49 protein-coding genes, 1 other RNA gene and 1 pseudogene (2 of these 51 only partly in view) are annotated in these 57,671 nt (G+C 25.0%); 41 read left to right on the top strand and 10 right to left on the bottom strand.

The window, feature by feature from the left end; genetic code table 11:
* Positions 1–10, top strand: partial view of an ArnT family glycosyltransferase gene (locus T364_RS10280; protein ID WP_035945197.1) — the 3' portion only. It extends 1,607 nt beyond the left edge of the window; 10 of the gene's 1,617 nt are visible here — the last part of the coding sequence; the start codon falls outside the window, past its left edge; it ends in the stop codon at positions 8–10.
* Positions 1–1,464, top strand: partial view of an ArnT family glycosyltransferase gene (locus T364_RS0101610; RefSeq protein ID WP_027128013.1) — the 3' portion only. The gene continues 6 nt to the left of window position 1, outside the view; 1,464 of the gene's 1,470 nt are visible here — the last part of the coding sequence; the start codon falls outside the window, past its left edge; it ends in the stop codon at positions 1,462–1,464. Before T364_RS10280 ends, T364_RS0101610 begins: the two co-directional genes overlap by 16 nt.
* Positions 1,465–1,486: 22 nt before the next feature.
* A complete protein-coding gene (locus T364_RS0101605; protein ID WP_081775648.1) occupies positions 1,487–2,710 on the top strand; it encodes a nucleotide sugar dehydrogenase in 1,224 nt (407 codons plus the stop codon).
* Positions 2,711–2,719: 9 nt separating this feature from the next.
* Positions 2,720–3,769, top strand: coding sequence for a GDP-mannose 4,6-dehydratase (locus T364_RS0101600; RefSeq protein WP_027128011.1), 1,050 nt, complete (start codon positions 2,720–2,722; stop codon positions 3,767–3,769).
* Positions 3,770–3,819: 50 nt separating this feature from the next.
* Here the strand turns inward: T364_RS0101600 and T364_RS0101595 are convergent, their stop codons facing one another.
* A complete protein-coding gene (locus T364_RS0101595; RefSeq protein ID WP_027128010.1) occupies positions 3,820–4,203 on the bottom strand; it encodes a thioesterase family protein in 384 nt (127 codons plus the stop codon).
* Between the two features lie 162 nt (positions 4,204–4,365).
* Here T364_RS0101595 and bioB point away from each other — a divergent pair, with 162 nt between their 5' ends.
* From bioB to T364_RS0101570, 5 genes are all read left to right on the top strand, one after another.
* Entirely contained in the window at positions 4,366–5,334 is a 969-nt protein-coding gene (bioB, locus tag T364_RS0101590) for a biotin synthase BioB (protein WP_027128009.1), read from the top strand.
* A gap of 44 nt (positions 5,335–5,378) precedes the next feature.
* Positions 5,379–6,473, top strand: a complete 1,095-nt coding sequence (locus T364_RS0101585; protein WP_027128008.1) for a pyridoxal-phosphate-dependent aminotransferase family protein — start codon at positions 5,379–5,381, stop codon at positions 6,471–6,473.
* Between the two features lie 564 nt (positions 6,474–7,037).
* Positions 7,038–8,864 carry a glutamine--fructose-6-phosphate transaminase (isomerizing) gene (gene glmS, locus T364_RS0101580; RefSeq protein WP_027128007.1) on the top strand — a complete coding sequence of 609 codons (1,827 nt, stop codon included), beginning with the start codon at positions 7,038–7,040 and terminating at the stop codon, positions 8,862–8,864.
* A gap of 122 nt (positions 8,865–8,986) precedes the next feature.
* Positions 8,987–9,793 carry a selenium-dependent molybdenum cofactor biosynthesis protein YqeB gene (yqeB, locus tag T364_RS0101575; RefSeq protein ID WP_027128006.1) on the top strand — a complete coding sequence of 269 codons (807 nt, stop codon included), beginning with the start codon at positions 8,987–8,989 and terminating at the stop codon, positions 9,791–9,793.
* Positions 9,794–9,808: 15 nt separating this feature from the next.
* Positions 9,809–10,591 (top strand): XdhC family protein, encoded by a 783-nt coding sequence (locus T364_RS0101570; protein ID WP_051532601.1) that lies wholly within the window; start codon positions 9,809–9,811, stop codon positions 10,589–10,591.
* Positions 10,592–10,830: 239 nt separating this feature from the next.
* Here T364_RS0101570 and T364_RS0101565 read toward each other — a convergent pair whose 3' ends face one another.
* Positions 10,831–12,543 (bottom strand): ABC transporter ATP-binding protein, encoded by a 1,713-nt coding sequence (locus tag T364_RS0101565; protein WP_027128004.1) that lies wholly within the window; start codon positions 12,541–12,543, stop codon positions 10,831–10,833.
* Between the two features lie 120 nt (positions 12,544–12,663).
* Between T364_RS0101565 and T364_RS10275 the strand changes: the two genes are divergently transcribed.
* The gene (locus T364_RS10275; RefSeq protein WP_051532600.1) at positions 12,664–14,109 is read left to right on the top strand and encodes a putative glycoside hydrolase; all 1,446 of its coding nucleotides are present in this window, start codon (positions 12,664–12,666) and stop codon (positions 14,107–14,109) included.
* Between the two features lie 16 nt (positions 14,110–14,125).
* On the opposite strand, the gene T364_RS10270 is transcribed toward T364_RS10275, so the two are convergent.
* Positions 14,126–14,494 carry an ankyrin repeat domain-containing protein gene (locus tag T364_RS10270; RefSeq protein WP_081775646.1) on the bottom strand — a complete coding sequence of 123 codons (369 nt, stop codon included), beginning with the start codon at positions 14,492–14,494 and terminating at the stop codon, positions 14,126–14,128.
* Between the two features lie 105 nt (positions 14,495–14,599).
* A complete protein-coding gene (locus tag T364_RS0101550) occupies positions 14,600–16,378 on the bottom strand; it encodes an aminopeptidase P family N-terminal domain-containing protein (RefSeq protein ID WP_027128003.1) in 1,779 nt (592 codons plus the stop codon).
* Positions 16,379–16,523: 145 nt separating this feature from the next.
* On the opposite strand from T364_RS0101550, the gene T364_RS10265 reads away from it, so the two are divergent.
* From T364_RS10265 to rplS, 11 genes are all read left to right on the top strand, one after another.
* Positions 16,524–16,967 carry a YkvA family protein gene (locus T364_RS10265; protein ID WP_081775644.1) on the top strand — a complete coding sequence of 148 codons (444 nt, stop codon included), beginning with the start codon at positions 16,524–16,526 and terminating at the stop codon, positions 16,965–16,967.
* A gap of 17 nt (positions 16,968–16,984) precedes the next feature.
* Entirely contained in the window at positions 16,985–18,148 is a 1,164-nt protein-coding gene (locus tag T364_RS0101540; protein ID WP_027128002.1) for an ABC transporter permease, read from the top strand.
* Positions 18,141–18,824, top strand: a complete 684-nt coding sequence (locus T364_RS0101535; protein WP_027128001.1) for an ABC transporter ATP-binding protein — start codon at positions 18,141–18,143, stop codon at positions 18,822–18,824. The genes T364_RS0101540 and T364_RS0101535 overlap by 8 nt, the downstream gene beginning before the upstream one ends.
* A 115-nt stretch (positions 18,825–18,939) precedes the next feature.
* Positions 18,940–19,485, top strand: a complete 546-nt coding sequence (gene hpf, locus T364_RS0101530) for a ribosome hibernation-promoting factor, HPF/YfiA family (RefSeq protein ID WP_027128000.1) — start codon at positions 18,940–18,942, stop codon at positions 19,483–19,485.
* A 57-nt stretch (positions 19,486–19,542) separates the two neighbouring features.
* Positions 19,543–20,496, top strand: coding sequence for a 2-hydroxyacid dehydrogenase (locus tag T364_RS0101525; protein ID WP_027127999.1), 954 nt, complete (start codon positions 19,543–19,545; stop codon positions 20,494–20,496).
* A 173-nt stretch (positions 20,497–20,669) separates the two neighbouring features.
* Positions 20,670–22,163, top strand: coding sequence for an alanine/glycine:cation symporter family protein (locus T364_RS0101520; protein WP_027127998.1), 1,494 nt, complete (start codon positions 20,670–20,672; stop codon positions 22,161–22,163).
* 197 nt (positions 22,164–22,360) lie between these two features.
* Entirely contained in the window at positions 22,361–22,762 is a 402-nt protein-coding gene (locus tag T364_RS0101515) for a C-GCAxxG-C-C family (seleno)protein (RefSeq protein ID WP_027127997.1), read from the top strand.
* Positions 22,763–22,864: 102 nt separating this feature from the next.
* Complete coding sequence (locus T364_RS0101510) at positions 22,865–24,865, top strand: ATP-binding protein (RefSeq protein ID WP_027127996.1); 2,001 nt, start codon at positions 22,865–22,867, stop codon at positions 24,863–24,865.
* Positions 24,862–26,214, top strand: coding sequence for a sigma-54-dependent transcriptional regulator (locus tag T364_RS0101505; RefSeq protein WP_027127995.1), 1,353 nt, complete (start codon positions 24,862–24,864; stop codon positions 26,212–26,214). The genes T364_RS0101510 and T364_RS0101505 overlap by 4 nt, the downstream gene beginning before the upstream one ends.
* Positions 26,198–27,157 (top strand): TAXI family TRAP transporter solute-binding subunit, encoded by a 960-nt coding sequence (locus T364_RS10260; protein ID WP_051532597.1) that lies wholly within the window; start codon positions 26,198–26,200, stop codon positions 27,155–27,157. Before T364_RS0101505 ends, T364_RS10260 begins: the two co-directional genes overlap by 17 nt.
* A 139-nt stretch (positions 27,158–27,296) precedes the next feature.
* Positions 27,297–27,647 (top strand): 50S ribosomal protein L19, encoded by a 351-nt coding sequence (rplS, locus tag T364_RS0101495; protein WP_027127994.1) that lies wholly within the window; start codon positions 27,297–27,299, stop codon positions 27,645–27,647.
* Positions 27,648–27,920: 273 nt separating this feature from the next.
* Here rplS and treC read toward each other — a convergent pair whose 3' ends face one another.
* Together treC and T364_RS11020 are read right to left on the bottom strand one after the other, a co-directional pair.
* Positions 27,921–29,564: an alpha,alpha-phosphotrehalase gene (gene treC, locus T364_RS0101490; protein WP_027127993.1), complete on the bottom strand. Its 1,644-nt coding sequence runs from the start codon at positions 29,562–29,564 to the stop codon at positions 27,921–27,923.
* Position 29,565: 1 nt separating this feature from the next.
* Positions 29,566–31,485, bottom strand: coding sequence for a fructose-specific PTS transporter subunit EIIC (locus tag T364_RS11020; RefSeq protein ID WP_027127992.1), 1,920 nt, complete (start codon positions 31,483–31,485; stop codon positions 29,566–29,568).
* Between the two features lie 224 nt (positions 31,486–31,709).
* On the opposite strand from T364_RS11020, the gene T364_RS0101480 reads away from it, so the two are divergent.
* From T364_RS0101480 to T364_RS0101445, 8 genes are all read left to right on the top strand, one after another.
* A complete protein-coding gene (locus T364_RS0101480) occupies positions 31,710–33,809 on the top strand; it encodes a BglG family transcription antiterminator (RefSeq protein WP_027127991.1) in 2,100 nt (699 codons plus the stop codon).
* Between the two features lie 29 nt (positions 33,810–33,838).
* Positions 33,839–34,288 (top strand): GNAT family N-acetyltransferase, encoded by a 450-nt coding sequence (locus tag T364_RS0101475; RefSeq protein ID WP_027127990.1) that lies wholly within the window; start codon positions 33,839–33,841, stop codon positions 34,286–34,288.
* Between the two features lie 181 nt (positions 34,289–34,469).
* On the top strand, positions 34,470–35,144 hold the full coding sequence (gene bioD, locus T364_RS0101470) for a dethiobiotin synthase (RefSeq protein WP_027127989.1): 675 nt from the start codon (positions 34,470–34,472) through the stop codon (positions 35,142–35,144).
* The gene (gene bioA, locus T364_RS0101465; RefSeq protein ID WP_027127988.1) at positions 35,138–36,514 is read left to right on the top strand and encodes an adenosylmethionine--8-amino-7-oxononanoate transaminase; all 1,377 of its coding nucleotides are present in this window, start codon (positions 35,138–35,140) and stop codon (positions 36,512–36,514) included. The genes bioD and bioA overlap by 7 nt, the downstream gene beginning before the upstream one ends.
* Positions 36,501–37,625, top strand: coding sequence for an aminotransferase class I/II-fold pyridoxal phosphate-dependent enzyme (locus T364_RS0101460; protein WP_027127987.1), 1,125 nt, complete (start codon positions 36,501–36,503; stop codon positions 37,623–37,625). Before bioA ends, T364_RS0101460 begins: the two co-directional genes overlap by 14 nt.
* Entirely contained in the window at positions 37,603–38,214 is a 612-nt protein-coding gene (locus T364_RS0101455; RefSeq protein ID WP_027127986.1) for a pimeloyl-ACP methyl esterase BioG family protein, read from the top strand. Before T364_RS0101460 ends, T364_RS0101455 begins: the two co-directional genes overlap by 23 nt.
* The gene (locus T364_RS0101450; RefSeq protein ID WP_027127985.1) at positions 38,204–38,872 is read left to right on the top strand and encodes a methyltransferase domain-containing protein; all 669 of its coding nucleotides are present in this window, start codon (positions 38,204–38,206) and stop codon (positions 38,870–38,872) included. The genes T364_RS0101455 and T364_RS0101450 overlap by 11 nt, the downstream gene beginning before the upstream one ends.
* 92 nt (positions 38,873–38,964) lie before the next feature.
* On the top strand, positions 38,965–39,363 hold the full coding sequence (locus tag T364_RS0101445) for a universal stress protein (protein WP_035945194.1): 399 nt from the start codon (positions 38,965–38,967) through the stop codon (positions 39,361–39,363).
* A 48-nt stretch (positions 39,364–39,411) separates the two neighbouring features.
* Here T364_RS0101445 and T364_RS0101440 read toward each other — a convergent pair whose 3' ends face one another.
* Positions 39,412–40,227 (bottom strand): hypothetical protein, encoded by an 816-nt coding sequence (locus tag T364_RS0101440; protein ID WP_027127983.1) that lies wholly within the window; start codon positions 40,225–40,227, stop codon positions 39,412–39,414.
* A gap of 223 nt (positions 40,228–40,450) precedes the next feature.
* Between T364_RS0101440 and rfaE2 the strand changes: the two genes are divergently transcribed.
* The 7 genes from rfaE2 to ssrA all read left to right on the top strand — a co-directional run bounded on the left by rfaE2 (position 40,451) and on the right by ssrA (position 48,356).
* A complete protein-coding gene (gene rfaE2 / locus T364_RS0101435) occupies positions 40,451–40,912 on the top strand; it encodes a D-glycero-beta-D-manno-heptose 1-phosphate adenylyltransferase (RefSeq protein WP_051532596.1) in 462 nt (153 codons plus the stop codon).
* Positions 40,913–40,920: 8 nt separating this feature from the next.
* Positions 40,921–41,373: a tRNA (adenosine(37)-N6)-threonylcarbamoyltransferase complex ATPase subunit type 1 TsaE gene (gene tsaE / locus T364_RS0101430; RefSeq protein WP_027127981.1), complete on the top strand. Its 453-nt coding sequence runs from the start codon at positions 40,921–40,923 to the stop codon at positions 41,371–41,373.
* On the top strand, positions 41,367–42,044 hold the full coding sequence (tsaB, locus tag T364_RS0101425) for a tRNA (adenosine(37)-N6)-threonylcarbamoyltransferase complex dimerization subunit type 1 TsaB (protein ID WP_027127980.1): 678 nt from the start codon (positions 41,367–41,369) through the stop codon (positions 42,042–42,044). The genes tsaE and tsaB overlap by 7 nt, the downstream gene beginning before the upstream one ends.
* A gap of 88 nt (positions 42,045–42,132) precedes the next feature.
* The gene (locus tag T364_RS0101420) at positions 42,133–45,702 is read left to right on the top strand and encodes an LPS-assembly protein LptD (protein WP_027127979.1); all 3,570 of its coding nucleotides are present in this window, start codon (positions 42,133–42,135) and stop codon (positions 45,700–45,702) included.
* A gap of 40 nt (positions 45,703–45,742) precedes the next feature.
* On the top strand, positions 45,743–47,662 hold the full coding sequence (thrS, locus tag T364_RS0101415) for a threonine--tRNA ligase (RefSeq protein ID WP_027127978.1): 1,920 nt from the start codon (positions 45,743–45,745) through the stop codon (positions 47,660–47,662).
* 62 nt (positions 47,663–47,724) lie between these two features.
* Complete coding sequence (locus T364_RS0101410) at positions 47,725–47,910, top strand: DUF4250 domain-containing protein (RefSeq protein ID WP_027127977.1); 186 nt, start codon at positions 47,725–47,727, stop codon at positions 47,908–47,910.
* A 97-nt stretch (positions 47,911–48,007) separates the two neighbouring features.
* Positions 48,008–48,356: a transfer-messenger RNA gene (gene ssrA / locus T364_RS11015) on the top strand.
* On the opposite strand, the gene T364_RS11335 is transcribed toward ssrA, so the two are convergent.
* From T364_RS11335 to T364_RS0101400, 3 genes and pseudogenes are all read right to left on the bottom strand, one after another.
* Positions 48,335–48,469, bottom strand: coding sequence for a hypothetical protein (locus T364_RS11335; RefSeq protein WP_281172925.1), 135 nt, complete (start codon positions 48,467–48,469; stop codon positions 48,335–48,337). The genes ssrA and T364_RS11335 overlap by 22 nt on opposite strands.
* An 11-nt stretch (positions 48,470–48,480) precedes the next feature.
* Positions 48,481–48,915, bottom strand: a pseudogene (locus T364_RS0101405) (recombinase zinc ribbon domain-containing protein); the annotation flags it as partial.
* Between the two features lie 382 nt (positions 48,916–49,297).
* Complete coding sequence (locus tag T364_RS0101400; RefSeq protein WP_027127975.1) at positions 49,298–50,428, bottom strand: ROK family protein; 1,131 nt, start codon at positions 50,426–50,428, stop codon at positions 49,298–49,300.
* 364 nt (positions 50,429–50,792) lie between these two features.
* On the opposite strand from T364_RS0101400, the gene T364_RS0101395 reads away from it, so the two are divergent.
* From T364_RS0101395 to T364_RS0101375, 5 genes are all read left to right on the top strand, one after another.
* Positions 50,793–52,100 (top strand): Na+/H+ antiporter family protein, encoded by a 1,308-nt coding sequence (locus T364_RS0101395; RefSeq protein WP_027127974.1) that lies wholly within the window; start codon positions 50,793–50,795, stop codon positions 52,098–52,100.
* A 47-nt stretch (positions 52,101–52,147) separates the two neighbouring features.
* The gene (gene hutH / locus T364_RS0101390) at positions 52,148–53,686 is read left to right on the top strand and encodes a histidine ammonia-lyase (protein ID WP_027127973.1); all 1,539 of its coding nucleotides are present in this window, start codon (positions 52,148–52,150) and stop codon (positions 53,684–53,686) included.
* A gap of 25 nt (positions 53,687–53,711) precedes the next feature.
* Positions 53,712–55,739, top strand: coding sequence for a urocanate hydratase (locus T364_RS0101385; RefSeq protein WP_027127972.1), 2,028 nt, complete (start codon positions 53,712–53,714; stop codon positions 55,737–55,739).
* Positions 55,740–55,815: 76 nt separating this feature from the next.
* Positions 55,816–57,075, top strand: a complete 1,260-nt coding sequence (gene hutI, locus T364_RS0101380; RefSeq protein ID WP_027127971.1) for an imidazolonepropionase — start codon at positions 55,816–55,818, stop codon at positions 57,073–57,075.
* Positions 57,076–57,150: 75 nt separating this feature from the next.
* Positions 57,151–57,671 (top strand): HutD family protein (locus T364_RS0101375; protein ID WP_027127970.1); only part of this gene is annotated, 521 nt, incomplete at its 3' end.

Raw genomic sequence — 57,671 nt, 5'->3', positions numbered from 1 at the left:
AGAAAGTTAAAAATAGATAAAAATTATCTAATTTTTTTAGGAATATATATTTTTGTATTTCTCCCTTTAGCTATATTTCGTTTTCCAGATATAAAAAATGAAATTAAATATTTTGTTATAGTTGATAATATGATTCAAAGTAAAAATTTATTTATTTTAAAATATTTAGGAGAGCTATATCCAGATAAACCACCTTTATATTTTTTCATATTATTTTTAGCTAGAAAATATATGAAAGATTTTTTTATACAGGGAACAATAATATTAGGAAGTCTTATTCCATCATTTTTTATAACAACTTATTTTTATAAATTTATAAAAAGATTTAAAAGTGAAAGGGAAGCTTTTATATTTACTATATTTTTAATTTCTATCCCATTTTTTATAGGGACATCAGCTTTTATAAGAATGGATATGCTTATGAGTTGTTTCATATTTTTATCTCTTTATTTTTTCTTTAATTTATATTATGGAAAAATTAAATTTAATAATATAAATATTTTTGCAATATATATATTTATATTTTTGGCTATCTTTACAAAAGGACCAGCAGGATTTGGAATTCCTGTAGGAATTATATTGGTTTTTCTTATTTTTGAAAAAAATATAGAATTTTTAAAAAAGATAAAATTTTTTAGAGGAATTCTTTTAATATTGTTTCTTTTAGGAATATGGATAGGAAAACTTTTTACTTATCCAGAAGGAAAAGAGTATGTAAATCTTTTATTTGGACAGGAAACAGTAGGAAGAATTGTAAAATCAAAAGCTCATGTAAGACCTTTTTATTATTATATAAAAAAATTACCAGCTATATTATATCCCTATGGAATTACAATATTATTCTCAATAGTTTATTATTTAAAAAATATAAAATCTTATAACAAATGGGATATTTTAGAAAAAATAGGTTTTGTTTGGACAATAGTGGTTATAGTTTTACTTTCTATTGCAAGTGGAAAATTAGAAATATATCTTTTACCAATATCTCCAGGAGCAATTTTATTATTATTAAGCTTTATTATGAAAATGAGAGATAAAAAAATTGGAAAGATTTTATTAATAGTAATGGAAGTTTTATCAATTTTCTCTATTCCTTTTAATTTGATTTTTAATAAGGAGAAAAATTTTTATAAAAGATTATTAATAACTCCAATTTCTCTGTTTATAATTTTTGTATTTATCAACTTTAATATAGAGTTTTACAATAAAAATTATACATTGAAATATCCTATAAAAATAATAAATAAAGATGCAAGAAATCAAATTATATCTTATAGATTTGAAGATATTGTAAATTTAAAAGATGTAATAAATAAAGAGATTATAATAACAGATAATTTTGGCGAAAATATTTCAATAGATAAAAAAATATTTATATCTAAAACAAAATATATAGATGATTTAAAAGATAAAAATCTAAATATTATTTATAAAAATAAAAAATATTTTATCTTTGAATTTTAGGATTAGAAAGGAAGTTTAGGGTATGGAAAATAAAAATTCTTTGAATATAACAGTGGTTGGAACAGGATATGTTGGATTATCAATAGCGATATTGCTAGCTCAACATAATAAAGTTACAGCTTTAGATGTAGATGAAGAAAAAATTAAAATGATAAATAACAAAATATCTCCTATTCAAGATGATTATATAGAAGAATATTTAAAAAATCATAAATTAAATTTACAAGGAGTTTTAGATAGTGAAAATTCTTATAAAAATGCTGATTTTATAATTGTGGCTGTTCCAACAAATTATGATGTAAAAACAAATTATTTTGATACTTCTACAGTAGAAAAAGTTATAGAGGAAATATTAAAAGTTAATAACAAAGCAATTATAGTTATAAAATCTACAATTCCTGTTGGATACACAGAATCAATCAGAAAAAAATATAATAGTAAAAATATAATTTTTAGTCCAGAATTTTTAAGAGAATCAAAAGCTTTGTATGATAATTTATATCCATCAAGAATAATAGTTTCAACTGATAAAGATGATGAATTTTTAACTGAAAAAGCTCATCTTTTTGCAAAATTATTACAAGAGGGAGCTATAAAAAAAGATATAGAAACTTTGTTTATGGGATTTACAGAAGCTGAAGCTGTAAAACTTTTTTCAAATACATATTTAGCTTTAAGAATTGGATATTTTAATGAACTTGATACATATGCAGAAATGAAAAATTTGAATACAAAAGATATTATAGATGGAGTTTGTTTAGACCCAAGAATAGGGACATATTATAATAATCCATCTTTTGGTTATGGTGGCTATTGTTTACCAAAAGATACAAAACAACTTTTAGCTAACTATGATGAAATTCCTCAAGATATTATAGGAGCTATTGTAAAATCTAATCATACTCGTAAAGATTTTATAGCAAGTCGTGTGTTAGAAAATTTAGATTTTGAAAATATAAAAAATTCAACTGTTGGAATTTATCGTTTAACAATGAAAAGTAATAGTGATAATTTTAGGCAGAGTAGTATTCAGGGAATAATAAAAAGAATTAAAGATAAAGGAGTTTCTGTTATTATTTATGAGCCGACTTTAAAAGATGAAGATACATTTTTTGGTAATAAAATTGTAAATGACTTAGAAGAATTTAAAAAATTAAGTGGAAGTATTTTAGCAAACAGATATGATTCAGTACTTGATGATGTAAGAGATAAAGTATATACAAGAGATATTTTTAAAAGAGATTAAGGAGAAAAAATGAAAAAAACTATATTAATAACAGGGGGAGCTGGATTTATTGGTTCTCATCTTTGTGAAGAGTTGTTAAAAGAAAATTATAAAATAATAAGTCTTGATAATTTTCATGAATTTTATTCTTATAAAATTAAAATAAGAAATATTTTTGAAAGTTTAAACAGATTAGAAGATTTAAAAAAAATTGATATAGAAAATTCCAATTTATCAAAAGATGAGATTATTAAAAAAGTTTCTCAAGAGATAAATAGTGAAGATTATAAATTATATTATGGAGATATTAGAGATGAAAAAATAGTAGAGAATATTTTTTCTGTTGAAAAGCCAGAAATTATTATAAACTTAGCTGGACTTGCTGGTGTAAGACCGTCACTATTACAACCAATGGAATATGAAGATGTAAACATAAAAGGTTTTTTAAATCTTTTAGAAAATTGTAAAAAATTTCAAATAAAAAAATTTATTCAAGCTTCTTCCTCTTCTGTTTATGGAAATAATAAAAAAGTACCTTTTTCTGAAAAGGATATAGTGGACTTTCCAATTTCACCTTATGCAGCTACTAAAAAATCTGGAGAAATTTTAGGTCATGTTTATTCCCATCTTTATGGAGTTAATATGATTCAATTAAGATTTTTTACTGTTTATGGAGAAAGACAAAGACCAGATTTAGCAATTCATAAATTTACAAAGAAAATAATAAATGATGAAGAAATTGAAATGTATGGTGATGGAAGTAGCTCAAGGGATTATACTTATGTAAAAGATATAGTACAAGGAATAAAAAAATCCATTGATTACCTTGATAAAAATAAAGGAGTTTATGAAATATTAAATCTTGGAAATTCAAATACTGTTTCATTAAAAGAGATGATTTCTACAATAGAGGAAACATTAAATAAAAAAGCAAAAATAAAGGAAATGCCAAAACAAAGTGGGGATGTAGATAGAACTTTTGCTGATATTTCAAAAGCTAAAGAGATGATAAAATATAATCCTCAAACAATTTTTAAAGATGGAATTAAAAATTTTATAAATTGGTATAAAAAAATATAAAAAATATAGCTGTTACAATTTTATAAAATGTAACAGCTTATTTATTTTTATTAATTTAATTTAGAAAGAAACTTATTTACATCAATAACAAATCTTTCGTGTATACCTTCACCGATAACAATATCTTTATACATTGCTTTAACTTCAAAAGTTAACTTTCTTCCCTCTATTTTTACAAGAGTAGATTCACAAGAGATTTCATCCCCAACTTTGTTAGCTCTTAAATGTTTCATATTCATTGCAATCCCAACAGTTGATTCATTTTCATCTAAGAAAGGAGCAACAATATCAAGAGAAGTTTTTTCCATAAAAGCTACTAAATATGGAGTACCATAAACTTCTAAAGTACCAGAAGCTATTTTTGCTGCTGTTTCCTCAGAACCAACTATTTTAGTATGAGTAAGTTTCATTCCTTCTTTTAAACCGTCTTTCATAAAAAACCTCCAAAATAAAATCAATATAAAATATTATACATATATTTTCTAAAAAAATAAATAAAAAAATTTATTTTTCTAAATGTTAACTTTTAAAATAAAATTGGTTTACTATTTTTTTCAAATAATATATCATATAAAAAAATAATTAAGGAGTGTCATATGGAATTAAATATTAGAAAATATATAGATGAAGAGATTACAAAAGAAGAAGCTTTGGAGTTATGCCAATTAAAAGGAAGTAAACTTTTAGAATTATTTAATGTAGCCAATGAAGTAAGAGAAAAATATTGTGGAAATAAAATAGAAACTTGTACAATAACAAATGCAAAATCTGGAAAATGCTCAGAAGATTGTAAATTCTGTGCTCAGTCAGAAAAATATAATACTTGTATAGAGACTTATCCATTAAAAGATTTAGAAGTTTTAGAAAATGAGTGTAAGGAGGCTATTGCCCATAATAGTGATAGATTTGCTATTGTAACAAGTGGTAAAGGGATACAAAAGGGAACAAAAGATTATGAAACAATAAAAAAATTTGCTGAAGATATGTCAAAGGAAAATATAGAAATTTGTTGTTCAATAGGACTTTTAAATGAAGATGAATTAAAAACTTTAAAAGAAGCTGGAGTTGTAAGATTTCATTCAAATTTACAAACTTCTATAAAAGCATATAAAGATATAGTTGCCACAACTCATAATGTTTTAGATAGAGTAGAAACAATTAAAGCAGCTCAAAAAGTTGGAATGAAAGTTTGTTGTGGTGGAATAATTGGAATGGGAGAAACTTGGGAAGATAGAATTGATATGGCATTTACTTGTAAAGAATTAGGTGTTGATGCTATTCCTCTTAATATTTTAAATCCAATTAAAGGAACTCCACATGGAGATAGAGAAGTTTTAAGTGTTGATGAAATTTTAAAAACTATTGCTATATACAGACTTATTCTTAAAGATAAAAATATAAAAGTTGTAGCTGGAAGAGAGAGTATCTTAAAAGATTTTATGGGAAGTGCCTTTTTAGCTGGAGCCAATGGACTTATGATTGGTGGGTATTTAACAATAAAAGGAAGAAGTGTAGAAGATGATTTTAAATTTATAGAAAATTTAAAAAAGATTTGGAAATCATAAAAAATATGCTATAATAAGAAAAATTTTGAACTTTAGGAGGAAAGATGTATAGACCAAATTATTTAATGATGACACCAGGACCAACTATTGTTAGAGAAAATGTCTTAGAAGCTAGAAGTAAATTTTTCGGAAATCCAGATATTGATGAAGATTTTTTTATTTTTTATGATGAATTGAGAGAAAAATTTTCAAAAGTATTTGGAAGTGAAAAGAAAAATATAGTTATAATGAGTGGAGAAGGAATGGTAGGATTAGATGCTGCTTGTGCTTCACTTACAGAAAAAGGAGATAGAGTTCTTGTTATAGCCAATGGACTTTTTGGAGAGGGATTTGAAGGACTTATTACACCATATGGTGGAGAGGTTGTAAAATTTCTTGGAGATACAAAATGTGGGATTGATATTGAAAAATTAAAAGAGTTTTTAGAAAAAGATAGTAACTTTAAATTTGCTACTGTTGTACATTGTGATACTCCTACAGGAGTTTTAAATGATGTTGAAAATATTTGTAAATTATTAAAATCTAAAGGAATATTAACAGTAGTAGATACAGTAGCTGCTATTGGTGGAGAATTTTTTAATGTTAAAGATTGGGGAGTAGATATTGCTTTAGGTGGTTCTCAAAAAGTTTTTTCAGCACCACCAGGATTAACAATTTTATCAGTAAGTGATGAAGCTTGGAAAATTATAAAAAATAGAAGAACTCCAATAAACTCTTTCTATTGTAATTTATCTTATTGGGAAAATTGTGTTGAAGAAAAACTTTTTCCATATACAATGCCTGCTAGTGATATAATGGGATTAGATAAAGCTATAGATAATCTTTTAGATGAGGGAATAGAAAAAGTTGTAAAAAGACATAAAGAAGTTTCTAAATATTGTAGAGAAAATATAGAAAAATTAGGTTTAAAACTTTATTTAGAAAATGATTATGCTTCAACAGTGACAGCTTTTTATGTGCCAGAAGGGTATACTACAAAAGAATTTATAAAAAAATTAAAAGATGAATATAAAATAATGATAGCTAGCTCATATGGAGAATATGAAAAATATATTTTAAGAATAGGGCATATGGGAGAGGGAGCTAAGTTAGAATATATTGATAGAGTAGTTGAGGCTATCAAAGAAATTCTAAAATAAAAAAATAAAATAGGTTGTTGTATTTATAAAATTGTTAATAATAAATAAAATTTTCGTAATTGAAAAATATTTTCGTAATTTATGAAATGAGCTGAACGCTAAAAAATGACACTGTTTGAACGAAGTGAGTTTGTCATTTTTAGTGAAGCGAATAAAATAAATAGAAAATATTTTTATGGAGATAAATTTTATTTTTATAACCAAAAATTTTACAACAACTTTTTTATAGAAATAATTTTTTATTAAATTTTTATAAAAATTATTTGTTAATTTTATTTGATTTTCAACTATCTATTTGTTTTTTAGTTGAAATGCCAATAAAAAATTGATATAATAAAAAAAACATTGTTAAAAATCTTGAGGAGAAAATGTAAATAGAAGCGCCAGAACTATTTTTATAGTTGACGAGGACTGAGATTATCGAAAATTCGGCGGGTGTCTCAGAGGTAGTTGTAACCGTTATCTACAAAACTACAGAGTGATTTGTAGGACAAAAGGATAACCACAATATTCTCCTAAAGTATTTTTTTGTGTACAAAAATTTATATTGAGGAGGATTTTTTTATGTGTGGAATTGTAGGATATGTAGGAAATGATGAGAAGGCTGTTGAAATAATCTTAGACGGACTTAGTAAGTTAGAGTATAGAGGTTATGATTCAGCTGGAATTGCTGTTGTAGAAAATGGAGAGATATTTTTAGAAAAGAAAAGTGGAAAATTAGAAAATCTTGTAAACTCATTAAAAGAAAAAGATGTTTTTTCTAATGTAGGAATTGGACATACAAGATGGGCTACTCACGGGAATCCAACAGACAGAAATGCTCATCCACATTGTAGTAATGATGGGAAAGTTGCTGTTGTTCACAATGGAATTATAGAAAATTATTCTGTATTAAAAGATGAACTTATAAAAAAAGGATATATTTTTAATTCTGATACAGATACTGAAGTTGTATCACAACTTTTTTCTGAACTTTATACAGGTGATTTAATTGAAACTATGTTTAAAGTAAAAGAAAGAATTAGAGGAAGTTATGCTCTAGGAATTATTCATAAAGACTATCCAAATAAAATAATTTGTGCTAGAAAAGAAAGTCCTTTAATTATTGGAATTGGAGAAAATAAAAAGTTTATAGCTTCTGATGTACCAGCAATTTTAAAATATACTAGAGATGTAATTTTCTTAGATAATGGAGAAGTAGCTCTTATAGAAGAAGATAAGGTTACAGTTTTAGATAAAAATAAAAATATTGTAAATAAAGAGATTACAAAAATAGAGTGGGATATGGACCAAGCTACAAAAAATGGTTATCCACATTTTATGTTAAAAGAAATAGAAGAACAACCTCAAATGATAGAAAAAACTTTATCAGCTTATATAGATGTAGAGGGGCATATTAATTTTGGAAAAGCTTTTGATAATATAGATTTTAATAAATTTAATGAAATTCATATTATTGCTTGTGGTACAGCTTATCATGCTGGACTTCAAGGGGAGTTTTTCTTTAAAAAAATAAATGGATTGAGAACAAATGTTGATATAGCTTCTGAATTTAGATACAATGACCCATTCCTTGATGAAAAAAGTTTAGTCATATTTTTAAGTCAATCTGGAGAAACTTTAGATACTTTAATGGCTTTAAAACTTGCAAAAAGTAAAGGGGCAACAACAATAGCTATAACAAATGTACTTGGTTCTACTATTTCAAGAGAAGCTGATGTTGTAATCTATACATTAGCTGGAGTTGAAATTTCAGTAGCTTCTACAAAAGCTTATACAACACAAGTTGTTACAATGTATTTAATTTCTCTATATCTTGCTTATAGAAATAAAAAAATAACAGAAGAAGAATTACAAAAATATTTAGATGATGTTTATAAATTACCTGAAAATGTTGGAAATATTCTTCTTCAAAAAGAAAAAATTTCTAATATAGCTAAAAATATTTATAAAAAAGATAGAGGATTTTATTTAGGAAGAGGAATTGATGATAAAACAGCAAAAGAAGGTTCTCTAAAAATGAAAGAGATAAGTTACATTCATACAGAGGCTTTCCCTGCTGGAGAATTAAAACATGGACCAATAGCTCTCATAGAAGAAGGAACTATGGTTGTTGTGGTTTCTACACAAGATTCTATGGTAGAGAAAGTTGCTTCTAATATTAAAGAAGTTAGAGCAAGAGGGGCCTATGTAATTTCTGTTACAAAAGAAACTCATAAAGAAGTTATAGATGTTTCTGATGAAGTTATAATAGTAAATAATAATGGAATGTTATTAACTCCTGTATTATCAGTAGTTCCATTACAATTATTAGCTTATTATACAGCAGTTCATAAGGGATTAGATGTTGACAAACCAAGAAATTTAGCAAAATCTGTTACTGTTGAATAAAAATAAATTTAATAATTAAAGGGTATTACTAAAATAGTAATGCCCTTTTTAAATTTTTTGTAAAATACAAAAAAATTTTTTTATGGTATAATAAAAAATAAAATAAAAAGGTGAGGTATAAAATGAAAGTTATAGTTAGAGGTGGAGGAGATTTAGCTACAGGAGTTGTAGAAGTTCTTCATACTTCAGGATTTAAAGTTTTAATTTTAGAAATAGAAAAACCAAGTGCTATAAGAAGAACAGTTGCTTTTTCAGAAGCAATTTATGATGGGGAAACAGAGGTTGAAAATATAATTTGTAGAAAAGTTGAAAATGAAAATGAAATATACAAAGCTTGGGAAGAAAATATTGTTCCTATAATGATTGATGAAGATTGTAAAATTATTGAAAAAATAAAACCAAATATATTAGTAGATTGTATAATTGCAAAAAAAAATCTTGGAACTAAAAAAGAGATGGCTCCAATAACAATAGGATTAGGCCCAGGATTTATAGCTGGAAAAGATGTAGATATTGTTGTTGAAACAATGAGAGGACATAAATTAGGAAGAATTATAAGAGAGGGAGAAGCTTTGAAAAATACAGGAATTCCTGGAGAAATAAAGGGAGTTTCTAAAGAAAGAGTTATTTATTCTCCAAAAGAGGGAATATTTAGAGGAGTAAAAAAAATAGGTGATAGGGTAGAAGCTAGAGAAATATTAGGATATGTTGATAGAGAACCTGTTTATGGAACTATTTCAGGAGTTTTAAGAGGTTTAATAAGAGATGGTTATTATGTAAAAGATAAAATGAAAATAGGAGATATTGATCCTAGAGAAGAGGAAAAAGAAAATTGTTTCACTATTTCTGATAAGGCAAGAACTTTAGGTGGAGCTGTATTACATGGAATAATGATAAGATTGAAAGAAAAAAATGAAAAGATATTTTAGATAGGAGATATAAAAATGACTGAAATTGATATATTAAAAAATCTTTATGATAATGTAAAAAAGGGAGAAAAATGTGCTCTTGTAACTTTGGTAGAATCTTTTGGGGCTACTCCAAGAAAATCTGGAGCTATAATGGGAGTTACAAAAGATAAAACAATAGGAACTATTGGTGGAGGAATGGCAGAGTATAAAGCTATAGAGTTATCAAGAGAGTGTATAGAAAAAGGTGAAAATAAAATTTTTGATTTTGATTTAACTCAAGATGGAAAAAATACAATTGGTATGACTTGTGGTGGAAGAATAAAAGGGTTTATAAAATTTTTAAAACCAAGTGAAAGAATAATAATAGTTGGAGCAGGTCATGTTGGTAAAAAATTATATGGACTTTTAAAAGAATCTAGTTTTGAAACTGTTATTTTAGATGATAGAGAAGATTCTGAAAATATAGAAAATATTATTGTTGGAGATTTTGAAAATTTATTAGAGAATCTTCCAGAAAATAGTGAAAGTTATTATGTAGTTGTGACAAAAGGACATAAATCTGATTTAATAGCAGTAAAGAAAATATTAAAAAAACAATTTAGATATTTAGGAGTAATTGGAAGTAGAAAAAAAGTTCAAGAGATGAGAGATAATCTTATAAAAGATGGCTATGAAATACCAGAAGATAGATTTTTTTCTCCAATAGGTTTAAACTTATCAGATGGAACTCCTTATGAAATTGCTGTGGATATTTTATCAGAAATATTATCAGTAAAAAATGAAAAAGAAAAAATAATTCATATGAAAGATAGATAAAAAATAAGGGACTATAAATTATGTTATAAAAATAAAATTTATCTCCATAAAAATATTTTCTATTTATTTTATTCGCTTCACTAAAAATGACAAACTCACTTCGTTCAAACAGTGTCATTTTTTAGCGTTCAGCTCATTTCATAAATTACGAAAATATTTTTCAATTACGAAAATTTTATTTTTTATTAACAATTTTATATGTAGTCCCTTTATTTTATAAAAAAATAAATTTATATGAATTATTTATTAAACATAGAAGAATATAAATCAAAATAAATTCCTTTTTTATCTAATAATTCCTGATGATTTCCTCTTTCTTGAATATCGCCATTTAAAATAACAAAGATTTCATCAGCATTTTTTATAGTGGATAATCTATGAGCAACTACTAAAGTAGTTCTACCTTTAGAAAGTTCTTCTAATTCTTTTTGAATAAATATTTCTGTAGTATTATCTAAAGCACTTGTAGCTTCATCTAATATCAATATAGCTGGATTTTTTAAGAAAACTCTAGCAATAGATAATCTTTGTTTTTGTCCACCAGAAAGTTTTACCCCTCTTTCTCCAATTTCAGTATCATATCCTTTTTCTAGGGACATAATATAATCATGAATATTAGACTTTTTAGCAGCTTCATAAATTTCTTCATCAGTAGCTTTAGGATTTCCATAAAGAATATTTTCTTTTATAGTTCCACCAAAAAGATACACATCTTGTTGAACAATTCCTATATGACTTCTTAAGGATTCTAAACTGATTTTATTAATATCAATTCCATCTATAGTGATTTCTCCAGAATTTATTTTATAAAATTTAGGTATTAAATGGCAGATGGTAGTTTTACCCTCTCCACTAGGTCCAACTAAGGCAATTTTTTTACCAGCAGGAATAGAGAAAGAAAGATTTTTTAATATTTGTTTAGAGTCGTTATAAGAAAAAGAAACATTTTTAAACTCTATATTTCCAACTACATTTTTTAATTCAATAGGATTTTCAGGATTTTTTTCAGGAGTTTCATCCATAATTTCTAAAAATCTTTTAAATCCTGTAATACCATTTTGGTATTGTTCTGTAAAATCAATAAGTTTTGTAAGAGGAGTTATAAAAAGATTTACAGATATAATAAAAGTTGCATAATCTCCAGAGCTTATTTTATTTTGAAAAAGAAAAATCCCACCAGCTATAAGTACAATAACATTGAAAAAATCTGTTATAAAAGTAGTAGATGAAAAAAATTGTCCCATAGCTTTGTAAGCTTTTCTTCTAGCTTCTACAAATTCACTATTTCCAATTTCAAATTTTTCTTGTTCAATCTCTGAGTTGTTAAAAGCCTTTGTAACTCTTATTCCAGAAATACTACTTTCTAGGGAAGCATTAATAACAGCAATACTTTTTCTACTTTCCATAAAAGCATCTCTCATTCTATTTTTAAAAGTGGCAGAAACTATTATCATTACAGGAACACAAGTAAAAATAATAAGAGTAAGAGTTTTTTCAATAGTTAGTAAATAGATAAAAGAACCCACAATCATAATTCCAAAAATAAAAAAGTTTTCAGGAGCATGATGAGCTAATTCGCTAATATCCATTAAATCATTTGTCATTCTGGACATAATTTTTCCTGTTTCATGGTTATCATAATAAGAGTATGGTAATTTTTGAATTTTTTTAAACATTTCACTTCTCATTTGAGCTTGCATTTTTACACCCATAATATGTCCATAGTATTGAACAAAATATCTAAGTAACATTCTTATAACATAAGTTACAAGTAAAATAAATCCAAATATATAAATCATTTTATAATTTTTATTTGGAATTAAATTATTTAACATTACTCTTGTAGTTATAGGATAAAGCATACCTAAACAAGCAATTAAAAAAGAAGCTAACATATCTAAAATAAAAATTTTTTTAAATGGTTTGTAATAACTTAAAAATCTTTTAATCATAAAATCCCTCTTTTTTAAAATATAGTATTTATTAATTATAACATAATTTTCTAAAAGTGAATCTAAACTTTTTTTATATTTTACTGTCAAATAAAATAAATATTTTAAAGGAGGAATAAAATGATAAACTTGATAATTATATACATAATAACTATTTTAATTCCTTTAAATATGCTAAAAGTAGATTACTTATATTATGTAACAAATTATAAAGTTCCTGTAAGTGAAAGATATAATGATAAAAATAAAATTGATGATATTGATAAAAATTTATTAGTAAAAGTAATAAGAGAAAAAAATAACAAGGTTCAAATTATATATTACAAAGATTTTAATATAAAAGTTGGTTGGATTGATAAAAAAAATATATCTTTTGATAGACAGGAAAATTATTTAGAAAAATGGGAAAATTTACAAATTGATAAATTCCCAGAAAAAAATATTTCAGATAAACATTTTAAAAATGATGTAAGAGGAATTTATGTAAATTCTTATTCTTTAAGAAATAGAGAAAAATTAAATAAGCTTATAGAATTGACTAAATATACAGATATAAATACTTTTGTTATAGATATAAAAGATGAAAGTGGAAAAATTTTATGGGATATGGGAGAGAAATTAGAAATTTTAAATCCTAATGCTAGAAAAAAATATTATCTAAAAAATCCAGAAGAAATTATAAAAAAATTAAAAGAAAATAATATATATTTGATAGGTAGAATAGTAGTTTTTAAAGATGAAGTTTATTCAAAATCTTTTTCAAATGAAAAAATAAAATTAGATAAAAATAAAGAGTTATGGGTTTCTCCTCAAAGTGAAAAATTTTTAGAATATATAAGATTTTTATGTGAAGAGGGAATAAAATTAGGAATTGATGAAATTCAACTTGATTATATAAGATTTCCTGAAATAAATATTGAAGAAAAAGAATTAGCAAAACCTAAAATAATTCAAGAATTTATAAAAAAGATTTATGAAACTACAGAAGAAAAAAATATTTGTTTAAATATAGATGTCTTTGGACAAGTTGGAACTTTTAAAGATGATATGGGGCTTGGACAATATTGGGAAGCTATAAGTGGTTATTCTGATTATATTTCTCCTATGATGTATCCTAGTCATTATGCAAATAATTCTTATGGAGTAGATACTCCAGATTTTAATCCTTATAAAATAGTTTATGAAACTACAAAAGATTCAATAGAAAGAAATTCTAAGATTGATAATCCAGCAATTATAAGACCATGGATACAAGGTTTTTCAGCAAAATGGAGAAAAAATCATAATACTTATACTGACTTTGAAATTAATGAGCAGATAAAAGCACTAGAAGATTTAGGAATAGAGGAATATTTAATATGGAATGCTTCTAATGAATACAATTTAATAAATTATAAAAACGAAAGAGAGTTATATTATCTATTACAAGATAAAACTTCTGAAAATATAAAAGAAAATATTTTCAAAGGGGATATAGATATCAAAACTTTACCATCTTATAATGGAAAATTAGAAAATTTAATACCTGATAAAATTTTAGAAGATAATAAAAAGGTGTTGGATTAATCCAACACCAAATTTTTTAATCTTCTTCTATTTCTTCAATTTCTTTTAAAACTTTTTTACTAGAATTTTCTAAAGCTATATCTTTAGGAGTTCTTCCTTTATAATCTTCTTGACCAAGGTCAGCTCCATATTCCCAAAGTAATTTGAAAATTTTGTGGAAATCTTTTTTAGCTGCAATATGTAATGGAGTTTCATGATTTTTATTTTCAACATTAGGGTCAGCTCCATGATACATAAGAGCATCTACAAATTCATATTTTCCCTCTTCAACAGCTAAATGAAGAATAGTAAATCCTTTTGAATTTTTTTCTTCTACAGTAATAATGCTTAAATTTTCCTCAAAGTTTTCAATATCGTTGTTTTCCAAAAACGTTAACAATTCCATTTTGTTTTAAATTTTTTCTCCTTTTTATTTTGATTTTTAAAAATAACATTCAGTAAATATTATACTATATTTTTTTTAAATTTCAAGTGTTTTATTATAAAAAAATTAAATTTTTTTAGTAAAATTTTCTAACCAAAAAACTTCTTTTTCTTCTAAAAAAGGTCTTAATGTTTTAAAAATATGACTATTAAAAGAATTTAACCATTCTATTTCATCTCTAGTCAAATAATCTAAATCAATAGCTTCAAAATCAAAAGGAACAAAAGTGATAGTTTCAAAATTTAGGAAAGTTCCGTACTCATTTTTACAGAATTCTTTTGTTAAAATTTCATTTTCAAGACGAATACCATATTGATTTTCTAAATATATTCCTGGTTCCACAGTTGTTATCATAGATTTTTTTATAGGAACTTGACTAGTTCCTCTTAAAATATTAGGTCCTTCATGAACACTTCCTACATACCCAACCCCGTGACCTGTAGCACATCTATAATCAAGGGTTAAATCCCAAATAATATTTCTAGCAATAGCATCTAAGTTTCCACAAAGAGTCCCTTCAGGAAATTTTGCTTTAGAAAGAGAAATTAAACTTTTTAAAACATAAGTATAATGTTTTTTCATTTCTTGAGTAACTTCACCTATTGCAAAAGTTCTAGTGGTATCAGTACTTCCAAATAAATAATGTCCTCCTGTATCTACAAGTAAAAAATTTCCTTTTTCTATATTTGAATAAGAATTTTCACTTGGTAAATAGTGCATCATAGGAGAATTTTTTCCAAAGGCAGCAATAGTACTAAAATTATTTCCAAGATAACTGTTATCTTTTTTTCTAAACTCTTCTATTTTTTCAACTATATCAAGTTCTGAAATTTTTTCATCTTTTATATTTTTTAACCAATACATAAATTTAGTTAAAGCAACTCCATCTTTTATATGAGCTTTTATTGTATTATTTATTTCAATTTCATTTTTTATTGCTTTTAGTAGTATTGTAGGATTTTCTTTATTTATAACTTTTATATTTTTATTTATACCTTCAATAATAAAACTATTTGTATTTTGATAATCTATTAAAATACTTTCATCAATAGGAATCTTTTTTATATAATTATATATTTCAAAATAATCAAATATTTCTACTAAATTTTTATTTAAGTAATTTTCTACTTTAGCATCAATTTTTGAAATATCAACAAAAAGTAAAACTTTATCTAAAGTTATTACTGAATAAGATAAAATAAAAGGATTATATTTAATATCATTTCCTCTTAAATTAAATAACCAAGCAATATCTTCTAATGAAGATAAAATATAAACAGTAGTATTATTTTTTTTCATACTTTCTCTTACTAATTCTAATTTTTTAGAAAAAGATATTCCTGTGTAAATTTCTTCTAAAATGTATGCTTTTTCCTTTGGAAGAGTTGGTCTATCTTTCCATATTTCATCAATAAAATCTATATTGTTTTTTATTTTAAAAGTATTTTTTTTAGAAATTTTAGATATTTTTGAATAAGTATCATATGAAAATAATCTTCCATCAAAACCTAAGATTTGATTTATTGAAATATTTTTTTCAATAAATTCTAAAAGAGATGGATAACCTGTAACAGCCATTTTCATTAATTTTATTTCACTACCTTTTAATTCTTTTTTACATTGGCTAAAATATCTTCCATCAGTCCAAAGAAAAGATTCCTTTTGAGAAATTAAAAGAGTTCCATTAGAGCCTGTGAAGCCTGATATAAATTTTAGAGCTTTAAAATAATCACAAGGATACTCACTATTGTGATAATCTGAAAGTGGTAAAATAAAAAAGTCTATTTGACTTTTTTTCATTAAATTTCTTATTTCATTAATTTTTTTATTAGTTAAATTTTCCATAATTTTTAAGAGTATTGTTATAAAAATGAATTTATAAAATGTAATACTCTATCCTCCTAAATTTTTTTAATATTATATCATAAAAATTATACCTTTTAAAAATTAAAAAAAATTTGTATAATAAAATAAAAATAGGAGGAAGATTATGGAAATAAATAAAGAAAAAGAATATGAAATATTAGAAGGAAAATTTGAAGAAGATAAATTAACAGAAGATAATTTTAATAATGATGAATATAGAAAATTTTTTGAAGAAGATAATTTCTGGGAAAAAATTAAAAAATTTGCTACTAAAATAGGAGTTAAAGGAATTTATTATGCTCTTATATTGTATTATATTTTACAAAGAGATGATATTTCTATCCAAGATAAAGCTTTAATAGTTGGAGCTCTAGGTTATTTAATAGCACCTATAGATTTAATACCAGATTTACTTTTAGGAATTGGATTTGTTGATGATATTGCAGCTTTGACAATAGTAATAAAAAAATTAAATCAATATATTGATGAAGATGTAAAAAATAAAGCAAAAATAAAATTACAAGATTGGTTTTCAGAATTAGATGAAGATTTGGAAAAATATATATAAATTTTAAAGGAGAATAAATGTTTGAATTCTTTATAGCAAAAAAACATATACTAGAAAAAAAGAAACAAAGTATCATAGGAATTATAGGAATAATGATAGGAATTACTGTATTAATAGTTTCTATTGGTATTTCTAATGGACTTGATAAAAATATGATTGATAGTATTTTATCTCTTAGCAGTCATGTTAGTGTTTATGATGTAAATGATAAAAAAGAATATGAAAAATTAGAAAAAGAAATAAGAAAAATTCCAGAAGTAAAGGGAGTTTTACCAAAAATTTCTACTCAAGGACTTATTAAATATAAAGGTATTTATGGAGATTATATTTCAGGAGTAAAAATAGAAGGATTTGATATAAAAAAAGCTCAGGAAGCTATTGAATTAGATAAAAAGATAGTTGCTGGAAAAATGGATTATCAAAAGAAAAATGGAATTTATATAGGAAATGAATTATATAAACAACTTGGAGCAAAAATTGGAAATAAAATTACTGTAGTATCAGCAGAAAATCAAGAGTTACCTTTTGAAATAGCTGGAGTTTTTGAAAGTGGTTATTATGAATATGATATAAATATGGTGATTATTCCTTTAGAAACAGCTCAATATATGATGTATATGGAGGATAGAATTACAAATTTAGAAATAACTCTTTATAATCCTTATGAAGCTGAAAAAATTTCTAACGAGTTATTTGAAAAATTTGGAGTATTTAATAGAACTTGGGGTTCTCAGAATAAAAATTTATTATCTGCTTTAGCTTTGGAGAAAACTGTAATGATAATTGTATTTTCTTTAATAGTTGTTATAGCTGGATTTGTTGTTTGGGTCATAATGAATATGTTGGTTAGAGAAAAAATAAAAGATATTGGAATAATGAGAGCTATGGGATTTACGAAAAAAAATATAATGAAAATATTTTTAATAGAGGGAATGCTTTTAGGAGTTATAGGAATTTTTATAGGAGTAATACTTTCTTTAGGAATTTTATGGTATATAAAAAATTACTCAATAGCAGGGATAACAAGTATTTATTATTTAAGTAAAGTACCTATAGAAATATCAGCAAAAGAAATTTTTATAATAGTATTTATAAACTTTATAGTAATATTTTTATCAAGTATATTCCCAGCTTATAGAGCAGGAAAAATGGAAACAATGGAGGCATTGAGATATGAGTAATATACTAGAATTAAAAAATATTTATAAAGAATACAAAGGAGTTAGTGAGACTTTACATATATTAAAAGATTTAAATTTAACGATTGAAGAGGGAGAATTTATATCTATTGTGGGAAAATCAGGTTCTGGAAAATCTACTCTTTTAAATGTAATAGGACTTTTAGACACTATCAATAGTGGAGAAATTTATATATGTGGAGAGAAGATAGATAGAGGAAATCATAAAAAAATAGATATATTAAAAAATAAAGATATTGGTTTTGTTTTCCAATTTCATTATCTTTTACCAGAGTTTACAGCTTTAGAAAATGTAATGTTACCAGCTTTACTTACAAATTATAGTGATAAAAAAAATATAGAAAAAAAAGCTAAAGATATTTTGAATAAGGTTGGTTTAGGAGAAAGGTATCATCATAAACCAAATCAGTTATCTGGTGGAGAAAAACAAAGAGTTGCCATAGCTAGAGCTTTAATAAATAATCCAAAAATAATTTTAGCTGATGAGCCTACAGGAAATTTAGATGAGGAAACAAGTAATGAAATTCACAATCTTTTAAAGAAGATAAATAAGGAAAATAAACAGACAATAATTGTTGTAACTCACTCTAGAGAATTGGCAAATATAACGGATAAAAGTTATTCTGTAAAAAATGGTAAATTATTTTTAGAAAATTAAACAAAAAAAACAAAAAATCCGTCTAAAGGTTATAAATAACTTCTCTAGAAGAGGGAGAGAGTTATAAAAATGGTACATCAAGATTATACTAGAGGTACTAGAAGGAGTGGTGTTTATGAAAATATCTATAAACGGAAGACATTTAGTTGTTACAGACCCTATTAATGATTATGCAGTAAAAAGAGTAGAAAAGTTAGATAAATTTTTCGACCGTATTAGTGAAATTGTAGTTACATTATCAGCTGTAAAATTAAAAAAAGGACCTTCACATACTGCTGAAATGAGAGCTCATATAAATGGAACAGTATTAAAAGCAGTTTCAACAGAAGGAGACCTTTATGTAGCTATAGATAAAGCAACAAGTATATTAGAAGGACAAATAAGAAAATATAAAGAAAAATTAAGAGATAATAATGATGTTGTTTCTCAAAGAGTATTTAAGTTTGATTTAGCAACTAATACAGTTTCAACAGAAGCAACTAAACAAATAGTAAAAGTTTCTATGGAATCAAAACCTATGACATTAGATGAAGCAATTCTTCAAATGGAAACTTTAGGAAAAGATTTCTATATCTTTAATAATGAAGAAACACAACAAATGAATGTTGTTTACAAAAAAAGAGATGGAAACTATGCTCATGTTGAGCCAGCAATAGAATAATAAAAAACAATTTTGCAGGTCTTTTAAGACCTGCTTTTTAATGAAATAGGAGGAGATATGAAAGTAAAATTAATAGAACCATTAGTTGTACCAAAAGAAGTAATAGATAAGTTAAGTGAAGAAATAATAAATATGGGTCATGAATTTATTTATTATGATACAAAAACAACAGATATAGAAGAGATGAAAAAAAGAGTTTCTGATGCTGATATTTTAATGATAGCTAATAATCCATTACCTAATGAAGTTATTGAAACTGCTCCTAATTTAAAAATGATTTCAATAGCTTTTACAGGATTTGACCATGTGGGAAAATTAGCCAAAGAAAAAAATATAACTGTATGTAATGCCGCTGGTTATGCTAATAATGCTGTGGCTGAATTAGTAATCGGATTAACACTAGATTTAATGAGAAATATAAATAAATGTAATTCAGTTATAAGAAAAGGTGGAACTATAGCTGGACTTATTGGTGGAGAAATAAAAGGAAAAACTGTTGGAATTGTAGGAACAGGAAGAATTGGAACAATGACAGCTAATTTATTTAAGTGTATGGGAGCTACTTTATTAGGTTATGATGTAGTAGAAAATGAAGAAGCTAAAAAATTAGGTATGAAATATGTTGAAATAGATGAGTTGATGAAAAATTCAGATATAGTTTCTCTTCATCTTCCTTTAGATGAAACTACAAAAGGATTTATTTCAAGAGAAAGATTAGAATTGATGAAAGAAACAAGTGTATTAATAAATTGTGCTAGAGGTGGAGTAGTAGATAATAAAGCTTTAGCTGAAATATTAAATGAAGAAAAAATAGCTGGAGCTGGAATAGACGTATTTGATATGGAACCACCTATTCCATCAGATTATCCTTTACTAAATGCAAAAAATACAATTTTAACTCCACATGTGGCTTTTGCTTCACATGAATCAATGAAAATAAGAGCCGAAATAACTTTTGATAATGTAGTTAATTATTTAAAAGGAACTCCAATAAATATTGTAAAATTATAAAAGTAGAAAAATAAGTTTTTGTTACAAAAGTATGTAATAAAAACTTATTTTTATTTTAGTGTTATAAAATAAAAAAAACAAAAAAATAAAAAATGTTTAAAAAAAAATGTTGACATATAAATAAAATTATTCTATAATAAATTCATTAAAAAAATAAGTTTTTGGGGGAGAAGATGGAAATTATAGAAAATTTTATAGTTGCTATTGTAAGAGGGTTAAACAATCTTCTATGGGGAGACCTTTTTACAGTTAATATTGGAAATACTAAAATAGGATTAAGTATAATGGTATTAATTTTATTACCAGTAGGAATAATGTTTACGATAAGAACTAAGTTTTTACCATTTAGATTATTTCCTGAAATGATAAGAGTTACTTTAGAGCCTAAAGAATCTAATGAAGAAAAAGCAATTTCTGGTTTACAAGCTTTAATAGTAGCTACAGCTACAAGAGTTGGAATGGGTAATTTAGCTGGTGTAGCAGCTGCTGTTTCTTTTGGAGGAGCTGGAGCTGTATTTTGGATGTGGATAGTAGCTTTGTTTGGAGCTGCTACATCTTTTATAGAATCTACTTTGGCACAAATATATAAAGAAAAAGACCCATTATATGGGGGATTTAGAGGTGGACCATCTTATTATATCAGTAGAATGAGATTAATGACAGAAGTAAGAGAAGATGATATATGTATAGAAAAAAATCTTGATGAATCAGATGTAGCTTCAACAAAGTATGGAACTCACTATAGACAATCTTGTGGATTTAAAACAGTGGCAATTTTATTTTCAATATCAGCTTTAATTTGTTGGGCTGGGATAAGTCAAATAGTCGCTAATTCAGTGTCACAATCATTTGTAAATGCTTTTTCAATTCCACCATTAAAAACGACAATAGCTTTAGTAATTATTTCTGGTATTATTATTTTTAAGAAAAATACAGTAGTAAATATCTTAGATAAAATAGTTCCAGTAATGGCATGTTTATATCTTTTAATCACAATATTTATTATGTTAAAAAATATTGGTTCGTTACCAAGTATGTTTGTACAAATATTTGAAGAAGCTTTTGGAATTAAGCAAGTTGTCTCTGGAGGATTTGGTGCAGTAATAATGAATGGAGTAAAAAGAGGATTATTTTCTAATGAAGCTGGTTCAGGTTCAGCTCCTAATGCTGCAGCAGCAGCCCATGTTTCTCATCCTTCAAAACAAGGATTGATTCAAGCTTTTGGTGTATTTATTGATACATTATTTATTTGTAGTTGTTCAGCTTTTATAATTTTGTTAGCCCCTAGTGATTTAACAAAAGGTTTAATGGGAATGGATTTATTACAAACTGCTATGAATTATCATATAGGAGAAATTGGAGTTATATTTATAGCTGTAATCTTATTTTTATTTAGTTTTAGTACTTTCTTAGGAGTTATGTTTTATTCAAGAGGAATATTAGCATTTTTATTTGGAGACAAGTGGTGGGCTCAACATGCTTATAAATTAGTAGGATTATTAATGTTATTCTTTGGAGGAATAGCTCAATATAATTGGGTTTGGGATTTGGGAGATTTAGGAGTAGCGTTAATGACAGTATTTAATATGATAGCTATAATTCCATTATCCAACCAAGCAATAGCTTCATTAAAAGATTATGAAGAAAGAAGAAAAAATAAAGAGTAAGTAAATTTTTAGGTTATTGTAGAATTTTACAATAACCTTTTTTATATTAGAAATAAAAATTAATTAAAAAATTTTCTATATTTTTTAATAAGTTAAATTATTTTTTTATAAAAATAATTTGTTAAAATATAATTTTTTAGATATTTTTTTCTATTTTATAAAAATATGTTATAATTTATAAAAAATAGGGAGGAAATATGTTAAAAGATATAGCAAAAAAATATTATTTAGAAAAATCATATAATTGTGCTGAGAGTATATTTTTAGCAAGTAATGAGTATTATAATTTAGGATTAAATGAAAAAATGAGAGAAGTCGTAACAGCTTTTGGTGGTGGAATGGGTTGTGGTAGAACTTGTGGAGCTTTAACAGGAGCGTTGGCTATATTAGGAGTTATGGTACATATGGAGAAAGAACCATTTCATCAAGTATGTACAAAATTAATAGAAGATTATGAAAAAGAATTAGAAACAAGTGTGTGTGATGAATTGAAAATAAGATATAAAACAGAAAAAGAAAGATGTTGGAAAACTGTAGAAATTGCATCTGATGTTTTTGAAAAATTTATAGAAGAGGTAGCTCCAGAATATAAAAAATAGTATTAAAAAGGGAATTTTTTAATTCCCTTTTTATAATTTTGACAAAAATTATACTATATTATATAATGAACTAATTAGATAATTAATTTTAGGGGAAAAATAATGAAAAAAACAATAATTTTTATTTTCTTTTTTTATTCTATTTTGATAAATGCAGTTTTGATAGAAAAAGAAGATAATCAAGAAAAAGAAAAATATATTGTGGCTGTAGAGGGAAAACAGCCACCTTTACAATTTATAGAAGATGGAGAAATAAAAGGATTTAATATAGATTTATTGAATTTAATAGGAGAAAAATGTAATATAGATTTTAAATTTATTCAAATGGATAAAAATAAATCTTTAGAAAAATTAAAAAAAAGAGAAGTAGACCTTATTTTAGGAATTAGATTTGAAAAAGAATTAGAAAATAGATATAGACATACAGAAAGTATAGGTGATTATACTGTTTGTATAGTTGCACCTAAAAATAAAATAAAAAAATTAAAAGAAGGATTTGGAAACTCTAATTTTTTAGTTGGAGTAGAAAAAGATTCTTCAGAATACAATTATTTAAAAACAATGAAAAAAATAAATTTTAATATTGTTTTTGACCAAAAATCTCTTTATGAACTTTTAAAATTAAATAGAGCGGATTTTATAATTGGAGTTAAGGAAATTGCAGAGTATATGCTTTTAACTGATGAATTTAAAAGTAAATATGAGATAGTTAATAGTTATACAGCTCCTGTAAGTTATTATATTGGAGTTTCATATATAAATGAAAAACTTTTAAAAGTATTAAATGAAGAGATTAAAAATTTAAAAATAAATGGTGAATATGAAAAATTATTTTTAAAATGGAATAAAGAAGCTGAATTAGAAAGAGAAAAAGAAATGTTAAAAAAATTAAAAACTATATCAATAGTAGTTATTTTTTTAGTATTTATTTTACTAATAATTTCTTTTTTAAATTTTCAATTAAAAAAAGTAGTAAAAGAAAAAACTTCTGAACTTAGAAAAAGTAATGAAGAATTAGAGAAAAAAATTATAGAAATTAGAAACAATAATGAGTTAAATAGTATAATTTGTGAAAGTAGTCCTAGATGCATAACTATTTTAGATAGATATAAAAGAATAACTTTTATGAATAAAAATGCTATTAATTTATTTTGTCCTAATGGTGATTTTAAAGGAAAAACTTTTTATAATTATCCAATAATGGAAAAAATATTAGGAAATGGGATTTTTGAAGAAACTATATTTAAAAATAAAGCTCATATCACTAGGGAAATAAAAGTATCAAATAAAGAGAAAGAAGAATATTATAGATATACTTTGTATCCTTTATTAGATTATCAAAAAAATAATATTGGTGTTTTTTTAACAATGGAAGAATTTACAGAAGAAAAAAGATATAAAGATAAAATAATGAGAAAAGAAAAAGATGCAGCTATAACTACTATAATAGCAGGAATAGCTCATGAAATAAGAAATCCAATGACTGCAATAAAAACTTATATAGAATTACTTCCTCTTAAGAAAGATAATGAAAAATTCAGAGAGCAATTAGTGACTATAGTTCCTAAAGAGGTAGAGAGAGTAAATAAATTAATAGAGAATTTAATAGATTATGTAAGACCAAAACAGAATCTAATAAATATTATAAATATATATGAAATTATAAATTCTTCAATTATTTTATTGAAACCTACTTTGAATAAAAATAAAATAAAATTAGAATTAAATGTATTGGATAAACTTACAACTAAAGGTGATGCAGGACAAATAAAGCAAGTTATAATAAATTTACTTTTAAATGCTATTGATGCTATTAAAGAAAAAAGAGAAAAATTGAAATTAGAAGAGGAATTAAAAATAAAAATTAGTGGTTATATAGCAGAAAATTATGTTATCATAGAAATTTTAGATGAAGGAATAGGAATGACAAAAGAAGAATTAGTAAATATTTTTGAAGTTTTCTATACAACTAAAAGTAAAGGGACAGGATTAGGTTTATCTTTATCTAAACAATTAATAGAAAAAAATAATGGACAACTATATGTTGAAAGTAAAAAGGAAAAATATTCAAAATTTACAATTGTTTTTGAGGTGATGAATTGAAAAATATACTTATAATAGATGATGAAATAGGAATTTGTTCTTCTTTAACTTTTGCTTTAGAAGATAAATATAAAGTATATTCTACATTAAATCCAGATGAAGGATTAGAAATTATAAAAAATAAAAATATAAATTTAGTTCTGTTAGATTTAAAAATTGGAGATGTAGATGGATTAGAAGTTTTAGGAAGAATAAAAGAAATAAATAAAGAAGTTATAGTAATAGTTATGACAGCTTATGGGTCTATATTATCTTCTGTTGAGGCAATGAAAAAAGGGGCTTATACATATTTAACAAAACCAATGAATTTAGAAGAATTGTATATAGTTATAGGGAAAGCTCTAGAATATCAAGGAATGACAGAAGAGATTCAATATCTTAATAAAGAATTACAAAATAAATATCAATATGGGGGAATAATTGGAAAAAGTGAAGGAATGAAAAAAATCTTTAATTTAATTGAAAAATTAAAAGATGTAGAAACTAGTGTTATGATTACAGGAGAAAGTGGAACAGGGAAAGAGTTAGTAGCTAGGGCTATTCATTTTTCTGGAAAGAGAAAAAATAATAAATTTGTAGAGGTAAACTGTGCTGCTATACCAGAAGGGTTATTAGAAGAAGAATTTTTTGGACATAAAAAAGGAACTTTTACAAATGCTATATCTGATAAAATTGGAAAATTTCAATATGCTAATAAAGGAACAATTTTCTTAGATGAAATAGGAGATATGAGTCTTAATCTTCAATCAAAATTATTAAGAGTTATTCAAGAAAAAAGTTTTATTCCTTTAGGAGCAAATGAACCAATAGATATAGATGTTAGAATTATAGCTGCTACAAATAAAGATTTAAGAAAAATGGTAGAAGAGGGAACTTTTAGAAAGGATTTATATTTTAGATTAAATGTTATAGAATTAAAAATTCCTCCATTAAAAGATAGAAAAGAAGATTTACCACTTTTATTTAATCATTTTATAAATATTTCTAATAAAGAAATGTCAAAAAATGTTAAAGGAATAAGTAAAGAAGTAGAAAAACTCTTATTAGAATATGATTATCCAGGGAATGTAAGAGAACTATCAAATATTATAGAATGTGGAGTTTTATTGACTCAAAAGGAAGTTATAGAAAAAGATTCATTACCTAGTAATTTTATAGAAAGATTTAATAAAGATAAGGGATATACAATAGAAGGAAAAGATTTAACAGCAATGACCTTAAAAGAAGTAGAAAAACTTTTAATTGAAGTTGTTTTAAAGAAAAATAATGGACATAGAAAAAAAACTGCTGATATGCTTGGAATTAGTGAAAGAGGATTAAGGAATAAAATAAATGAATATAATTTATAATAAAAAATTGATAATAGGTATATTAATTTTAATATTTAATTTAATTGGATATAGTGAAGAAAAGAAACCTTTTATAAGTATTGGAACAGGACCAATTGATGGAGTTTTTTATCCAACAGGAGTTGTAATTGCAGAGGTTATAAAAGAAGCAGGGTATAATTCTTCTGCTCAATCTACAGCTGGTTCTGGAGAAAATATAGATTTTTTATATTTTAAAAAAGTGGAGATGGCTATATCTATGTCGGACTCTGTCCATCAAGCATATAATGGAGTAGGTGCTTATAAAATAAAGGGTCCTATGAAAAATTTGAAATGTATTACAGGATTACATCCAAATTTTACTCAAATAGTAACTTTGAGAGATTCAGGAATAAAAACTTTTGAAGATTTAAAAGGGAAGAGAATAGGAATTGGAATATATAACTCTGGAGTAGAATTAAATGCAAGATTATTATATGAAATTCATAATATGAATTATAAGGATAGTGATATAATATATTCAACTCCTGGTGAAATTATAGAACAATTAAAAAGTAATCTTTTAGATGCAATTTTTTTGACAAATACAATACCTAATGAAATAATCTATAATTTAGCTAATGAAGTTCCTATAAGTTTTGTTGAAATTAGTGATGAGGGATATAAAAATCTAAAGAAAAAATGGCCTTTTTTCTTTAGAGGAATTATTTCTAAAAATGATTATAATATTGATAAATCAGTAAAAACTGTTGCTGTACAAAATTTATTATTAGTTGATGGGAATTTATCTGAAGATGTGGTTTATGATATAACAAAAGCTTTTTTTGAAAATTTAGATAGAATTAAAGAAACTCATATCTCAGTAAAAAGAAATGTTTCATTAGAAAATTATTCAAAAAATGTAGAAATACCCTTTCATGAAGGAGCTATAAGATATTATAAAGAAAAAAATATATGGAAATAAAAGGAATATATAGATAAAAATAAAGAGTCTTGTGTATTGACAAATTTGGTTTTTTATGATAAAATAACAAAGTTAATAACTAGATATTCCGCTGAAAATTATAAAAATTATTATGAATATCTAAAGGGAGGATTTATAAATGAAAGAAAAATTAATCGCTCTTGTTGAGCAAAATTATCTAAGAACTGATATCCCTCAATTTAAAGCAGGAGATACAGTAGGAGTTTACTACAAAGTTGTAGAAGGAAACAAAGAAAGAGTACAATTATTCCAAGGAACTGTAATCAGAGTAGCTGGTTCTGGAATTGCTAAATCTTGTACAGTAAGAAAAGTAGTAGACGGAATTGGAGTAGAAAGAATAATACCTTTAAACTCTCCAATGATAGATAAAATAGAAGTTGTTAAAGTAGGAAGAGTAAGAAGATCTAAACTTTACTACTTAAGAGGACTTTCTGGTAAAAAAGCAAGAATCAAAGAACTTAGAAAGTAGTAGAAAAAGAAGAGCTATTATAAATTTAAATGGCTTTAAATTGAAAAAATTGCTGAAAGGATTATTAATCCTTTCAGCTTTTTTTCTTTTTAAAAAAATAAGGAGATTTTCAAATTAGTAAAAAATAAATAAAAAAGAAAAATTAATAAAATTTTATTTCAGACAATAAAAAAAAAGTGTCATAAATTAATGATTAAAAATTATCAATTTATAACACTTATATTAACTAAATTTTTATCAATTTTAATTGATAAAAGAAAGAATTTTTTTATCTTATTTTTTATAAAAAACAAAAGTATCAAAAGGTTCTAAAGTTAATTTAGAAGTAAGCTTTATAATATTATTATTAGAAAGTATACAAGAATAATTTTTTTCAATTTCTTCTTTAGGTAAAGTTATCTCTTTTTTATTTTTATAATTTAAAATAACTAATATTTCTTCAGAATTATATTTTCTTTTATAAATATAAATATCTTTTTCTGTTATAACTGGAATAAATTCTCCTTCACTAATAGGAAGATAATTTTTTCTTAGTTGAATTAATTTTTTATAATAATGTAAAATACTATCACAATCATTTATTTGATTTTCAACATTTATTTGTTTAAAATTTTTAATTGGATTTATCCAAGGAATTATATTACTGAACCCGCCAAAATTTTTATTATTCCATTGCATAGGAGTTCTTCCATTATCACGTGACCTTTCTTGAATAATTTTTAATGCTTCTTCTGGAGATTTTCCTTCTTTTAGAAAAATATCATAATAATTTAAAGATTCAATATCTTTGAAATCATTTATAGTCTCAAAATAAGTATTAGTCATTCCTATTTCTTCACCTTGATAAATATAAGGAGTTCCTCTTAAACAATGTATCATAGTAGCTAACATTTTTGCTGATTTTTTCCAATAAATTTTATCGTCACCTAATCTAGAAACTATTCTTGGTTGGTCATGATTACACCAGAAGAGAGCATTCCAAGCATTATTTTTTTGCATTCCTAATTGCCAAGTATTAAGAATTTCTTTTAGTTCTTCAAAGTCTGCTTCTTGAAGTTCCCATTTATTTTTGTTTTTATAATCAATTTTTAAATGATGAAAGCTAAATACCATAGATAATTCATTTTCTTTTTCTCCAGAATATTTATAACAATTTTCTATAGTTGTTGATGACATTTCTCCAACTGTAACTATATTTTTTAATTTTCCAAAAGAATTTTTATTCAATTCTTTTAAATAAGAATGAATATTAGGTCCATCAGTATAAAATCTTCTTCCATCTCCAATGAAATCATCTTTAAAAATTTGAGGCTTTGAAATTAAATTAACTACATCAAATCTAAATCCTTCAATACCTTTATTTATCCAAAAATTTACAATTTTTGTCATTTCTTTTCTAACCTCAGGATTTTCCCAATTTAAGTCGGCTTGTGTTTTATCAAAAAGATGTAAATAATACATATCAAGTTCTTTACAATATTCCCAAGTATTTCCTCCAAATTTAGAAACCCAATTTGTAGGAAGTTTATTATCAATAGACTTTTTAAAAAAATAATAATTTTGATATTTTTTATTTCCTTGAATTGCTTGTTTAAACCAAATATGTTCTGTAGAAGTATGATTAAAAACCATGTCGAGCATTAATTTAATTCCATATTTTGAAGCTTCTAAGATTAATTCATCTAAATCTTCCATAGTTCCATAAAGAGGGTCAATATTATAATAATCAGCTACATCATAACCATTATCCCTTTGAGGTGAAACGAAAAATGGAGTTATCCAAATGTAATCAATTCCTAAAAAATTTAAATATTTTAGTTTTTTAGTAATACCTTTTAAATCTCCAATTCCATCATTATTAGAATCGTAAAAAGATTTTGGATAAATTTGATAAACAACTTTATTTTTAAAACTCATATTATTTTACCACCTCTTCTGAGATATTTTTTCTAATTAGAATATTAACAATAGCTATAAAAAGAGCTCCTACAAAGATAGATAAAATATAAAGATGCCACTTATAAACTGCAAACCAACCATAAAATCCAGAAATTGGAAGAGGATTATCAACTCCTAAAAATACTGCCATTGCTGCTGAAAGACTAGAACCTAAAACAGTAGTTGTAATTACAAGAAATGGAGATTCTATAGCAAAAGGAATAGCTCCTTCTGTTACTCCAACAAGTCCCATTAAAATTGCAGATTTTCCAGCTTCTTGTAAAGATTTATTGTATTTTTTCTTACCAATAATGGTAGCTAATCCTAAACCTAATGGTGGAACAACAATTCCTATCATAGCAGCAGTATTTGGAGTAGTAATTCCAGAAACTACTAAAGCTAAAGCTGTTGTTAAAGCAGCTTTATTAACAGGACCTCCTAAATCAAATCCCATCATTCCTCCTACAATGGCAGCAAGAAGAACTTTATTTGAGCCACTCATTCCTTTTAACCATTCTTCAAGTCCTTTATTTATTGCAGAAACAGGGTCACCTATTAAATATAATAAAATAAGTCCTGTAATTAAAACTCCTAAAACAGGAGCGATAAAAATAGATGTCATACCAGAAGCAAATTTAGGAAGTTTTATTTTTTTTAGGGTTATTTTTACTGTATATCCAGCTATAATACCAGCTATAAGAGCTCCTATAAAACCACTATTAAATTCACTAGCTAAAACTCCTCCAACAAATCCAGGAGCAATGGCAACTCTATCTCCAATAGCAAAAGCCACATATCCTCCAATAAAAGGTAACATAAGTCCTAAAGTTTTTCCTCCAAGACTATCTATAGTGTGTAAAAATCTTATTATTAAATTATCAGATATACCATAATTTGCCATCCAAATATCTCCAATTCCATAAAAAGAAGCTCCAATTCTAGCAAGTCCCATAATAACAGCTCCAGCAACAACTAGAGGTAACATATAAGATATACCAGTTAAAAATGCTCTTTTAATTTCTGAGAAACTAATTATTTTTTCTTCAATTTTTTTTATTTCTTCTTTTTTATTAACTACAGCTTCTACAATTCCGTCTGGAGAAGCAAGAGCTTTATTTATAACTTCTTTACCAGCTTTTAAAGGAACAGCCACTCTTGTTTGAAGGTATTTTTTTCCAATAAATCTCTCTATTTCTTTCACAGAAACATCAGTAGAAAAAATAACAACTTCAGCTTTTTCTATCATTTCTCTAGTTAATCTATTTTCTATTCCTTTTGCTCCTTGTTTTTCAACATGGATTCTAATTCCTAGTTCTCTAGCAGCTTTTTCTAAAGCTTCAGCAGCTAAATATGTATGAGCTATTCCTGTAGCACAAGCAGTTATAGCTATAACAAATTTACTTTCTTCTGATAATTCAATTTTTTCTTCTTTTTCATTATCTTCAACAGAATATATTATTTCTAACATTTCTTTTTTAGTTTTGGCTTCTTGTAATTTAGTAATAAATCCTTCTTTCATAAAAGAAGTTGTTAATTTACTTAACACTTCTATGTGACTATCTCCTTCTTCTTTTTTAGGGATTGCAATTAAAAATATCATATTAACTTCATTATCTTCATCTACAGATTCCCAAGTTTTTATAGGATGTTTTAATCTAGCAACAGCTATCATAGGTTTTATTACACTTTCATCTTTTCCATGAGGTATTGCTAATCCTTCTTCTAATCCTGTTGGGGAAATTGATTCTCTTTTCATTACAGCTTTAAAAAAGTTTTCTTTAGAAGTAATACCCTCATTTTCATATAATTTTTCTACTAATTTTTCTATTATTTCTTCTTTCTTTTGTAAATCTAAATCAAGTAATATTAAATTTTCATTTAATAGATTTTCAAACTTCATATTTTCCTCCTTTTTTTGAAATATTTAAACTGGTTATTTTATATTTTTAATAATATCATAGTTTTTTTTACTTGTAACTTTGTTATTTTTTTCATATTTTTTTGAAATATTAAAGCTTATAGTTCAATTTTAAGCCTTTTAATGTTATAATAAACATATTAATAAAATAAAAAATATATTTTAGTATTTTTAACCAGTTACTTTTTTTCAACTTTTTTTGAAAAATGGAGGTAATTAAAATTAATAAAAGAGAAATTAAAATTTTAGAAATTTTATTAAAATCAGAAGATGATATAAATATAAAAGAATTAAGTCAAATATTAGAAGTAAGTGATAGAAGCATTAGATATGATATTGAAAATATTAATTTTTATTTAAAGAAAGTTAATTTGAGTCTGATTGAAAAAAAGAGTAAAGGGTTTCTTGATTATTCAAAAATAGATATTAAAAAACTTTTATTCTATACTTCTGATAATAATGAAAACTTTTATAATCAATATAGAGAAGAATTAATTCTTATTAAAATTGCTTTTGAAGAAAATATAAATATTTCTAATATTTGTGAAGAGTTTAATTTAAGTAGGTCTACTATTAAAATAACTTTAAAAAATAATGAAAAAATATTGGAGAATTATGAATTAAAACTTATTCTAAATCCGCAAAAAGGTTTAAAATTATCTGGCTCAGAAGAAAATATCAGAAAATTTCAACTTAAATTACTTAACCAATTTAGATTTAATCAAGAAAATAGTAATTATAAATTTGATTTTTTAAAGAAATATATTAGTAAATATTTTGAAAAAATTGATTTAAATAATATTAAAATTTTTATAAATTATATTATTAATTCGTTGGGAAAAGTTATTTCTGATGAGGCATATGTTACTCTACTTAACTATACAGTTATTGTAATTGAAAGAGTAAGAGAAAATAAAACTTTAAGTTATTCACAAAATAGTAATTTTTTCCAACATAGTTTAGAATTTGAAATTGTTAATAAAGCTATTTCATTGTTAGAAGTATCAGAAAATATTAAATTTAATATAAATGAGATTATTAAATTTACTGATTATCTTTTAGGAAGTCATAGCTATTCAATATCATTCTCATCCTTAGATAATTGGATAGAAATAGATATTCTTATAAAAAAAATAATTATTCAATTTAGTGTAATTGCTGGAGTTAATCTTAATGATGATACTATTTTATTAGAAGGATTAGTTAATCATATAAAACCTACTGTTTATAGAATAAAAAATAAAATAGAATTAGAAAATTCAATTTTAGAAGAGTTTCTAGCTTCATATTTAGAAATTTTTACTATTACTAAAAATTCTTTAGATATTTTAGAAAAATTTTTAGGAGAGACTATTCCAGATAGTGAGATTGCCTTTATAGGAGTACATTTTAAATCAGCTTTAGATAGATGTCAAAAAAATACTACAAATATTAAAAATATTGTTATTGTTTGCGGATTAGGATATGGAACTTCAAAACTTATGGCTCAACAGATAAAAAATAGATACAATATAAATATTGTTGGTACAATTCCTTATTATCAAGTTGAAAAATTTATTGAAACAAAAAATGTTGATATGATAATTACAAATTTAAAAAATTTAAATGTCAATTCAAAAATACCTGTAGTTTATATAAAAACTTTACTTACTAATGAGGATTTTAATCTTTTAGATAGTTATAATCTTCCAAAATATAATAAAGTTGTATCTCTATCAAAAATATTAAGCAGTATTAAGTTAGGAGCAGAAATTTTTGATGAAAAAATTATTATTGATAATTTAAAAGAAAATTTTAAAGATATAATTATAGATGATACAACCACTATTTCAAAAAATCTTTCTAGTTTTTTAGAAGAAAAAAATATCCTTCTTAACCAGAAAGTAAATACTTGGGAAGAGGCAATAAAAATGGCTGGAGAAATATTGATTGAAAATGGATATGTCACTCCAACATATATTGATGGGATGATTAGTTCAATTAAAAAAAATGGGTCCTATGTTGTTGTAAGTGATTTAGTGGCTATTCCTCATGCTAAAAATGAAAACAATATTTATAATACGGGTATGGGATTATTGTGTTTAGATAGAGAAGTTTTATTTCCAGATGATGTTAAAGTTAAATTTATTTTAGCTTTTTGTTCACAAGATAATCAATCTCATCTTAATGCCATTGTCCAATTTGTTGATTTATTAAAAAAATATAATTTTTTAAGTGTTTTAGAAAAATCTACTTCTAAAAAGAAAATAATGGATACTATTAAGAAATATGAATTTTTAATACATTTTGGAAAAAATAAAATATAAGTGGAAAGAAAATATATATTGGAGGAGAGATGGTAGAAGTTTTAAAAACTTTTGAGGAACTTAGTGGTAAAGAAGTTTATGAAATTTGTAAATTAAGAAATGAAATATTTATAGTAGAACAAAATTGTCCCTATTTAGATTTAGATGGAAATGATGAAAAATGTCTACACCTATATTTTTTTGATGATGTGGAAAATGAAATTATTTGTTATTGTAGAATTATTCCAAAAGGAATAACTTATACTACTGCTTCAATAGGAAGAATAGTTGCTAATCAAAAATATAGGAAAATGGGATATACAAGAGAAATGTTAACAAAAGCTATTGAAATAATAGAGAAAAAATTTAGAGAAAAAGAAATAACTATTGGAGCTCAAAATTATTTGAGAAAGTTTTATTCATCTTTGGGATTTATTCCTATATCAGAAGTTTATGATGAAGATGGAATCCCACATGTCACTATGAAATTAAAAAAATAAAAATTATTTAATAAAAGATTAAGATTTATTAAAAGGAGAATATTGTATTTGACTTTACAATATTCTCTTTTTTTATTGTAAAAATATTTCTAATTGTTAACCTATAGAGATTTTTATTTTGAAATATCAACCTGTTTATTTTATAATAAATTTAATTTTATTAAAGGGAGTGATATAAAAAATGCAAGGATTTTTTATTACAGGAGTAGGGACTGATGTAGGAAAAACTTATATTTCATCATTATTTTTTAAAGAGTTGAGAAAATATATAAAAACAGATTATTATAAACCAATTCAAAGTGGGTGTTTTTATGAGAGAGAGAAATTAACAGCACCAGATTTAAAATTTTTATCTAATTTTAGTGGAATCTCTTATGATTCAAAAATGTGTAGTTATATGTTAATTCCAGAAGTATCTCCCCATTTAGCTAGTGAAATAGAAAATAAAAATATAGATATGAAAATAATTTATGACGAGATAGAGAGAAAAGAAAAAGAAACTTCTATTTTATTAGTAGAGGGAGCTGGTGGTGTATATGTACCAATTATAAGAGATAAATTTTATATGTTTGATTTTATGAAAAAAATTGACTATCCTGTAATTTTAGTGGCAAATACAAAAGTTGGTGGAATAAATCATGCAATGCTTAGTATAGAATTTTTAAGAAGTAAAAATATAAAAATTCATGGAATAGTTTTTAATGGATATACAGAAAAAGATTTTGAAGATGACAATATAAAAGTTGTTTTAAAAGATAGTGGTATTAAAAATTATTTAGTTATAAAAGAAAATCAAAATGAGATAGAAAAAAATCAATTATTTAATTTTTTTAATTTGGAGGATAGTTTATGTTAAGCGATTTACAAAAAAGAGATTTAAAATATATTTTTCACCCTTGTTCACAAATGAAAGATTACGAGAAATTTCCTCCAATAGTTATAACTAAAGGAGAGGGACTTTATGTTTATGATGAGTTTGGAAAAAAATATATGGATTGTGTGGGAAGTTGGTGGCTTAATCCTTTAGGACATTGTAATCCAAGAATAAATAAAGTAATTAATGAACAAATAAATACAATAGAACATATTATTTTTGCAAATTTTTCTCATAAACCAGCAATAGAATTATCAGAAGAACTTATAAAATTAGTTCCAGAAGGACTTACAAAATTATTTTTTGCTGATAATGGTTCTTCTGGTGTGGAGATAGCTTTAAAATTAGCTTTACAATCACAACATCAAAGAGGATATACAAAAAAACATAAATTAGTGACAATAAAAAATTCTTATCATGGAGAAACAATAGGAGCTTTAGCAGTTGGGGATATAGATTTTTTTACTCAGAAATATAAACCACTTATAAAAGAGGCTATAAAAGTTCAAGGTCCAGATTGTTTTAATTGTCCTTTCAAGAAAAATTATGATAACTGTGAAGCTGAATGTTTTTGTGAAATGGAAAAAGTTTTAACAGAAAATAATGAAGAAATTGTAGCAACTATAATAGAACCTATAGTCCAAGGGGCTGGAGGTATGAAAATTTATTCTCCAATTTATATGAAAAAATTGAGAGAATTGACTAAAAAGTTAAATATTACAATGATAGTAGATGAAATTGCTATGGGATTTGGAAGAACAGGAAAGATGTTTGCTAGTGAATGGGCTGGAATATCTCCAGATATTATGTGTGTTGGAAAAGCTCTAACAGCAGGATATTATCCAATGTCTATAGTTTTAATGACTGAAGAAATTTTTCAATCTTTTTATTCTGAATATTTAGAGGGAAAATCTTTTTTACATTCTCATAGTTTTTCTGGAAATCCAATTGGCTGTAGAATAGCTTTGGAAGTTTTAAAAATTTTTAGAGAAGAAAATCTTTTAGAAAAAATAAATGCTAAAGGTGATTATTTAAAGAAAAAAGCTTTAGAAATTTTTAAAGATAAAGATTATATTGGAGAAATAAGACAAATTGGACTTATGGGAGCTTTAGAAATTGTAAAAGATAAAAATACAAAGGAAAGATATGCATCTAAAGAGAGAGTAGGATATGAAATATATAAAATAGCTTTGAAAAATGGAGCTATCTTAAGACCATTAGGGGATACTATGTATTTTATGCCTCCATATATAATAACTTATGAAGAAATAGATAAAATGTTAGAAATTTGTAAAAAATCTATTGAAGAATATCTAAGCTTAAGAAATAGTGATGAAAATGGAAATAAATAAAATAGAAGAGAGATTAAGAAAAAGTAAAGAGGAAAAAAATTTTAGAAGTTTAAAAATTATTGACAAGAATAATTTAAATTTATCTTCAAATGATTATTTAGGAATTGGTCAAGATAAAAATTTAAAAGATAAATTTTTAGAGGAATTTGGAGATAAAATAAGTTTTTCTTCTAGTTCCTCAAGACTTATAACAGGAAATTATAAAATAGTTAGGGAGTTAGAAGAGGAATTAAATAAAATTTATGGAAAAAAATCTCTTGTTATGAATAGTGGTTTTTCAGCTAATAAAACAATAATAGAAACATTTTATAATAAAGATTCTTTAATAATAACAGATAGATTAAATCATGCTAGTATATATGATGGAATTTTAGCTAGTGGCAGTAAAATAATAAGGTATAAACATTTAGATATAAATCATTTAGAAAGTATATTAGAAAAATATCATAAAGATTATTCAGACATTTTAGTTGTAACAGAAACTGTTTATAGTATGGATGGAGATATTGCACCTATAAAAGAAATTGTAAATTTAAAGAAAAAATATAAATTTGATTTGATGGTTGATGAAGCTCATTCTTATGGTGTTTTTGGTTATGGAATAGCTTATGAAGAAAATTTAATAGAAGATATTGACTTTATAACAATTCCTTTAGGAAAAGGAGGAGGTTCAATAGGTTCATATACAATTTGCTCAGATATTCATAGAGATTATTTGATAAATTTTGGAAGAGAACTTATTTATACTACAGCTTTACCTCCTGTAAATAATTTATGGAATTTATTTATTTTAAAAAATATGAAAAATTTTCAAGAAAGAAGAGAAAAATTAGAAAAATTAAAAAATTTTACTTTAAATAAAATAAAAGAGATGAATTTAAAAACAACTTCAACTTCACATATTATAAGTTTAATAATAGGGGATAATGAAAAGGCAGATATTGTTTGTAAAAATCTTAGAGAAAAAGGATATGTAGTTTATCCAATAAAAAGTCCAACAGTTTTAAAAGGAAGTGAAAGAATAAGATTGGGATTAAATCCAAATATTTCAAAAAATGAGATTGAAATATTTTTAGAGGAGTTTAAAAATGAATGCAATAATCTTTTTTAATGGCTGGGGAATGAATGAAAATGCAATAAAAGATTTAAAAATTCCAGAAAATTTTATTGTAAAAAATATAACTTTTCCATATTTATTAAATGTAGAAGAATTAAAAGAATTTAAAAATATTTATTTTATAGGTTGGTCTTTTGGAGTATATTATCTTTGTAAATTTTTATCAGAAAATTTTCAAATAAAATATAAAAAAGTTATTGCAATAAATGGAACACCAGAAGTTATTGGAAAATTTGGAATAGATGAGAGAGTTTATAATTTGACTTTAAAAAATATAAATGAAAAAAATATTGAAAAATTCTATATAAATATAGGATATAAAAGAAAAAATAATGAAAAAAGTATTGAGAGTTTAATAGAGGAATTGAAATATTTGAAAGAAAATTATAAACCACAAAAAAATTATATTTCAACTGCAATAATTGGAGAAAAAGATATTACAATTCCAGCTAAGAATCAAATAAAATATTATGAAAAAGAAAAAGTTAATATTATAAAATTACCTATTTCCCACTTTCCTTTTTATTATTTAGATAGTTGGGAAAAAATTATAAATATTGATGAGGGACAAAATGAATTTTGAAAAAAATTTTTCAACATATGATAGTAATGCAATAATTCAAAAAGAAGTAGCTAAAAAATTAGTTAAGATAATTGAAGAAAATATTAATGAAAAAAAGTTTAATAGAGTTTTTGAATTAGGATGTGGAACGGGACTTTTTACTAAAGAAGTTTTAAAAAAATTTCAAATAAAAAATTTAGATTTAAATGATTATTATGATACAAAAAATTATTTTAAAGATATAAATTATAATAATTTTATAGTTGGAGATATGGTAAATTCTATAAATGAAGATTATGATATTATAATTTCAAGTTCTAGTTTTCAATGGATAGATGATTTAGAAAAATTAATTAAGAATATTTCAAAGAAAACTGATAAATTATTTTTTTCTATGTATATTGATGGAAATTTAGAAGAAATTCAAAAACACTTTGGAGTTGGTCTTAATTATAAAACATTAGGAGAAATTACAAAAATATTAAAAAAATATTTTAATGAAATTAAATATTTTAATGAGAAAAAAACTTTAGAATTTTTTACTCCATTAGAAGCATTAAAACATATTAAAAATACAGGAGTATCTTTAAAGAACACAAAAACATCTATAGAAAAAATAAAATCATATAAAACAAGAGAGTTAACTTATTCAATAGGATATTTTATAGCTAAAAAATAATCTTTAGAAATTTAAAGGAAAAAAGAGTCTAATAGAGAAAAATAAATAATAAAAATTTATTTATTATCTATTGTTTAAAGGGAGGGCTAGTTATGAAAAAAATTCTTATACCATTAGATGGAACAGAAAGAAGTATGCATTCTATTGATTTGGTAAAAAATTTGTATACTACTGATGAGATAGAATTAATATTGATGTATGTTAAAGAAGATGCCAAACTTTTTATTGAAGAAAAAGATTTTTTAGAAGCTGAAAAAGAGATGCAAGATATAGTAGCTCCAGCTATAAAACAACTAGAAGGATATAAAGTTGCTTGTGAAGTTGGATTTGTAGAGCCAGGAAAAGAAATTCTAAAATCAGCTGCAATGAATAAAGTTGATATTATAATAATGACTAAATCTACTAAAAAAGGACTTACTCGTATGATTGGTTCTGTAACTAGTTATGTAGTAAAACATGCTCCTTGTATAGTAATGATAGTTCCTGAATAAAATAATAAAGGACTGTTACAAAAATTTGTAATAGTCCTTTTTTTATAATTACTTACTAAGAGCTTCAAGTTTAATTTTTTTCTTATTAATGAAAGTTATTTTAATTTCACCATTAACTTGAGAATGTTCTGTAAACCAAAGTTTTAAAGGTTTATTTCCAATGATTCTAGGAGTACCAGAAGAGTTTGCAGTTCTACTTATTCTACCAGAGATAACTTGTTTATCCCCAACAACTATTTGTATTTCCTCTTTGTCTCCACCAACTAAATTAGAGTGAGAAGTTTTTAAATTGAAGAATCCTCTATCAAGATAGCTTTTTCCTAAAATAAATATATAAGATTCATATTCTTTTTTAGGTTTTTCAGGTTTTAATACCTCTTTCATTTCAGGTTTTTCTTCAATAATAGTTTGTATTTTTTCTTTTTCTTCTACATCTTTTTGGATAGCTACTCTATCTTTACCAATGATTTTTTTCATACGGTCTACAAGATTTTCATCATTCCAATCAGCATTAAATTCTTTTATAAGTTTAAGTATATCTTGTTTATCAAATCTAGTTTTGAAACCAAAAAATTTAGTATTTTTTAAAGCATAAATTTCAACAGGTCCATTATCTAATGTTTTTAAAATAAGTTCTTTTACTCTAACTTCTTCCCCTTCAAATTCTTTTGGAGACACATAACAATTTAATGCAAATTCTAAAACTTCATCAGTAGATGAAATAAATTTTACAAAAGAATTTACAACAAAAGCAAATACAACTTTATTTTCTTTTTTAAAGTCATTAACATCAAAATATAGATTATTTTGTAATTTTTTCCATTCACCTACTTTTTTAAATCCTAATTTAGATAAAATTTCCATAAAGTCCCCCTTTATTTCAAAAAAATTCTTATAACTATATAATACATTAAAAATCAAAAAAATTAAAGAGAAAATTTTAAAAAAATTAATGAAATAAAAGTTATTTCAATTTATTTCTAAAAATTATAAATTTTATTTTATAAAAATAGTTTTATAATTTTTAATATTATGGTACAATAAAGGATAAAAGTTTTTCTAAAAAAATGTGTCTCAAGGAGGAAAAATGTTAATAGACAGAGAATTTGGAAAACAATTAGTAGAAATGTTAAAAGCTCAAAATAAAAAAGTTGTTTTTACAAATGGATGTTTTGATATTTTACATGTAGGTCATCTAAGATATTTGAATGAAGCTAAAAGACAAGGAGATGTACTTATTGTAGGAGTTAATTCAGATAGTTCTGTAAAAAAATTAAAAGGAGAATCTCGTCCAATAAATAACCAATATGATAGAGCAGAAATGTTAGGAGGATTAAAAGCAGTAGATTTTACTGTAATTTTTGAAGAAGATACTCCAGAAGAATTAATTGCTTGTTTAAAACCTTCTATTCATGTAAAAGGTGGAGATTATACAAAAGATGACCTTCCTGAAACCAAAATAGTTGAAAGTTATGGTGGAGAAGTTAGAATTTTATCTTTTGTAGAGGGAAAATCTACTACAAATATAGTGAAAAAAATTCAAGGATAGGGATGTATATGGAAAAAATAATGTCATTTGCCGAAATAAATGATTTTTCTAAAAAATTGGCAAACTATGTTATGCCTGGAGATACAGTTGCTTTAATTGGAGATTTAGGAACAGGTAAAACAACTTTTAGTCAAAATTTTGCAAAAGAATTTGGTGTTACAGAAAATTTAAAAAGTCCAACTTTTAACTATGTGTTAGAATATTTTTCTGGAAAATTTCCTCTTTATCATTTTGATGTATATAGATTATCTACCCCAGAAGAAATTTATGAAGTAGGTTATGAAGATTATATAAATGGTGATGGAGTAATTTTAATAGAATGGGCTAATATAATCGAATCAGAACTTCCAAAAGAATATATTGAAATAAAATTTGAATATTTTGGTGAAAATACAAGAAAATTAAATATTTCTTTTATTGGAAATAAAGTAAGAGAAAAGGAGTTGTTAGAATTATGTTAATCTTAGGAATTGATACTTCTACAAATGTTGGAAGTATAGGAGTATATTCTGATAAAAAAGGATTACTAGGAGAAATAACAGTAAATATTAATAAAACTCATTCTGAAAACATTATGGTAATGGTTGACAATTTATTAAATCTTTTAGAAATAGATATAAAAGATATAGAAAAAATTGCTGTAAGTATAGGACCAGGTTCTTTTACAGGAATAAGAATAGGAGTAGCTGTTGCCAAAGGATTAGCTTTTGCAAATAATTGTAAAATAGTTGGAGTTAACGAACTTGATATTATTGCAGGAAATTCAACAAATAATGATTGTGAAATTTGTTCAATAATAGACGCTAGAAAAGAAAGAGGATATTACTGTAGTTTTAGATATGAAAATGAAACTTTAAAACAATTAGAAGAGTATCAAGTTGGAGAATTAAGAGAATATTTAGAAACTAGAAAAAATAAAAAAACTCTTTATTTAGGTGATGGAGCTATAAAATATAGAAGTTTGATTGAGGAGATTGTAGGAAAAGATAATTGTATTTTTACAAATAATTCTTTAAATTTACCTAGAGCAGGAGTTTTATGTGAAATTTCAAAAGATAGAGAAGATAATATCTATACAATGGAACCTATATATTTAAGTAAATCACAAGCAGAAAGAGAAAAGGAAAAATAATTTTAAGAAATTTTTTAGATGATATATAAAAAAAATCTTAATTATGATATAATTCAATAGTATGGATAATAATAAAAGGGGATTTTTTATGAAAAAAAGATATTATTTAATATTAGCTCTTGCTTTAATAGGAATGAAATCTTTTTCAAATGATATTAATCCTAATGAAAATGAAGTAGAAATTGATTTAACAACAGGACAAATTCAAGCTACTCAAGGGATAGATATTAATTATGGAGATGCTACTCTTAAAGTTTATGATGCTAGAAGAGATGAAAAAGCAGAAAAAATATATATTAATAAAGATTTTACATTAGAAACCAATTTTATTTCTGGAAATTTTAAAATAGAAGCTAAAAATGCTGAATTATCTACAAAAAATAGAGATGGTATATTTGGTGAAAGTTTTAGTTGGCTAGAAATTGGACAAGCAACAGGAGCAGAGAAACCAAATGATAAAATATATTTTGGTGGACAAAGAACTGTTATAAAAGATGAAAAAATTACAGTAGAAAATGCTTGGTTAACAACAGACCCTAAAGTAAATACCAATAGAGATAGAAAAGATTTAGGATACTATTTAACATTAGATAGTATTTATATTGAACCAGATAAGCAAGTAACCTTAAGAGGTGCTGATTTATATATTCAAGATTTTAATATTTTTCCTTATAAATTTCCATGGTTCCGTTTTAATATAAGACAAGGTTCTGAAGTACCATTATTCCCAGAGTGGGGAACTGATGAAAAATATGGATGGAATATAGCTTGGGGAACTCTTTATGAAAGTAAAGATAAAAAATTCAGAGGTGGATTTGCTCCAAAATTTGCTGATGAAATGGGAATATTAATAGGAAGATGGGAAAATTGGTATAAATTTGATAATATTGGAGAATCAAAATTAAATGTCACAGATTTTCTGATTTGGAGAAAAGAAGATGATAATAAGAAAAATGACATTGGAAGAGAAGATGAAAGTTTTGATGATAGATGGGATGTAGAATATACTCATAAATATAATGGTGAAAAAGGTCATTTTGATTTTGGATTTCAAAGTTTAACTTATAATATGAATGATGCTTTAAAAGATGTTATAGAAGATTATGATGCTCAAGGTAAATTTACTTATTATGACAAAGATGGAGTAAAACGAGAAGGAATTTTAGGAAATATTCCAGATATGGGAGATTATTCAAACTTCTATACACTTGATACATCTTTATCAAAGCTTGGAAAAAATCAAGATATATCTATTGAAGCAAAAGTTAAATTAACTGATGATAAAGAGGCTTATAAATATATAGTTTCAGACCAAATTAATGATATGGGATTTACCTCTCAAATAGATAATGATTTATTTTCAAATATAAAACTTACTCAAGATAATGATAATTATACTTTTAGTACTTACTATAATTATTTATATGATATGGATAAAGGTTCTAATATAAATGATGATAGAAGTAGAGGAGAAGATTTTGGATTTGGATTTACTGATAAGAAAAATAAAGTATCTTTATATTTTGATGAAGTAAATGGAGATAAATTTAGAAAACTTAACTCTTGGGAAAGAAACCCTAACTTAGGAGATTTAACTGAATACTTAATTCCAAATTTAAAAATAACTTATACTCCTTGGACTGTAGCAGAGTATGATGAATATAATTCTCAAAAATATGGAGCATCTTTTGGAGAATATGATTTTGTTGGAAATACTGATACTAAGCTTACATTAACTCATGATTATTCAGAAAAAAAATTAAACCAAAATAATGACCCATTTAGAGAAAAAGTTTTTGGAAATAATAGAGTTAGCCAATATAATAAATATGAAAATACTGTTTATGAAGAGATAGAAGAAAATAAAGCAACTATAGATATTTATTCTGGAATATTTGATGTAGCTTTCTTTGGTGGAAATTATAAAGAAACTATTGAAACTAGAGAGGGAAGTTATAATGGAACTTCTAGAGTTTTTGAAAATGAATCTGATTTTTATGGTTTAGGATTATCTAAAAAAGATATCTCTTTAGAAAAATTAGGAACTGTAGATATTTATGGAGATATTAGAAAAGATGATTTTACAGATGGTAAAGGAACTATAAATAATGATTCAATAACAAAATATGATGCTGGAATTAATCATAATATTTCTAGTGAAAATTTTGAAAATAAATTAGGTGTTTATTATCAAGATTATACATATGATGGAGAAGATTCTCAAGAGTATGGAAGACTTATTAATAAAAATAGTACTTTAAAAGTTAATGAAGATTTTTCCATAACAACAGGAAAATTAGAAACTGTTTATAGTGGAGAGTATGAAAAGGCTGAAAAAGCATATTCAAATGACAAGGCTTTTGATAGCTTAAAAAATACTTTAGACTTTAAATATAATGATGAAAAAGTTATATCTTTCTACTATAATGAAAATGATAGATATTCATATAAAAAACCATATGATTATAATTCTTTAAATAATGAAAATTATAATGATTTATCAAATAAAGATTATGGTGTAACCTTATATAAAGGAAATCATTCATTCTATTATAAAAATCAAAGTATTGATTATTTAGCTGTAGATTTAAAAATAAAAAATTCTGATAATAAAATTTATGATGATTTGAATGAAGAAATTAGAGAAAATATTTATGGATATGCTTATTCATTTAGTAAAGATAAAAAACTTACATTACAATATACTGAGGGTACAGATAAAGCCAAATTAGATAAAGATGATGTTTTAGATATAAAAAATAGACTTTATACAGTAGCATATCAGACAGGAACAGAAGTTCAACATTTTATAAGCACAACTTATGGAGATTATCAAGGTAATTATGTTGATATTAAGAAAACTTCTGAAGGAATGAATACTCAATATAATAGTGATATAATTTCTTTAAGATACAGTTTTAAAGATAAGAGATTATCAGAAGAAGAATTAAGATATTATGCAAGTAAAGAATTTGGAAAATCTAAAGACGAAGTAACTCCATTTGATATTTCTAGAATGAGAGAGATTTTTGAAAGAAATGAAGCTAGAACTACAATGTTTAATTTAGGAAAGTCTATTGATGAAAGAATAAATTATTATGGAGATTATAAAAGAAGTTTAGATTTATCTCTATCTCTTGAAAGAGATAAGAGTGATAAAATTTCTGGAGATTATTGGGATGCTTTAAAAGAATTTAAAGTTGGATTATTCTATTCACAAAATAGAATTGGATTAGGATATACTTATTCAGAAGCAGCTGATTTTAATACTAATGGAATTAGAAAAGTAACCGAGAAAGAACATGAATTTAGTTTCCATGCTAAGATAGGAAAACCTAGTGAGGGATGGAGAACTAAAATGTATATTCAATTCTATGATAATGTAGATACAGTAAGAGAAGTTAATAACTTTATAGATGAAGCAGGAATTGAAATTGGAAAAGAGATGGGATACTATGAATGGTCTGTTGCTTATATAAGAGATTACAGTATCTCTACAAGAGATTATGAATGGAGAGCAGCTCTTCAATTTACACTTCTTACTTTCCCTGACAATACAATATTTAGTATTGGTGCTAAAGATAATAGAGGAGAAAATGGAAAACTATCTTTAGATGGAAATATTCTTAGTGGAATAGAAGTAGAAGATATTGAATAAAAAATAAAAATTTAAGAAAATTTTATAGAAGGAGAAAAAAATGAAAGTAGAATTAATGGATGGAAGCATAAAAGAATTTGAAAAAGCAGAAAATATGTTTGTCATAGCTAAATCTATAAGTAATTCTTTAGTAAAAAAATCTGTTGCTGCTAAAGTTGACGGAGAACTAAAAGATATGTCTTATGTTTTAGACCATGACGCAAAAGTAGAATTTGTAACTATGGATACAGAAGAGGGAGAACATATAATCAGACACTCAGCAGCTCACTTAATGGCTCAAGCAGTTGTTAGATTATTCCCAGGAACAAAAGTAACAATAGGACCAGCTATAGAAAATGGTTTCTATTATGACTTTGATTCAGAAGAACAATTTACTCCAGAAGACTTAGAAAAAATTGAAGCTGAAATGAAAAAAATAGCTAAAGAAGATTTAAAAATCGAAAGAGTTATGATGACTAGAGAAGAAGCTATAAAACATTTTGAAGAGTTAGGAGAAATTTATAAAGTTGAAATTATAAAAGAAATTGCAAAAGGAGATGAACTTTCTTTCTACAAACAAGGAGAGTTTATGGACCTTTGTAGAGGACCTCATGTTCCATCAACATCATATATTAAAGCATTCAAATTAAAATCAGTTGCTGGAGCTTATTGGAGAGGTGACGCAAAAAATAAAATGCTTCAAAGAATATATGGTTTAGCATTTTCAAATAATGATAAATTAAAAGATTATTTAGTATTCTTAGAAGAAGCTGAAAAAAGAGACCACAGAAGATTAGGAAAAGAATTAGAATTATTCTTTGTAAGTGAATATGGACCAGGATTCCCAATCTTCTTACCAAAAGGAATGGTATTAAAAAATACTCTAATAGACTTATGGAGAAGAGAGCATAAAAAAGCTGGATATGTAGAAATTCAAACTCCTACAATGTTAAATAAAGAGTTATGGGAAACTTCAGGACACTGGTTTAACTACAGAGAAAATATGTATACTACTTCAATAGATGAAACAGATTTTGCTATAAAACCAATGAACTGCCCAGGTGGAGTTATAACTTATAAAAATAAAATTCACTCTTATAAAGATTTACCAGAAAGAGTTGGAGAATTAGGACATGTACATAGACATGAATTCTCAGGAGCTTTACATGGATTAATGAGAGTTAGAGCATTTACTCAAGATGACGCTCATATATTTATGACTCCAGACCAAATTCAAGATGAAATTATAGGAGTTGTACAATTAATAGATAAATTCTATAGAGGAATATTTGGATTTGATTATTCAATAGAGTTATCAACAAAACCAGAAAAAGCTATTGGAGCTCAAGAAATTTGGGATAAAGCAGAAGCTGGATTAAAAGGAGCTTTAGAAAAAATAGGTGTTCCTTATAAATTAAATCCTGGAGATGGAGCTTTCTATGGACCTAAATTAGACTTCAAAATTAAAGACGCTATTGGAAGAACTTGGCAATGTGGAACAATTCAATTAGACTTCAACTTACCAGAAAGATTTGATATTAACTACATTGGTGAAGATGGAGAAAAACATAGACCAGTAATGATTCATAGAGTTGTTTATGGTTCAATAGAAAGATTTATAGGAATCTTAATAGAACACTATGCTGGAGCTTTCCCTATGTGGTTAGCACCTACTCAAGTTAAAATATTAACTCTTAACGACGAAGTAATTCCTTATGCAAAAGAAGTTATGGCTATGTTAGAAGAGAAAAATATAAGAGTAGAATTAGATGATAGAGCTGAAACAATAGGTTACAAAATTAGAGAAGCAAATGGAAAATATAAAATTCCTATGCAACTTGTAATTGGAAAAGCAGAAGCTGAAAATAGAGAGGTTAATGTAAGAAGATTTGGAGAAAAAGACCAAAAAACTATGAAATTAGAAGATTTCATTCCTTATGCTATTGATGAAGCTACTTTAAAAATAAAAGAAAATTTATAATATTATAATAAAAACTGCTGATTAAATTTTAGTCAGCAGTTTTTTAAAAGGAGAAAAATAAAATGAATTTTATAAAAATGGATATAAATATAGCTTATAGTATGATAAATATGAAATTGAGAGATTTTTATTCATCACTTGATAGTCTATGTGAAGATATGGATATTGATAAAAATGAACTTGTAGAACATTTCGAAAAAAATGGTTATATTTATGATGAAAGCAAAAATCAATTTTCTTTAAAATAAAATTAGAAAAATTTTTATTTTTACTTATAATGTGCTTAATATAATTTATTTGACAAAAAAAATTAAAAATAGTATAATATATTTCTAAATTATATGTGGGGATGCAAAGGTTTCGACAGGGCCATGAGGTCATAGGTAGCAGGCCAGGATGATCGCTGTGAGAGATCAACTCATCGTTTAGATGGAAATAACGAATACGCTTTAGCTGCTTAGTTGTCAGCTCACCTCTGTTTTTTCTGTTCTGTGGGAGAAAACTTTCGAGGTGTTACCAATACACAGATTACCTATTGTGATTTCTCTAAACAATTAGGGACATTTTAGAGGATAGCTTTAGTTAGCCCTGTCTGTGGGAGTAACTATTGCGAAATTTAATAGCAGACTAAGCTTGTAGAAGCTTATGGTGCTTATTGTTTTGGACACGGGTTCAATTCCCGTCATCTCCACCAACCTTAGCAATTTTTTCATCAAGAGGAAATAATCTTAAGTTTATTTGAATAGTATCTTTAAAGAGAATTATTTTCTCAATGAATGTAAATATAATATTTTGTAAAATTGTCATATCTGATGATTCTATTTTTTTGCAAGTTTTTCAAGGTATTTAAAGACTTTATCACGATTCAAGAATTTCGTATCAAATTCCAATTTTATTAAATTTTCTTTATGATTTAAAATTTCTTCGTCAAAAAGTGTTTTTTTCTTGATATATTCTTTATTATTTAAAACACCATTCAAATTATAATTTAAAATTTTATCTTTTTGAAGTTGTAATTTTTCTATTTCTTTTTTTATTCTTATTATTTTCTTTTGTGTATTTAGATAATTTTCTTTTAAATAATTATAAACTTTATCAGAAATTATATTCATTTGTGTAGGTGTAAAGATATTTTCTTTTAAAGCTTCTATAACTAAAGTTTCTAAAATTTCTTTTCTAATAGCTGTATTGGTACATTTATTTACTTTATCTTTTCTTCTTCTACACAAATAACCTCTTGAAACTTCGCCATTTCTATTAACAGTTCTATATTATTTTCTAGTATTTTTGAATCCTTTTATATTAAAAAATAATAAATTTGAATATTTATAATTTTTAATATAAATTATAAAGTATAAAAAGTATTATAAAAAATTAAAAAGTAAAAATTATAATTTAATAGAATATTATAAAATATTTTGAGAATATTAGATATTATTTAAGAGAAGAATATTGAATTATTTATAAGATTTTCAGACTTATTTTAAGTAAAAAATAATAAATTTTAATAATTATTTTTTAGTTAATAGATAAAATAGAAGGGAAAATATTAAAATTATAGAAAAGATTAGAGAGAAGTTTTAATAACTAAATTATTTTTTATTAAGAGCCTAGAAAAGGCTCTTATATAAAAAATTAAATTATTTTATCTAATATAGGAAACATAGCAGCTCCTATGATACTTCCATTTTCATTTAAAGATGAAAACACTATGGTTTCTTTACCACGATAAAAAATATGATTTTTATATATTTTTTCAATTAATTTATCAGCTATATATTCTTTATAAATAGAAATATTACCAGAAATTATTAATTTTTCTGGATTTGAAAAGAATAAAATATTTTTTATTCCAATTGCTAGGTATTCTAAATAATTATCTATGAGAGAAGCACCTATATTAGTTTCATGATATTTTAAATCAAAAATTTCATTATAAGTTTTAATAGAGGGAAAATATTTTTGGAAGTCATTAAGTAAAACTTTATCTGAAACATAAGTTCCCCAACATCCATGTGTTCCACATTCACATAATTTGCCATTTGATTCTATAACCATATGATGAAGTCTTCCAGCTTTAAAAAAGAGAGTATTATTTAAAGAATCTTGATGGAAACTGCTAATTCCAACATATTCATTTATAGTTAAAACTGTAAAGCTTGAATAAATATAATTATTAGTTAAAAATGCTTCAGCAATGGCAGACAAATTTGATTCATTTTCTATTAATACAGGAATGTGAAATAAATTTTTAAGTTCTTCAATAAAAGAAAGAACAATTTTTTCTTTAGAAGAAAATTCTATAAAGTTATACTCTTCACTAACAATCCCTGGAACAGATATTCCTATACCTATTAATTTCTTTTTTATATTAGGATTAATTTCATTCAAAAAATCTTTAGTAGAATTTAAAAGTTCATTTCTTCGATCAGATGTTTGTAATTCATAAATTTGTTGTTTTAGAATTTTTCCAATTGCATTAGTTAGGATAAATTTAATTTTTGTAGAAGAAGCCAAAATTCCTATCGAATAACAAAAGTTTTCATTAAGTTCATATTCCATTGCTTTTCTTCCAACACCAGTTCCAACTTTCTGGCTTTCAAAAATTATATTTTGTTTTAAAAAAGAGTTAATAATTTTTTTTACAGTTGGAAATGTAATATTGAGATTTTCAGCAATATCATTTATTACAAAAGATTTTTTCTTTTCAAAGATATATTTAAAAATATTATTTTTGTTAGATTCTTTTACTTTTTTCTGATACATAATATTCTCCTTTTTTCATATTATATAACATTTAGATAAAATATTCAAATGCAACTCTAATTATAATCTTATTGTATATATTTTGAATTATATATTTAAAATATGTTCAAAATATATTTTTTATATTTGAGTTTTATAAAAAATAATGATATAAATATAACAGAATTATTAAAATCATTTTAATAATATGAATGATCAATCTTTTGATATCAATGATATAAATATTTATTTGCTAAACAATTATTAAAATGATTTAAAAAAATGAAATATATAAGGACTGAAATGTAATAAAAAAATAATATAAATAATTATTTTTTTTAAACAATTATTAAAATGATTTTAAAAATTATAAAGGGGGTTTAGAATGTTATTATTTAATCCAGTAGTAATTTCAGTTATAGTTATGGGAATATTATGTTTATTACGATTGAATGTGATGCTTTCTATGATTGTAGCTTCATTAGTAGCCGGGATGATGTCAGGAATGGGACTAGGACTGACCATGAAATATTTAGTTGCTGGAATGGGAGGAAATTCTGAAACAGCACTAAGTTATATTTTATTAGGAACTTTAGCAGTAGCAATAAATCAAACAGGATTAGCTAGTATAATGTCTAAAAAAATAGCTAATTTAGTTAATGGTAGAAAAAAAGTTTTAATATTATTAATAGCTTTTTTAGCTTGTTTTTCACAAAATTTAATACCAGTTCACATTGCTTTTATACCAATTCTTATTCCACCGTTATTAAAAATGATGAATCATTTGAAGATTGATAGAAGAGCAGTTGCATGTGCTTTAACATTTGGAGTAAAAGTTCCTTATATAGTCTTACCAGTAGGATTTGGATTAATTTTTCATACTATAGTTAAAGAACAATTAAATGCAAATGGTTATAATATAACATTAGATCAAGTTTGGAAATCTAATTGGTTTTTGGGAATTGCAATGTTATTAGGATTATTAATAGCAGTATTTATAACTTATAGAAAAGATAGAGAATATCAAGATTTACCATTAAAAGGTTTTACAGAAGATAAAAATATTCCAGACCATATGACAAAAGAACATTGGATAACATTAGGGGCAGCTATTTTAGCTTTTGGAGTTCAATTGATAACTGGTTCTTTACCTCTGGGAGCAATAGCAGCTTTAATAGTAATGATGATTTTTAGAGTAATAAATTTAAAAGAAATAGATAATTTATTAAATGGTGGAGTAATGATAATGGGACTTATAGCATTTGTAATGTTAGTAGCGGCTGGATATGGAAATGTTATCAGAGAAACGAATGCGATACCAGTATTAGTTGAAGGAGTTGTATCTATAATTGGAACAAATAAATTAATAGCATCATTTGTAATGTTAACAGTTGGACTTTTTGTATCAATAGGCTTGGGAAGTTCATTTGGAACTATACCAATTTTAGCTGTAATTTATTGTCCTTTGGCATTAAAACTAGGATTTTCTCCTACAGCAATGATAATATTAATAACTACAGCAGGAGCGTTAGGAGATGCTGGATCTCCTGCATCAGATTCTACTCTTGGGCCTACATCAGGATTGAATGCTGATGGACAACATCAACATATAACAGATACATGTATACCTACTTTTAGTCATTATACAGTATTGTTATTTATTTTTGGATTAATAGGAGCAACAATATTTTAAATAATATAATGAATATATAATAAAAAATTTAAGGAGGTCATGGGGTTATGTCAATACTTATGATAGGAGATAAAAAACTAACTCTAGAAGATTTAATTAATGTTACAAGAAAAGGTTATCAAGTGGAAATATCAGAAAGTGCTTATGAAAAAATAGCTAGAGCAAGAAAATTGGTAGATACTTATGTAGAAGAAAAAAGAGTTTCTTATGGAATAACAACAGGATTTGGAAAATTTTGTGATACAGTAGTTTCAAAAGAAGAAACAGGTATTTTACAAAAAAATTTAATAATGAGTCATTCTTGTGGAGTTGGAAATCCTTTACCAATAGATGTAGTTAGAGGAATTATGCTTTTAAGAGTAGTAAATCTAACAAAAGGATATTCAGGAGCTAGAAAAATTACAGTAGATACTTTAGTTGAAATGTTAAATAAAGGAGTAACTCCATTTGTTCCAGAGAAAGGTTCTTTAGGTGCATCAGGAGATTTAGCACCTTTATCTCATATTGTTTTAGTAATGTTGGGATTAGGAAAAGCTTATTATCAAGGTGTATTAATGGACGGTAAAGAAGCTATGGAAAAAGGTGGAGTAAAAATATTACCTGAACTTTCTTCAAAAGAAGGATTGGCATTAATAAATGGAACTCAAGTTATGACTTCAGTTGGAGCTCATGTAACATATGATGCAATAAATTTAATGAAACATTTAGATTTAGCAGGGGCTTTAACAATAGAGGCTTTAAATGGAATTACTTGTGCTTTTGATCCAAGAGTTCATGAAATCAGAGGACACCAAGGACAAATAAGAACAGCAGAAAATTTTAGAAGAATTTTAGAAGGAAGTAGAAATACTACAAAACAAGGACAATTAAGAGTTCAAGATCCATATGTATTGAGATGTATACCACAAATTCATGGAGCTAGTAAAGATGCTTTAGAATATTTAAGATATAAAGTAGAAATGGAAATGGATGCAGTAACAGATAATCCGATTATTTTCTGTGAAACAGATGATGTTATATCTGGAGGAAATTTTCATGGACAACCAATGGCTTTAATATTTGATTATTTAGGAATAGCAATATCAGAAATGGCAAATGTTTCAGAAAGAAGAATAGAAAGATTAGTAAATCCTAATTTAAATTTTGGATTACCAGCATTTTTAGTAGAAAATGGGGGAGTAAATTCAGGATTTATGATAGTTCAATATGCAGCAGCAGCTGTAGTGTCAGAAAATAAGGTTTTAGCACATCCTGCTTCAGTAGATTCGATTCCTTCATCAGCAAATCAAGAGGATCATGTTTCAATGGGAACTATTGCAGCAAGAAAAGCTGGAGAAATATTAAAAAATGCAAGAAAAGTAATTGCAATGGAAATGTTATGTGCTTGTCAAGGAGTAGATCTTAGAAAAGCCCAAGATAAATTAGGAGAAGGTACTAGAGATGCATATAGATTAGTAAGAGAAAAAGTATCATATTATGATGCAGATAGAGTTATGCATTTAGATATAGATTCAGTAGAAAATTTAATAGAAAGTAATAAAGTAGTAGAGGCAGTAGAAAAAGTAATAGGAGAAATGAAAATATAATAATAAAAAAATTAGGAGGAAAAATATGATGAATAAAGAAATATTTGAAAATATGTCAATAAAATTAGAGGCTTGTGATATACCAGAGGTTATACCAAAGTTAGATCCTAAGTATAGAAGAGCACCAAAAAGAGTAGTACATTTAGAAAAAGATGAGATAGAGTTAGCTTTAAAAAATGCTTTAAGATATATACCAGAAGAATATCATGAAAAATTAGCACCAGAATTTTTAGATGAACTTATGGAACATGGAAGAATTTATGGATATAGATTTAGACCAGCTGGAAGAATTTATGGAAAACCTATTGATGAATATAAAGGAAAATGTATAGAAGGAAAAGCTATGCAAGTTATGATAGATAATAACTTGGATTTTGAAATAGCATTATATCCTTATGAATTAGTAACTTATGGAGAAACAGGACAAGTATGTCAAAACTGGATGCAATATAGATTGATAAAAAAATATCTAGAAAATTTAACACAAGATCAAACACTTGTAGTTGCATCAGGACATCCAACAGGATTATTTAGATCAAAACCAGATGCACCAAGAGCAATAATTACTAATGCATTAATGGTTGGAGCATTTGATGATTATGATAACTGGGCAAGGGCAGCAGCAATTGGAGTAGCAAACTATGGACAAATGACAGCAGGAGGATGGATGTACATAGGACCACAAGGAATAGTTCATGGAACATATTCAACAATACTTAATGCAGCAAGACTATTCTGTGGAGTTCCTAATGATGGAGATTTAACAGGAAAATTATTTGTAACATCAGGATTAGGAGGAATGAGTGGAGCTCAAGGAAAAGCTACAGTAATAGCTAAAGGAGTTGGAATAGTAGCAGAAGTTGATATTTCAAGAATTCAGACAAGATTATCTCAAGGATGGGTAGATGAAATAATTGCAGATCCAGCGAAAGCTTTTGAAGTAGCAAAGGAAAAATTAGAAAGTAAAACTCCTTATGCAATAGCATTTCATGGAAATATAGTTGATTTATTAGAATATGCAGATAAAAATAATATTCATATAGATTTACTTTCAGATCAAACTTCCTGTCATGCTGTTTATGATGGAGGATATTGTCCAGCAGGAATAAGTTTTGAAGAAAGAACAAGATTATTGGCAGAAGATAGAGTAGAATTTAATAGATTAGTAAATGAAACATTAAGAAGACATTATCATGTAATTAAAAATCTTACTGAAAAAGGAGTATATTTCTTTGACTATGGAAATAGTTTCTTAAAATCATTATATGATATAGGAATAAAAGAAATTTCTAAGAATGGAAGAGACGATAAAGGAGGATTTATATTCCCTTCTTATGTAGAAGATATATTAGGACCTGAATTATTTGATTATGGTTATGGACCATTTAGATGGGTTTGCTTATCTGGTAAAAAAGAAGACTTATTGAAAACAGATAAAGCTGCTTTAGAATTAGTTGATCCAAATAGAAGATATCAAGATAGAGATAATTATATGTGGATAAAAAATGCTGATGAAAATGGTTTAGTAGTAGGAACTCAAGCAAGAATTTTTTATCAAGATGCTATGAGTAGAACAAATATAGCTCTTAAATTCAATGAAATGATCAGAAATGGAGAAATAGGTCCAGTTATGTTGGGAAGAGATCATCATGATGTGTCAGGAACAGATTCTCCATTTAGAGAAACTTCAAATATTAAAGATGGAAGTAATATAATGGCTGATATGGCAACTCAATGTTTTGCTGGAAATGCTGCAAGAGGGATGTCAATGATAGCACTTCATAATGGTGGAGGAGTTGGAATTGGAAAATCTATAAATGGTGGATTTGGAATGGTTCTTGATGGAAGTCATAGAGTAGATGAAATATTAATGCAAGCGATGCCTTGGGATGTAATGGGAGGAGTGGCAAGAAGAGCTTGGGCAAGAAATTCTCATTCGATAGAAACAGTTATAAAATATAATCAAGATAATAAAGGTACAGACCATATTACTTTACCTTACATAGCTAATGAAAAATTTATTCAAAAATTAGTTGAAGAAAAAATTAAATAGTAAAAAGTCATAATGATAAAGAATGAGAGACAGATTAATCTGCCTCTTATTCTTGTAATATAATTAAGGAGGAATTATGAAAGCTGATTTAATAGTGTATAATATAGGGACTTTAGTAACATCTAAAGAATTAGAAAGGAAAAGTATAGGAGATATGGAAAATATAGAAGTTTTAAAAAATGCCTATATTGCAATAGAAAAAGAAAATATAATTTCAATAGGAGAAGGGAATTACCCTGTAGAATTAAAAGATGAAAAAACAGAATTATTTAATGCAGAAGGAAAAGTTATTACCCCAGGTATAGTTGATTCACATACACACTTAGTTCATTATGGTTCAAGAGAAAATGAATTACCATTAAAAATAAAGGGAGTACCCTATTTAGAAATATTAAAACAAGGAGGAGGAATATTAAGTACAGTAAGAAATACAAGAGAAGCTTCTAAGGAACAATTGTTTAATAAAGCTTATGAAGTTTTAAATAGAATGGCTAAATTTGGAGTTACAACTGTAGAAAGTAAAAGTGGATATGGATTAAATATGGAAACAGAAATAAAACAATTGGAAGTAAATAAAGAATTAAATAAAAAACATCCATTAGAAATTATTTCTACATTTTTAGGAGCCCATGCTGTTCCAGAAGAATATATTAATGATAAGAAAAAATATATAGAAGAAATTATAAAAATGTTAAAAAAAGTAAAAGAAAAAGATTTAGCAGAATTTTGTGATATATTCTGTGAAGATAGTGTTTTTGATATAGAAGAAAGTAGATATATTTTAAATGAGGCTAAAAAAGAAGGTTTTAAATTAAAGATACATGCAGATGAAATAGTTTCATTAGGAGGAGCAGAGCTTGCTGGAGAATTACAAACTGTTTCAGCAGAACATTTAATGGCTATAAGTGATAAAGGAATAGATGAATTAGTTAAGAATAAAGTTATTGCAAATATTTTACCAGCAACATCTTTTAATCTAGGAAAAAATTATGCTCCTGTAAGAAAAATGATAAATAAAGGTGTAACAGTTGCTTTATCAACAGATTATAATCCAGGTTCTTGTCCTTGTGAAAATATACAATTTGTGATGAATATAGCTTCTGCTCAGATAAAAATGACCCCATTAGAAATAATAAAAGCTACAACTATAAATGGAGCAAAAGCTATTAAAAAAGAAAATAAAATAGGAAGTTTAGAAGTAGGAAAACAAGCTGATTTTATTATATATGATACTCATAATTTAAATTATATATTTTATAATATAGGGATAAATCATGTAAATGATGTATTTAAAAAAGGAAAAATTATAGTAAAAAATAAGAAATTAGTTTTTTAAAAATATAAGATAATCTTAATTTTCTAAATGTTACAGTTATTTTTACATAAAATTATTAAAAATTAAGGAGAAAAGATGTTTAAAATTTTAAAAGAAAAAGATAGAGTAATTAGTAATTGGAGTGGAGGAGTTACAAAACAATTATATATTTATCCAGAAGATTCTACTTATCAAGAAAGAAATTTTAAATTTAGAATAAGTATAGCTACAACAGAATTAGAAAATTCTACTTTTACAAAATTAGAAAATACTCACAGAGTAATATCAATTTTAGATGGAAAAATGGAGTTAGAACACAAAAATCATCATAATATAACTTTAGAAAAATATCAAATAGATAGATTTGAAGGAGATTGGGATACTTTTTCTAAAGGTAAAGTTACAGATTTTAATCTTATGATAAAAGATGGTAGTGGAGATTTTTTCTTTAAAGAGATAGAAAAAGAAGAAAATATAATATTTTCTGAAAAAGATTTATTAGGATTTGTATTTTGTATATCTGGAACCTTATTAGTAGATAACAATGAATTAAAAAGTGGTGAAATATTAATAACAGATAATAAAAAAATAAAAATACAAAATAATGGAAAAATATT

The sequence above is a fragment of the Fusobacterium perfoetens ATCC 29250 genome (assembly GCF_000622245.1).
Classification (GTDB): domain Bacteria; phylum Fusobacteriota; class Fusobacteriia; order Fusobacteriales; family Fusobacteriaceae; genus Fusobacterium_B; species Fusobacterium_B perfoetens.
Note: the sequence above shows the minus strand (reverse complement) of the source record. Positions and strands in the feature narration are given on the sequence as shown.

What these genes read in the sequence shown, in the direction of transcription:
- T364_RS0101595 (WP_027128010.1), bottom strand. Translation starts at nt 4,203, where the DNA reads ATGAAAGACGGTTTAAAAGAAGGAATGAAACTTACTCATACTAAAATA.
- T364_RS10265 (WP_081775644.1), top strand. Translation starts at nt 16,524, where the DNA reads ATGGAAATAAATAAAGAAAAAGAATATGAAATATTAGAAGGAAAATTT.
- bioA (WP_027127988.1), top strand. Translation starts at nt 35,138, where the DNA reads ATGTTAAGCGATTTACAAAAAAGAGATTTAAAATATATTTTTCACCCT.
- T364_RS0101600 (WP_027128011.1), top strand. Translation starts at nt 2,720, where the DNA reads ATGAAAAAAACTATATTAATAACAGGGGGAGCTGGATTTATTGGTTCT.
- T364_RS10260 (WP_051532597.1), top strand. Translation starts at nt 26,198, where the DNA reads ATGAATATAATTTATAATAAAAAATTGATAATAGGTATATTAATTTTA.
- T364_RS0101520 (WP_027127998.1), top strand. Translation starts at nt 20,670, where the DNA reads ATGGAAATTATAGAAAATTTTATAGTTGCTATTGTAAGAGGGTTAAAC.
- T364_RS0101535 (WP_027128001.1), top strand. Translation starts at nt 18,141, where the DNA reads ATGAGTAATATACTAGAATTAAAAAATATTTATAAAGAATACAAAGGA.
- T364_RS0101540 (WP_027128002.1), top strand. Translation starts at nt 16,985, where the DNA reads ATGTTTGAATTCTTTATAGCAAAAAAACATATACTAGAAAAAAAGAAA.
- T364_RS0101410 (WP_027127977.1), top strand. Translation starts at nt 47,725, where the DNA reads ATGAATTTTATAAAAATGGATATAAATATAGCTTATAGTATGATAAAT.
- T364_RS0101550 (WP_027128003.1), bottom strand. Translation starts at nt 16,378, where the DNA reads ATGGAAAATTTAACTAATAAAAAAATTAATGAAATAAGAAATTTAATG.
- T364_RS0101395 (WP_027127974.1), top strand. Translation starts at nt 50,793, where the DNA reads ATGTTATTATTTAATCCAGTAGTAATTTCAGTTATAGTTATGGGAATA.
- T364_RS10270 (WP_081775646.1), bottom strand. Translation starts at nt 14,494, where the DNA reads ATGGAATTGTTAACGTTTTTGGAAAACAACGATATTGAAAACTTTGAG.
- tsaB (WP_027127980.1), top strand. Translation starts at nt 41,367, where the DNA reads ATGTTAATCTTAGGAATTGATACTTCTACAAATGTTGGAAGTATAGGA.
- T364_RS11020 (WP_027127992.1), bottom strand. Translation starts at nt 31,485, where the DNA reads ATGAAGTTTGAAAATCTATTAAATGAAAATTTAATATTACTTGATTTA.
- T364_RS0101570 (WP_051532601.1), top strand. Translation starts at nt 9,809, where the DNA reads ATGACTGAAATTGATATATTAAAAAATCTTTATGATAATGTAAAAAAG.
- T364_RS0101565 (WP_027128004.1), bottom strand. Translation starts at nt 12,543, where the DNA reads ATGATTAAAAGATTTTTAAGTTATTACAAACCATTTAAAAAAATTTTT.
- thrS (WP_027127978.1), top strand. Translation starts at nt 45,743, where the DNA reads ATGAAAGTAGAATTAATGGATGGAAGCATAAAAGAATTTGAAAAAGCA.
- T364_RS0101510 (WP_027127996.1), top strand. Translation starts at nt 22,865, where the DNA reads ATGAAAAAAACAATAATTTTTATTTTCTTTTTTTATTCTATTTTGATA.
- T364_RS0101420 (WP_027127979.1), top strand. Translation starts at nt 42,133, where the DNA reads ATGAAAAAAAGATATTATTTAATATTAGCTCTTGCTTTAATAGGAATG.
- tsaE (WP_027127981.1), top strand. Translation starts at nt 40,921, where the DNA reads ATGGAAAAAATAATGTCATTTGCCGAAATAAATGATTTTTCTAAAAAA.
- T364_RS0101385 (WP_027127972.1), top strand. Translation starts at nt 53,712, where the DNA reads ATGATGAATAAAGAAATATTTGAAAATATGTCAATAAAATTAGAGGCT.
- hpf (WP_027128000.1), top strand. Translation starts at nt 18,940, where the DNA reads ATGAAAATATCTATAAACGGAAGACATTTAGTTGTTACAGACCCTATT.
- bioB (WP_027128009.1), top strand. Translation starts at nt 4,366, where the DNA reads ATGGAATTAAATATTAGAAAATATATAGATGAAGAGATTACAAAAGAA.
- hutH (WP_027127973.1), top strand. Translation starts at nt 52,148, where the DNA reads ATGTCAATACTTATGATAGGAGATAAAAAACTAACTCTAGAAGATTTA.
- T364_RS0101605 (WP_081775648.1), top strand. Translation starts at nt 1,487, where the DNA reads ATGGAAAATAAAAATTCTTTGAATATAACAGTGGTTGGAACAGGATAT.
- treC (WP_027127993.1), bottom strand. Translation starts at nt 29,564, where the DNA reads ATGAGTTTTAAAAATAAAGTTGTTTATCAAATTTATCCAAAATCTTTT.
- yqeB (WP_027128006.1), top strand. Translation starts at nt 8,987, where the DNA reads ATGAAAGTTATAGTTAGAGGTGGAGGAGATTTAGCTACAGGAGTTGTA.
- T364_RS10275 (WP_051532600.1), top strand. Translation starts at nt 12,664, where the DNA reads ATGATAAACTTGATAATTATATACATAATAACTATTTTAATTCCTTTA.
- bioD (WP_027127989.1), top strand. Translation starts at nt 34,470, where the DNA reads ATGCAAGGATTTTTTATTACAGGAGTAGGGACTGATGTAGGAAAAACT.
- rplS (WP_027127994.1), top strand. Translation starts at nt 27,297, where the DNA reads ATGAAAGAAAAATTAATCGCTCTTGTTGAGCAAAATTATCTAAGAACT.
- T364_RS0101475 (WP_027127990.1), top strand. Translation starts at nt 33,839, where the DNA reads ATGGTAGAAGTTTTAAAAACTTTTGAGGAACTTAGTGGTAAAGAAGTT.
- rfaE2 (WP_051532596.1), top strand. Translation starts at nt 40,451, where the DNA reads ATGTTAATAGACAGAGAATTTGGAAAACAATTAGTAGAAATGTTAAAA.
- T364_RS11335 (WP_281172925.1), bottom strand. Translation starts at nt 48,469, where the DNA reads ATGACAATTTTACAAAATATTATATTTACATTCATTGAGAAAATAATT.
- T364_RS0101525 (WP_027127999.1), top strand. Translation starts at nt 19,543, where the DNA reads ATGAAAGTAAAATTAATAGAACCATTAGTTGTACCAAAAGAAGTAATA.
- T364_RS0101445 (WP_035945194.1), top strand. Translation starts at nt 38,965, where the DNA reads ATGAAAAAAATTCTTATACCATTAGATGGAACAGAAAGAAGTATGCAT.
- T364_RS0101480 (WP_027127991.1), top strand. Translation starts at nt 31,710, where the DNA reads ATGGAGGTAATTAAAATTAATAAAAGAGAAATTAAAATTTTAGAAATT.
- T364_RS0101440 (WP_027127983.1), bottom strand. Translation starts at nt 40,227, where the DNA reads ATGGAAATTTTATCTAAATTAGGATTTAAAAAAGTAGGTGAATGGAAA.
- T364_RS0101400 (WP_027127975.1), bottom strand. Translation starts at nt 50,428, where the DNA reads ATGTATCAGAAAAAAGTAAAAGAATCTAACAAAAATAATATTTTTAAA.
- T364_RS0101515 (WP_027127997.1), top strand. Translation starts at nt 22,361, where the DNA reads ATGTTAAAAGATATAGCAAAAAAATATTATTTAGAAAAATCATATAAT.
- hutI (WP_027127971.1), top strand. Translation starts at nt 55,816, where the DNA reads ATGAAAGCTGATTTAATAGTGTATAATATAGGGACTTTAGTAACATCT.
- T364_RS0101585 (WP_027128008.1), top strand. Translation starts at nt 5,379, where the DNA reads ATGTATAGACCAAATTATTTAATGATGACACCAGGACCAACTATTGTT.
- T364_RS0101450 (WP_027127985.1), top strand. Translation starts at nt 38,204, where the DNA reads ATGAATTTTGAAAAAAATTTTTCAACATATGATAGTAATGCAATAATT.
- T364_RS0101455 (WP_027127986.1), top strand. Translation starts at nt 37,603, where the DNA reads ATGAATGCAATAATCTTTTTTAATGGCTGGGGAATGAATGAAAATGCA.
- T364_RS0101460 (WP_027127987.1), top strand. Translation starts at nt 36,501, where the DNA reads ATGGAAATAAATAAAATAGAAGAGAGATTAAGAAAAAGTAAAGAGGAA.
- glmS (WP_027128007.1), top strand. Translation starts at nt 7,038, where the DNA reads ATGTGTGGAATTGTAGGATATGTAGGAAATGATGAGAAGGCTGTTGAA.